Genomic DNA, 54318 nt, shown 5'->3' with positions numbered 1-54318 from the left:
TGGTCGATGGCCGGGGCTTCGACGGCAAGGCGGCCGGCTCCTCCACAGGCACGGACACCTCGGGCGGCTTCTGGCTGGGCGGCACGCTGTTCGACCATGTCACGCCCGACATGCGCATCTACAAGGAAGAGATCTTCGGCCCCGTGCTGGCCGTGGTGCGCGCCAAGGACTTCGCCGAGGCCGTGCAGCTGGTCAACGACCATGAGTTCGGCAACGGCGTGGCCTGCTTCACGCGCGACGGCAATGTGGCGCGCGAGTTCGGCCGCCGCATCGAGGTCGGCATGGTCGGCATCAACGTGCCGATTCCCGTTCCCATGGCCTGGCACGGCTTCGGCGGCTGGAAGCGCAGCCTGTTCGGCGACATGCACGCCTACGGCGAGGAAGGCGTGCGCTTCTATACCCGCCAAAAGAGCATCATGCAGCGCTGGCCCGAGAGCACGCCCAAGGGCGCGGAATTCGTGATGCCCACGGCCAAGTAGGCGCAGTCCCCCTCCATGAAAAAACCAGCCCGCGGGCTGGTTTTTCTTTGGGGACTGCGACCTGTCAGAAGCGGTATCCGATGCCGATGGCGTAGACGTTCGGATTGAGCTTGAGCGACACGCTCTGGCCCGAGGACAGGTGCGCCGTGGTCTTCAGGAAGCTCTTGTAGTAGGCCACGTCCAGGAACCAGCGCTCGTTGAAGTTGTAGACGAAGCCGATCTGGGGCGTCAGGCCCCATTTGCTGTCCACCGAGGCCGTGGTCGGGTTGGCCAGCGTGCCGCCGGTCAGGCCGTTGAGGGAGGCCGTGGTGCGCTCGCCGAAGAACTTGGCATAGGTCACGCCCAGGCCCAGGTAGGGGCGGAAGGCGGAGTTGGCCTCGCCGAAGCGGTACTGCGCGAACACGGTGGCGGGCAGCACCTTGGTGCGGCCCAGCTTGCCCGTGCCGGAGATGGCGCCATTGCCCACGAAGTCATGCTTGAACGGCAGGCCCATGGGCACGTCGATGGCCCAGTTGTTGGTGACCATGTAGGTCACGCCGCCCGTGAGCTGGCTGTTGGCCTTCACGTCCACGCGGGTGTCGGGGAAGCTGGGTGTGCTCAGCCAGCCGCTGCTGGTCTGGGGATCGATGCGCGTGGCGCCCAGGCGCACGCTCCAGGTGCCGGCGGACTGGGCGGTGGCGGCCATGCAGGCCGTGGCCATGGCCACGGCGGCGGTGATGCGCAGGAATGTCTTCATGGATGTGTCTCCTCGTGCTGCATGACTGCGATCACAGCCAGCCGGCACGGGCCAGGGTGCGGGAGGCCAGCTGGCTCATCTGCTGATGGCCATAGGGCGTGGGGTGGAAGCTGTCGGCAAAGGCATAGCTCTTCCACCAGTTGGCGCTGGTCTCGCCCACGGGAATGGAGGCGGACAGCGCGGCCTCGGTGCAGGTCGGGAAGCTGTAGGTGGGCAGGCCGTCGGCGCCCACGCCGGTGGCAGGGCAGGCCGCCTTTTTCACGTTGGTGTAGGCGTACTGGGCGGGGTCGGCCATCTGCTGGCGGAACTCGCTGTAGAAATCGATGATGGCCACGCGGCTCTCGCCCGCGAAGCCGGTGGCAACCTGCTGGTTGAAGGCCTTGACCCAGCCGTCGAACACGGTCTCCAGCTGGGCGGCGGCGGCCGAGCCCTGCTGCTGGGCCACCGATTGCAGTACCAGCTGGAAGCGCGGCGTCAGCGTGATGGCCGGCACGTTGAGGATGGCCACGCGCGTGGCGCCCTTGCCCAGCACATTCGCCTGGATGGTGGACACATAGCCCTTGGCCAGGTTCTGCATGTACAGGCCGCCGGCCTGGGCCATGCCGGCCTGGCCCTGCTGCAGCAGCGCACCCAGCGTGGCCGCGTCGATCTTGGTGGACAGCAGCGCCTTGAAGTTGGCGCCCTGGTCCCTGGAAGCGGCCAGGAAGGCGCCGATCACGTCGGCCGCGTCATTGGCGCCGCCGTCGATCACGGCCAGGTCATCGGCCGTGAAGCCAGCCGCGCCGGCCAGCAGGATCTGCTGCGTGATGGAGATGGGCGCCGTGGGCGCGCTGGTGTAGTTGATGCGGCCGCCGCCCACGGCGTAGTTGTTGCACGAGGTGTTGGGCGTGAAGGCCGTGCCGTTGAAGCGCGGGCACAGGGAGATGTTGTACAGGCCCGCCACGCGCTCGGCCCAGACCTGGTTGGAGCCGGCGCCTGTCAGCGTGGCGTTCTGCACGGTGAACTTGTAGCCGAAGGTGCCGCTGTCGGAGAGGCTGTCGCCCATCACCTTGACGGAGGTGATCTTGGCACGGGGGGTGGTGTCGGCGCCGCTGCCGCCACCGCAAGCGGCCAGCAGGCCGGCCGTGGCCAGGGAGGCCGCGAGGATTCGATAACGATTTGCCAAGGTGTGATCTCCGTGAAGTGTTGTGAATAGCACGACCGTGCTTTTTTTGGTGATTGCCATCGTAGCGACAGTCGCACCTTGGCGACACCGGGCAAGTACCGATAGGAATCGCGGGCCTACCGGGCATTTCGCACGCGGGCGAATAGACGATAAATACCGGTCTGGCGCCCGCAGGCAGGACAAGGCCCTTGCCGGGCAGGAGGCGGAAACACAACGGAAAGGGCCTGCAAAAGCAGGCCCTGGAACAGGAGCGCAGGCGGCGTATCAGCGGTCGTGCGCCGTCCAGTCCACCAGCGCATCCCAGGCCGCGCGCGCGGCGGCCGCATTGGCGTGGTTGGCCATGGCCACCAGCACGTATCGGCGGCCGCTGGCGCCATCCACATAGCCGGCCAGGGCCGAGGCATCGCGCAGCGTGCCGGTCTTCAGGTGCGCCATGCCCTGGACGCGGCTGAGGCTGCGGCGCAGCGTGCCATCGACGCCGACGATGGGCATGGAGGCCACGAACTCCGGCATCACGGGCGAGGCCCAGGCCTGCTGCAGCATGCGGCCCAGGCCGGAGGCCGTGATGCGCGCCTCGCGGCTCAGGCCCGCGCCGTTGTCGGCCACGGGCTGCTCGGCCGCACCCCAGCGCGCCTGCCACCACTGGCCCAGCGCCTGGCGCGAGGCCTCGAAGCTGGCCACGCCGGTGCGCTGCATGCCCATGGTCAGGAACACCTGCTGGGCCATGACGTTGTTGCTGTATTTGTTGATGTCCCGCACCACCTCGGCCAGCGAGGGCGATTCGCTCTGGAAGACCGGCTGCAGGCCGGCCGGCACGCGGCCGTCGCGCACGGTGCCCGTGAGCTTGCCGCCCAGCTCGCGCCACATGCCCTCGATGGCGCGCGCCGCGAAGGCCTCGGGCTGGGCCGGCGCCAGCGACCAGCTCTTGTCGCCGCAGCTGGCCGGGAACGTGCCGGCAAAGGCGATGCGCAACGGGTCGGCCATGTCCAGCTGCAGCCGGGCGCGCCAGTCGCCGCACTCGCTGCCTGCCGGTGCCAGCGGCACGGTTTCCTGTTGCTGGATTCCGGCCAGCGGCGGATCGTATTGCAGCCGCGCCACGCCCGCCGCGGCGTCGGGCACAAAGCCGACCGTCACGGCCTTGTAGTTGACCAGCAGGGCGTCGGGTGCCACGTTGTAGGGGCGCCAGGGCTCGTTGTCGAAGGTGGAGGGATCGTGGGCGGGGACGGAGAACGCGCTGCGGTCCAGCACGATGTCGCCCACGATGACCTTGATGCCCATGCCCTGCAGGCGGCGCAGCATCAGCCACAGCCGCTCCATCACGAGCTTGGGATCGCCCTGGCCCTGGATGTACAGCGGCCCGCGCAGCACGCCGTCCTGCACCGGCCCGCCCAGGAAGACGGGCGTGCGCCAGACATGGGCAGGACCCAGCTGGTCCAGCGCCGCATAGGTGGTGACCAGCTTCATCACCGAGGCCGGGTTCATGGCCACATGGCTTTGCCAGTCCAGGCGCGGAGCGGCCCGGCCATCGACCTCGACCACCAGGGCCGAGACCGCGTCGCGCGGCAGCTTGGCGCGCGCAAGCGCCGCCTCCACGGCCGGGGGCAGCCGGCTTTCGCGTGCAGTCTTGGTGGACAGCGAGGCCGGCGAGGTGGGCGCATCTGCCTGGGCGCTTGCCACGCCGGGCAGGACGGACGCCGCCAGCAGCGCGGCCGCCAGGCCCCGGCGGGAAAGCGGCAATCCAAGATAGAAGGCGGAGGAAATCGAGGAAATAAGGGAAGAAGACGTCGAAAGATGCAACATGGCCGGCAAGTCTACGCCGGTCATTGCAGCCCTGCCGGGCGCGGGACGGGCGGGGCACCGATAATCCTGCACTTGCTGCGGCACCGCCGCCTGCCCCAAGCCATGAATCTTCTTGCCCTAGACACCAGTACCGACACCCTCTCCATCGCCGTGCAGCGCGGCGATGCCGTCTGGGAACACAGCGGCCCCGGCGGCCCGCAGACCTCGACCGAGCTGATCCCCACCATCCTGGCCCTCATGGCCCAGGCCGGACTGGAGTTCGCCGAGCTGCGGGCCATCGTCTTCGGCCGGGGTCCGGGCTCGTTCACGGGCCTGCGCACGGCGTGCTCCGTGGCCCAGGGCCTGGCCTTTGCCGCCCGCGTGCCCGTGCTGCCCATGGACAGCCTGCTGGCCGTGGCCGAGCAGGCGCGCATGCAATACGGCTGCACCGACCTCATCGCCGTGATCGATGCGCGCATGAACGAGGTCTACCACGCCGCCTACCACTGGGCCGATGGCCGCTGGAACGACATCGGCGAGCAAAGCGGCGACTTCGGCCTGTGCGCGCCCGAGGCCCTGCAGTTGCCGCCCGGCACCGTGGTGGCCGGCAACGCCCTGGCCGCCTATGGCGAGCGCCTGGCGCCCCAGGCCAGCCATGTGGCTGCGCTGCCCACGGCCGCCGCCATGCTGCGCCTGGCCCCTGCGATGCTGGCGGCCGACCGCGCCCTGCCGGCCGACCAGGCCCTGCCGCGCTACATCCGCGATAAAGTCGCGCAGACCACGGCCGAGCGCGAGGCTGCCAAGGCGGCAGCCGCGCTTGCTTCACCCGTGCAGACCACAGAGACCCCTCCTGCCCAGGCATGAGCACGCACACGCCACAGCCCTCGCGGCCGCTGCCGCCCCTGACCGACGCCTTGGCGTCGGAGCGGGACAGCGTGCGCTTCGAGCCGCTGAACGTGCTGTGGCTGGACACGCTGCTGCCCGTGGAGCAGCAGGCCTATTCCCATCCCTGGACGCGCGGCAACTTCATCGACGCCATGGCGGCCGGCTATGAAACCCAGCTGCTGGTGGATGCCCAGGGCGGGCTGGTCGGCTACTTCGTCGCCATGATCGTGCTCGACGAGGTGCACCTGCTCAACATCACCGTGGCCCCGGCGCGCCAGCGCCAGGGCTGGGCCCGCATCCTGCTGGACGCCCTGGCCCTGTGGTCGCGCCAGCGCCAGGCCCAATGGATCTGGCTGGAAGTGCGCGAGAGCAATGTCCGCGCACGCAGCATCTACGCCGCGCATGGCTACCAGGAGGTGGGCCTGCGCAAGAACTACTACCCCATGCACGACGGCCCGCGCGAGCATGCCGTGCTCATGAGCCTCAAGCTATGGCCCTGAATCTAGACACCCGCCAGCGGGCCATGCTGCACGCCATGGGCATCACCGTCTGGCTGCCCGAGCCCGAGACCGCGCCCGCCGTGCTGTCCGAGGCCCTGGCTGCGCCCGCCGATGCGCCTGCAGCGGCGCCCCTGGCAGATCCGCTGGCGGCCCGCCCCGTGCCGCCGCCCGTGCAGGAGGCGCCCCCCCCGGCGCCTGATGCACCGGCGCCTGTCGCCGCGCCAACGCCCGCACGCGTTCAGGTGCCTGTTCAGGCGCCACCGCCTCCCGCACCCGTGCACGCCTCTCCCGCACCCGTCATCCCCGAACGCGAACGCCCGCCGCGCCGCTACGTGCAGCAGCCCGTGGCCGGCGCACCGGGCCTGGGCTGGCGGCTGGGCCCCGTGCGTCCCGTGTATGCGGCAACGCCGCCGGCCGGTGATGGCGGCGAAGGCGGCTGGCTGATCCTGCTGGAGCCGCCGGCCAACTCCCTGCCGCTGCCGCCCGCCCGGCGCCCCGGCCCCGACTGCGCGCGCACCGCGCTGGAAGGCGACGCGGCCCGGCTGCTGGACAACATGCTGCGCGCGCTGAACCTGCAGGACCATCCGCGCCTGTACAGCGCCGCCCTGCACCGCGTGCAGCCTCCGGCCGAAGGCCAGGAGGCGCCCGAGGTCCCGGCCCTGCAACCGTCGCTGGAGGCACTGCTGCGCGATCTGCGCCCGGCCTGCGTGCTGGTGCTGGGCCTGGCCACGGCGCGCGCCGTGCTGGGGCGCCAGGAGGCCCTGGGCCGCCTGCGCGCCGAGCCTCACCGCATCGCCGGTGTGCCGGCCGTGGTCAGCTACGACCCCAACTATCTGCTGCGCGCCCCCCAGGCCAAGGCCGGCGCCTGGGCCGACCTGTGCCATGCCCAGGCTTTTGTGACAGGCCGCCAGATGCCCCCTGGAGCCGCTTCCGAATAGCGCGGCCGGCCCGCATGCTGCAGCGCAACGCTGCATAATCCGATGCTTTGCATCTTGGAGAAAGCTCCGTGGAAACCTACCCCAGTTGGTAGCTTTCAACTCCCGGTTGGCCTGTGGGGTTGAAAGCACCCCCGATACCCCGCACGCCTGAGAAGAACACCTGGAGTGAGCCTATGCTCAACATCTTTACGCTGGCCAATGGCCGCCTGGTTCAAGAAGAGATCGAGTCGCTGGAGGAGCTGTCCCGCTTCAAGCCGATCTGGGTGGACCTGGAGTCGCCCACGGTCGAGGAAAAGCGCTGGATCAAGCAGCACTACGAGTTGTCCATCCCCGAAGATGCGATGGACGACGACATCGAGGAATCGGCCCGCTTCTACGAAGAAGACAACGGCGAGCTGCACATCCGCAGCGACTTCCTGATCGACGATGACGAGGACCCCCGCTCCGTGCGCGTGGCCTTCATCGTCAACGAGCACAACAAGAACCTGCGCAGCTGCGGCGTGCTGTTCTCCATCCATGACGAGGACGTGCCGGTCTTCCGGCTGCTGCGCATGCGCGCGCGCCGTGCGCCGGGCCTGATCGACGAGGCCAAGGACGTGCTGCTCAAGCTGTTCGACGCCGACGCCGAGTACTCGGCCGATACGCTCGAAGGCATCTACGACGACCTGGAGAAGGCCAGCAAGATGGTGCTGTCCGGCGACGTGACCGACGACGTGGCCCGCGAAGTGCTGGGCGCCATCGCGCGCCAGGAAGACCTGAACGGCCGCATCCGCCGCAACGTCATGGACACGCGCCGCGCCGTCAGCTTCATGATGCGTTCCAAGATGCTCAATGCCGAGCAGTTCGAGGAAGCGCGCCAGATCCTGCGCGACATCGAATCGCTGGACAGCCACACGGCCTTCCTCTTCGACAAGATCAACTTCCTGATGGATGCCACCGTCGGCTTCATCAACATCAACCAGAACAAGATCATCAAGATCTTCTCGGTGGCCAGCGTGGCCCTGCTGCCGCCCACGCTGATCGCCAGCGTCTACGGCATGAACTTCCGCTTCATGCCCGAGCTGGAGTGGGAGTTCGGCTACGTCTACGTCATCGCGCTCATGGTGCTCAGCGCCGTGGGGCCCATGCTGTATTTCCGCAAGCGCGGCTGGCTGAAGTAGCGGCAGCCGGCTCCCTCGGGCCGGGCTTTCTTCAGGCCAGCGCCACGGCCTCGATTTCCACCTTCAGCCCGAAATGCAGCGCCCCCGTGGGCACCACGGCGCGCGCGGGCCGGTGTGCGCCGGCCCAGTCGGCATAAAGGCGGTCGAAGGCCGGCCAGTGCGCCATGTCGTCCAGGTACACGCGCACCTGCAGCAGGCGGGGCACGCCGCTGCCGGCCAGCTCCAGCGCCGCCGCCAGATTGGCCAGCGCCTGGCGCGCCTGGTCCTCGAAGCTGGCGTCCACCAGGCGCGTGCCGTCGGGCCGTATGGGCAGCTGCCCTGACACGAAGACCAGCCCCTGGCCCGTGGCCGTGTGGCTGTAGTGGCCGCCCGGCGCAGGCAGGTTCGGCGATGCATGGCGCAGATCGATCCCGTTTTCACCAGCCATGGAGCCGCTCCCAGGTTTGCACCGAGCCATCTACCGCCAGCGCCTGGTAGGCCGGGAACTGCGCGCCCGTGGCGCAGGCATGGTTGGGCAGGATGCGCAGCCGCGTGCCCAGGGGAAAGCGGGCGGCGATGTCGGCCTCTATCGCGCCATCAGCGCGCGCCAGGATGCCGTGCTCCTGGTTGGCGCCGGTCAGCACGAAGCCCGGCATCACCTCGCCATGCAGGTCGCAGACCTGGCCGTAGCCGAAGTCCTGCCGCTGTTTCGCCGTGCCCCGGTCGCGGCTCATGGCCATCCAGCCTGCGTCCACGATGGCCCAGCCCTTGTCGGCCTGGTGGCCGATCACGGTGGCCAGCACCGACAGCGCCACGTCCTCGGCCGTGCACACGCCGATGTTGCGCATCACCAGGTCGAAGAACACATAGACGCCTGCGCGCACCTCGGTCACGCCGTCCAGCCGGCATGCCGCCAGCGCGGTGGGCGTGGAGCCCACGCTGACCACGGGGCACGGCAGGCCGGCCGCGCGCAGGGCTTCGGCGGCCTGCACGCAGCCGGCGCGCTCGCGCTCGGCCAGCGCCTGCAGCGCCTCGGGTGTGTCCAGCTCGTAGCTGGAGCCGGCATGCGTGAGCACGCCGCCCAGGCGCATGCCGCCGTCGTGCAGCGTGCGGCCAATGGCCAGCAGCAGCGGCGCATCTTCGGCGCCCACGCCGGAGCGGTGGCCGTCGGTGTCGATCTCTATCCATACCTCGAAGGCCTCGCCCTGTTCGCGGCCGAACGCGGCAATGGCCTGGGCCGCCGCCACGCTGTCCACGATGAGCTTGAGATCGCAGCCGCGCCGGCGCAGTTGCAGGGCCTGCGGCAGGCGGTGCGGCGCCATGCTGACTGCATAGAGGATGTCGGTGGTGCCAGCGGCAAAGAACTGCTCGGCCTCCTTCAGGGTGGAGACCGTGATGCCCGAGGCCCCGGCCGCGCGCTGCGCGGCGGCCACGGGCACGCTCTTGCTGGTCTTCACATGGGGGCGCAGGCGCACGCCCTGCGCGTCCATGCGCTGCTGCATGCGGTGGATATTGCGCTGCATGCGTGCGAGGTCGATCACGGCAGCGGGCGTGTCCAGGGTCAGAAGTGTGTCTTGCATGGTGTTTCTCTCTCCATCGTCAATCCAGGTATTGGCCTTTGGCCTTGAGGGCAGGCACGTCGTTGCGCAGTCCCTGTTCGATCAAGGCGGAGACCGTGGCCGGCACGGCCTGCTCGGGCGACGGCAGCTCCACCCCCAGCGCGGCCATCTGTGCGCGCAGGCCCGCATCGCCCATGGCGTGCTGCAGCGACCGCGTCAGCCGCGCGAGCACCGCCGGCGGCGTGCCGCGTGGTGCGAAGATCGCGTTCCATGAGCGCGCCTGCAGGGGGTGGCCGGCCTCGGCGCTGGCCGCCGTGCCCGGCAGCTGAGCCAGGCGCTGTGTTCCCAGCACCGCAATCGCCTTGATGCGGCCGCCCGCGATCTGCGGCAGCGCCGTCGTCGTCTGGTCGCACATGAAATCGGTCTGTCCGCCCATGAGATCGTTCATGGCAGGCGCGATCCCGCGATAGGGAACATGGGTGGGGCTTTGGCCCAGCGCCGACAGCAGCAGCACGCACCCATAGTGCGATATCGAGCCCACGCCGGCGCTGCCATAGGAGGCTGCGGCCTGGTTGCGCTTGAGCCAGTCGGCGAACTGGCGCAGGTCGGAGGCCGGCAGATTGGCACGCGCCAGCAGCAGCATGGGCGCCGCGCCCGCAGGTCCCACAGGGGCGAAGTCGGCCACGGGGTCATAGGGCAGCTTGCGGTACAAGGCCACATTGACCACATGCGTGCCTATGCCGCCAAAGGACAGGGTGTAGCCGTCGGCGGCGGCCTTGCGCGCCTGGTTCAGGCCGATGGTTCCATTGGCGCCACCCAGGTTCTCGATCACCAGGGGTTGGCCCAGATGCTCCCCCATCTTCTGAGCCACGGCACGGGCCAGCGCATCGCTGGGGCCTCCCGGGGGAAACGGCACGACCAGCGTGACCGGCCTGGCCGGAAAGGCAGCGCCGGCCTGCGCCAGGGCTCCCTGGCTCCACGCCATGGCACAGACGATGGACAGGACCGGGAATGCGGACACAAGGGACAACGGCAGGGCTGGACGCAGCTGCATGGCAGGCTCCTCACAAGGGTGGACAGGAAAGGACGGCGGGCACAGCACCGGCTGCACCCTCGGGGTTCAACCCTGCTGCAGGGAAAAGTCCCTGAGCCAGGGCAGTGCCGGCGCCAGCGTGGGTGCTTCGGCCTCGGCCTGCGGCGCGCCCGTGGGCCGCGACAGGCCCACGCGGTTGTGCCAGAAGGTACGCAGGCCCACGGCCGAGGTGCCGAACAGGTCATAGCCCGATCCGGCCACGAAGGCGGCCTGGCCCGCAGGCAGCCCCAGCCGGTCCAGCGCCAGCTGGTAGGGCCGGGGGTCGGGCTTGTAGAAGCCTGCTGCTTCCGAGGTCACCACCACATCCCAATCCACGCCCAGCAGCGCGGCGGCACGTTGACCCAGGCGCTCGGAGCAATTGGTCACCACGGCCAGGCGGCAGTGCGGGCGCAGGGCGGCCAGCAGCTCGCGTGCGCCATCCCAGGGCTGCAGCTGCTCCCATTGCGCCTCCAGCCTGTCGGCCACCGCCTCGGGCAGGCCCCGGTTGCGGGCCGCCGTGCGCACCAGGTCCTCATAGGGCTGGTAGGCGCCGCAGCCATAGGTCAGGCGCAGGTATTCGGCGCGCCAGTCGCGCCCGGCAGCCTCGCTGCCGGCGGCCGCATTCCAGACGGTCCAGGAGTCCAGCAAGGCGGTCAGCAGGTCGAAGAGCACGGCCCGGGGCCATGCGGCAGAGGTGGGGTATGGGGTGTTCATGCCTTGGCACTGTACGGACCAAGACCATGGTCGTGGTTAAATCCGCCGTCATCAATCGTTAAGGCAAATTGAATGATTGCCATCGAAGACCTGCAGCTTGCCGCCGCCTTGCTGCGCGAAAGCTCGCTGAGCGCGGCGGCCCGTGCGCTTGACGTGACACCGCCTGCACTGTCCATGCGCCTGCGCCGGCTGGAGGCCGAACTGGGCCTGTCCCTGGCCAACCGCAGCGCGCGGCGCCTGGCGCTGACGCCCGAGGGCGAGCGCTTTGCCCGCGAGGCCGTGCGGCTGCTGGGCCAGATCGAGGAGCTGCGCGACTCGCTGCACGGCGATGCCCGCCAACTGGGCGGCACGCTGCGCTTGGCCGCGCCCTTTGGCTACGGGCGCAGCCGGCTGGCCCCGGCCCTGGTGCCCTTCACGCGCCAGCACCCGCAACTGAAACTGCAGCTGGACCTGCGCGAAACGCCTTTCCCCGACCGCCACGATGCCGATGCCGTGGTCCACATCGGCACGGTGCGCGACTCCTCCTGGGTGGCGCGCGAGCTGGCTGCCAACGACCGCTGGCTGTGCGCCAGCCCCGGCTACCTGCGCCGCCATGGCACGCCCGCCACGCCGCGCGAATTGCTGGAGCACGCCTGCATCTGCATCCGCGAGAACGAGGAGGATGTGACGCTGTGGCACCTGCGCCCCGCCGCCAGCCGGCGTGCCGTGGACGGCCAGACCCTGCGTGTGACGCCGTCCTATGTGACCAACGATGGCGGCGTGGCCCGCCACTGGGCCGAACAGGGCCTGGGCCTGGTGCTGCGTTCGCAATGGGACATGGCACCGGCCATTGCCGAGGGCCGGCTGGTGCGCGTGCTGCCCGACTGGCATTTCGGCAGCGCGCCCGTCACCCTGCTGGTGCCCACGCGCACGGGCCGCACGGCGCGCGTGCAGGCCTTGGTGACGTTTCTGGAGCAGTGCGCCGCAGCGGGCGCGCTGTAGTGCAGGTCAGGCCGTGCGCGCGGACGTATCCCGGGCATCGCTGGCACCGTGGGTGCCCTGGCCGCGCTCGCGCAGCCACAGCACCAGGCCGCAGACCATCACCACCAGCTGCGTGCCCACCAGCAGGCCGAAGCCGGCAACGAAACCGCCGCCGGCCGAATGCGAGGTCCAGCCGATGACGGCCCCCATGAGCGCAGGCATGAAGCCCGCCACCAGGGTCGCCGTGCCGTTGACGACGCCGTAGGCGCTGGCCACATGCTCGGGCCGCGCGCAGTACTGCACGGTGCTGGGAATGGCGGGGCTCATCAGGCCCCAGCAGAAGTTGGCGGCGATCAGGCAGTAGGCCGCCGCGTAGCGGTCTTCCATGTGGATGGCCAGCCAGATGGCCAGCGCCAGGCCCAGGCTGCCGCCGACGAAGATCAGCGGCACCTGGCGGCGCGGCAGGCGGTCGATGACAATGCCGCCGACCAGCACGGCCAGCACCGTGGCGTATTGGGGCAGCGAGGCCAGCCAGCCCATCTCGCGCAGCGAAAAGCCGCGCGACTCCAGATAGGCCGGCAGCCAGTTGCTGCTGCCCCAGAGGTAGGAGAAGAAGGCCGCCGACAGCACGGCCACCAGCACCAGATAGCGCGTGTGCATGGCGCCGCGCACGATCTGGCCGACCTGGCCCACCGCCTCGCCCAGCGAGCGCGGGCGCGGCATGCCGGTGTCCACGCGGGGCATGCGGATGAAGGCCAGCACCAGCGGAATGCCGATGGCCACATTGATCAGGCCCAGCACGTGGAACGAGGTCTGCCAGTCATGGCCGGCCACCAGGTAGCCGATCAGCGGATAGCCCACCGCCAGCCCCAGTCCCGTGCCCATGTTCACGAAGGAGTTGGGCAGGCCGTTCTCGTGGCTCTGGAAATGCGCCTTGATGTAGCTGCCCGCCAGCGAGTACAGCGGCCCTTCGGAGATGCCCAGCAGGATGCGCGAGGCCAGCAGCAGGCCATAGCTGTTCATGGCCGGGGACAGAAAGGACACGGCGCCCCACAGCAGCAGGCCGACCACCAGGCTTCGGCGCACGCCGAAGAGCGCCGCGCAAAACGGCGTCAACACGAAGGAAGAAACGCCGTAGCCTACCATGAAGGCCGTGGCCAGCAGGCCCTGGCGCGTGCGGTCGTCGTGCGTCAGCCCGATGTGGTCCAGAAATCCCTGGTCGAGGATGAGGATCGAAAGGTTGATCCGGTCCACATAGGAGATGGCGACGATGATGAAGAGGCTGATCACCCCCCACCAGCGGGCCGCACGCATATCTTTCATGGCAAGTCTCTATCGCCCGATGGGCTGTATCAGAAGAAGTGGCGCACGCCCACCTCGAAGCCGGAGGAGCGGCCGCCCAGCGTGGTGCCCGGGGCCGACAGGCCCTGCACGCCGATGGACTTGGCCGCGCCGTCCTTGTTCTTGAGGAAGGCCACCGTGCCGTAGACCTGGGTGCGCTTGGACAGGTTGTGCCCGTAGCCCACGCTGATCTTGTTCCAGTCGGCATTGCTGCCGTCGGTGTTGTAGTGGCCGTAGGAGGCCTTGAACTCGCCCATGCCCACGGGCGCGGTCACGCCCAGCTGCAGGGCGGTGACCTTGAGGGCGCCGCGCTTTTCGCTGGCCCACAGCAGCATGGGCTTGGCCACGCCGAAGTCCCAGCTCAGGCCCACGTTGCTGGCCGTGAGGTTGGTCGCATCGCTGTCGCCATAGAACTTGCCCGTGGCCAGCGCGCCGTTGAAGGGGCCCTGGCGGTAGCCGAAGCGCAGGCCGCGGTAGTCGCCCTGGTTCTTGTTGGGCGCGCTGCGCGCCTGCTCGCCCATGGCCACCTGCACCTGGCCGTAGAAGCCGCCCAGGTTCTGCGGCAGGAAGTAGCTGACCGCGTTGCTGATCTGGATGGGCGCGCCGCCCGTGGCCGTGCCCGTGCCGGGAATGCCCAGCATGGTGAAGCCCATGGTGCCGCCCACGCCGTTGGTGAGGAAGGGGTCGAAGATCAGCGTGCTCAGGAAGGTGGCCGAGTCATCGCGGCCCAGGCGCACTTCGCCGAAGTCGCCCGACAGGCTCACGGTGGAGCGGCGGTTGAAGCTCAGGCCGCCACCGCTGGCCTTGCCCGAGCCGCTGTCCACGTCCATGCCCGCCTCCAGCCAGAAGCCAGCGCGCAGGCCGCCGCCCAGCTCTTCCGTGCCGCGAAAGCCGAGGCGGCTGATGTTGGCGCCGCCCGTGGACAGGCCGGTCTTGGAGGGGCCGGAGCCGTTCAGGTGCGTGACGCCGACATCGACGACGCCGAAGATCTCGACCTTGGACTGCGCCGAAGCGGCACCGGGCAAGGACGCCAGGCAGGCTAGCGCCACGCCCAGCATGGGCGTATGGATGGTTTTCATGGGGTTGTCTCCTCTGGGGTGGTGGCTTGGGGGGCTTGGGGGTGGTGGGTTGTTGCCGTGCAGGTCTGATTGCCTGCTCAGATATCGAGCACTAAACGTTCGCTCTTGCAGCCGGAAACGCAGACCATCATCACTTTGTTGCTGGCCTTTTCCTTGGGGCTGAGCACCGAGTCGCGGTGGTCCGGAATGCCTTCGAGCACGCGCGTCTCGCAGGAGCCGCAGACACCTTCGCAGCAGCTGTGGTCCATCTGGATGCCGGCATCCAGCAGGGTGTCGAGCAGCGACTTCTCGGGCGTGATCTCGATGAAGCGGCCGCTGCGCTTGAGCTCCACCGTGTAGTTGCTGCGCGCGTCGTCGGCGGCCTTGACCTCCACGGGCGTGAAGCGCTCGATGTGGGCGTTGGCGTGGCCCAGCTCGGCGCAGAACTTCTCGAAGGCGTCCAGCATGGGCGTGGGGCCGCAGGCGTAGTGGTGCGTGCCCGCGTCGGGCTGGCGTTGGGCCAGCAGCGCGCGCAGGTCGGGCGGGCCGCCGGCCTCGCTGTCGAAGTGCAGGTGCAGCGGCATGCCCAGCGCCTGCAGCTCTTCCAGGAAGGCCGCGCCCTTGCGCTCGCGGGCGAAGTACAGCATCTCGAACGAGCGGCCCTGGCCCTTGAGGCGGCGTGCCATGCACAGCAGCGGCGTGATGCCGATGCCGCCGGCCACCAGCACGGTGTGCGCGGCGCTTTCGTCCAGCGCGAAATGGTTGCGCGGCTCGGAGATGGTGATGGGCATGCCCACGCGCAGCGACTCGTGCACGCAGCGCGAGCCGCCGCGGCTGGCGCGGTCGCGCAGCACGCCGACCACGTAGCGGTGGCGCTCCTCGCTGGGGTTGCTCAGCGAGTAGCTGCGCACCAGGCCGTTGGGCAGGTGCAGATCGATGTGCGAGCCCGGCGTGAAGGCGGGAAGCTCCCCGCCCGCCACGGGCCGCAGGTCCACGCTGATGGTGTCCTGGGCCTCGAAGCGCAGCGTGTGCACGAAGGCCTGGAGGTTGGTGCTCATGATGCGGCGCCTTCGTCGATCTGCTCCTGGGCCAGGCGGCGCAGGTGGCGGCGCAGGCGCACCAGGCCGATGTCGTGCTGGTAGAGGTTCTCGCGCTCGTTGGCGTCCAGCTCCATCTGCTCCATCATGATCCGGTCCTGCTCCAGCACGGCCCAGTGGCGCGCCTCCAGGCGGTTGCGGTACAGGAAGCGCCAGGTGTCGCGCATCCAGCCCTGCACCTTGCGGCAGCGCCAGAAGAACACGGAGCACAGGTCGGCGCTGATGGGCGTGACGCAGGCCACGATGGCGAAGTTGCCGCCGGGGCCGCCGGTCTTGGGGTACGGAATCTCCAGGCGCATCCAGTGCACGCCCGTGCTGCCCCACTCGGTCCAGTCGAAGTTCACGCCGCGCTGGCCCACCTTCTCGAAGACGAAGCCGTCATCGGTCTCGCGCACCTGGAACGTGGCCTTGCTGTCGCCCTCGGCCATGGAGTGCGACTGCTTGTGCAGGAAGGTGCCGTGCATGGGGTCCATGACGTTGTCCAGCGCATAGCGGTAGTCGCTGCGCCACTCGGCATAGCACAGGAAGTTGGAGTACTCGGGCGAGGTCAGCTCCTCGGGCAGCGTGAACTCGGGCGCCTCGTCAACGGCCTTGTCGCTGTTGTAGAGAAAGATGGCGCCATGCGCCTCGCGCGCATGGAAGGCCAGCGCCGCGCGCGAGCCTTCGAGCTTGCAGCCGGGGCTGCCGGGCACCTTGGTCACGGTGCCGTCGCAGCGCACTTCCACGCCGTGGTAGGGGCAGGCCAGGCGGTCGCCCAGGATCACGCCCTGCGACAGCGGCGCGCCGCGGTGCGGGCAATGGTCTTCCAGCGCGTGGACCTGGCCGGCGGCATCGCGCCACAGCGCGATCTTGCGGCCGAAGCGGCGCACGGACACGGGCTGGGTCTTCACGAAGTCCGAGGGGCAGACCGCGTACCAGAGGTTCTTCAGGCCTTTGTTGAGCAGGCCGTCCACCGGATCGATGGTGATGGTTTGTACGTTCATGGGGCTCTCCAGTCCTGCTCGGTATCAATAGCCCAGCCGCGCCATCAGCGCCTGGAAGCTGTCTTCGGTCCAGGCCTCGCCGTTCTCGCCGGAGGGGCCGCTGCGGTTGAGGTAGGCCACCAGTTCGGGCAGGGTCTGCACGCCTTCGCCGAAGGCGCGTTCGATGGAATCGCCCAGCAGGTCTTCCATCAGGGTGGGGGCACGTTCGCGCGCCTGGTGCGGCTCGAGATAGCGATCAGCGGCCATGGTTCTCTCCTTCGAAAACTGTCTTGTGTGGGGTTGGCTGCGCTCAGTCGGCGCGGATGTCCAGGTCTTTGATGAGCTTGCCGAATCGGTTGAAGTCCGCTGCATTGGTCTTCTCAAGCCTCGCGGGCTCGCCGCCTGCGGGCAGCGCGCCGAAGGTGGCCATCTTGGAGACCACGTCGGGCATCTTCAGGATCTCGTTGAGGTGCGTGTTCAGCAGCTTCACGGTCTCGGGCGACATGCCCTTGGGGCCGAACAGGCCCTGCCATGCGGACACTTCCACGTCCTTGACGCCCAGCTCGGCCAGGGTGGGCACATTGGGGGCCAGCGCGCTGCGCTGGCTGTCGGCCACGGCCAGGGCGGCGACCTTGCCGCCGACGTAGGGCGCGATCGGGCCCCAGGTCATGAAGGTCGTGGGCACATGGCCGCCGATCAGGTCGTTGACGGCGGGTGCCACGCCCTTGTAGGGAATGTGGGCGATGCGCGTACCGGCGGCGCGGTTGAACATCTCGCCCAGGATGTGCATGGGCGAGCCGCTGCCGGGGCTGGCGTAGGTCAGGCCGTCGCGCTTGCCCTGGGCGATCAGGGTCTTCATGTCCTTGATGCCCGAGGCCTGGTTGGTGGCCACGAACATGGGCTGCACGCTGGTCTGCACGATGGGCGTGAAGCCGTGCAGCACGTCGTAGCTGGAGCCCGAGGCCGTCTTGAGCACGAACTGCGCGATGGCGAAGGTATTGGGCGCCAGCAGCAGCGTGTAGCCGTCCGGCGAGGCCTTGGCCACATGCACGCTGCCGATGGTGCCGCTGGCGCCGGGGCGGTTGTCCACCAGCACGGGCTGGCCCAGGCGCGTAGACAGCTTCTCGGCATACAGGCGCGCCATGGCATCGGTGTCGCCACCGGCCGGATAGGCCACGATGATGGTGATGGGCTTGGCCGGATAGGCCTGGGCCATCGCGGTGCCGGACAGCGTGGCTGCAGCCAGGAATGCAGCGGCAAGAGAAACCTGGCGACGTGTCTTGTTCATGGTGGGGGGCCGTGGGGTGGTTGGGTTGTGGGGGTAGGCCGTCAGGCGCGGTCTCAATGCCGCTTGTCGGTGATGAATTTCCCGTCGCTGGTACCCACGCCCTTTTGGCGCCGGGTGTTGCCGTCGATGCCGCCATCGATGGCCCATTCGGCAAACACCGTGGGGCCGGGCTCGAACTCGCGGGGCTGCCAGTCGGCGGTGAGCTGGTCCTCGTCGGCGTAGTACTCGACCAGGGCGCCGGCCGGATTGCGGAAGTACCAGAAATAGGCCGAGGACACGGGATGGCGGCCCGGGCCCAGCTGGGTGTCCCAGCCGCAGCGCGAGATGTGCATGCCGCCGCCGAAGACCTCGTGGATGTCGCGCACCGTGAAGGCCACGTGGTTCAGGCCCGCGTCCTTGGCGGGGCGCTGCAGCAGGAAGATGTCGTGGTGGCCGCCGTCGGGTGCGCAGCGCAGGAAGGCACCGCGCTCGGGGTAGCGGTCCGAGGCCGCGAAGCCGAAGTTGTCCACGTAGAAGCGCTCGCAGGCCTGCACGTCCTTAACGAAGAACACCACATGGCCGACCTCGATGGGCTGGGCGCGCTCGTAGGCCGGGCTGGCCTGGTTGACGCGGTCCTTGCGGTCCCAGGTGTTGTAGGCGGCGCCTTGCACATCCACATCACGCTTTTGCGTGACCTGCAGGCGCACGGACAGGCCGTTGGGGTCGGTGCAGCCTATGCGCCCCTGGCCCTGTGTGAAGCCCGGCAGCGCGGCAATGCGGCTGGCGTACAGCGCAAGGTCCGCCTCGCTTTCCACACCCCAGACCACTTCGCGCAGCGTGGGGCCGGCCTCGATGGCGGGCGGCAGATCGGGATGGTCCACGGCGGCCACGATCACGCGGCAGCCGTTGAGGGTCTCGAACACCAGCCGGTCGTCCGCTTCCTGCACCAGCGCCAGGCCCCAGTCCAGGAAGAAGCGGCGGCAGGTGGCCAGGTCGTCCGCGCCGTAGGTGATTTCGTCTATGCCCAGTACGCTCATGTCGTGCTCCTTCAATTTGCCCAAGCGATGGGGCTCTCGTTCAAGCCCCAGTACATGCTCTTTTGCTCCATGTACTGCTGTATGCCCAGCCGTCCCTTCTCGCGGCCCAGGCCGCTGTCGCGCCAGCCGCCGAAGGGCGTGGAGATGGAGAACTGCTTGTAGGTGTTGATCCAGACCGTGCCGGCCTGCACGGCGCGGCCAATGCGCCAGGCGCTCTTGTAGTCGCGCGTCCAGATGCCGGCGGCCAGCGCGTAGACGCTGTCGTTGGCCTGGGCGAGCAGGTCGTCCTCGTTGTCGAAGGGCATGGCCACGAGCACGGGGCCGAAGATTTCCTGCTGGCAGATCTGCCAGTCGTTCTTCACGCCGTCGATGATGGTCGGGCGGTAGTAGTAGCCGCGCTCGAACTGCGCGCCCTCGGGCCGCTGGCCGCCCGTGAGCAGCCGGCCGCCTTCGGACAGGCCCAGGGCCACATAGCTCTCTATGGATTCGCGGTGCTTGGCGGTGATCAGCGGCCCCATCTGCGTGCGCTCGTCAGCCGGGTCGCCCACCTGCAGCGCGGCGGCCTTGGCCGTCAGGCGCTGCATGAATTCGGCATGCAGGCTGCGCGCCACGAACAGGCGCGAGCCCGCAATGCACGACTCGCCCGAGGAGCTGAAGATGCCGTAGAGCACGCCGTTGACGGCATGGTCGATGTCGGCATCGGCCAGTACCATGGTGGCCGACTTGCCGCCCAGCTCCAGCGAGACCGGCATCATCTTGTCGGCCGCGATGTGGGCGATGTGCTTGCCCGTGGACGTGCCGCCCGTGAACGACACGCGCTTGACCAGCGGGTGCTTGGTGATGGCATCGCCAATCACCGAGCCCCGGCCCGGCAGCACGCTGACCAGGCCCTTGGGCACGCCGGCCTCTTCGCAGATCTTCGCCAGCTCCAGCGCCAGCAGCGGCGTGGCCTCGGCGGGCTTGACGACCACGGCGTTGCCGGCGGCCAGCGCGGGCGCCAGCTTTTGCGCCTCGCTGGCGATCGGCGAGTTCCACGGCGTGATGGCCGCCACCACGCCCATGGGCTCGTACACGCTCATGGTCATGAAGTCGCCGCGCGAGGGCGTGATGGTTTCCTCCATGGTCTCGCAGGCCGCTGCAAAGAACTGGAAGGTGGCGGCGGCGCTGGCCACCAGCATGCGTGTTTCCTTGATGGGCTTGCCGTTGTCCAGGCGCTGCAGCTGGGCCAGGGGCTCGGCGCGCTCGCGGATCAGCTGGGCCACGCGGTGCAGCACGGCCGCGCGTTCATGGGGCTTTTTCTGGGCCCAGCCGCTGGTGCGGAAGGCGTGGTCGGCCTTCTGGATGGCCTCCTCCACATCCTCCAGGCTGGGCGCGCGCAGGCGGCCCACCACTTCGCCGGTGGCGGGATAGAGCGTGGTGGATTCGCCGCCGCCGCCCAGGCGCCATTCGCCGGCGATGTTGATGGGGAGCAGTTCCAGGTTCGACATGGTGAGCCTCTCTCGTTCGTTCGAATCCAGCCGCCTCAGGCGGCCTTGGTGGCCGTGGTGGTGGCCGGGATCTGGTCCAGCTTGTTCACGGGCGGGCCAGAGAACGTGGCCTTGAAATTGCCGATGGCGCGCATGTCGATCTCCAGCAGGAAGGGGCCCTTCTTCGTCCAGGCCGACTGCAGCACCGCCGGCAGCTCCTTGAGGTCTTGAACGCGGGCATGGGGCAGCTGGATGGAGGCGCACAGCTGCGCGTAGTCGGGCGTGTGCAGCTCCACATAGCAGCGGCGGCCGCCGTAGGAGGCGTCCTGGATGTTCTGGATCACGCCGTAGCGCTGGTCGTTCATCAGCACGATCAGGGTGTCGCACTCTTCCTGCACCAGCGTGGCCAGCTCGCCCAGGTTCAGGATGAAGCCGCCATCGCCCGCCAGGCCCAGCGTCTTGCGGCCCGAGCCGCTGACCGCCGCGCCCACGGCCGCGCCGATGGCCATGGGCATGCCCATGCCGATGCCGCCGCCCGTGGCGTGCACACCCGCGTTGGGCTCGAAAAAGCGCAGCTCGCGGTTGCCCCAGGTGCTGTTGGAGACGGTCACGTCGCGCACCCAGTTGAAGTTGCGGCCCACGGCCTTTTGCAGCTCCTGCACCAGCACGCTGTACGGGCCCAGGCCGTCGCGCATGGTGGCCACGGCCTCGTCGTGCACCTGGCGCAGGTCGGCCAGCAGCTCGGGGTCGGCCTTGTAGCCGCGCGCCTCCAGCCGGTCGGCCAGGCCCGTCAGCGCCAGGGCCGAGTCGCCGCAGACAAAGCCGTCGTCGGCATAGCAGCGGCCCTGCTGGGCGGCGTCCACATCGATGCGCAGCAGCGGGCGCGGCAGCTTCAATTCGTACTTCAGCGTCTCGTTGCTGCGCAGGCGCGTGCCCACGGCCAGCATGGCGTCGCAGCGCTGGTAGAAGGCCTCCACGGGCTTTTGGATGTTGTAGGCGCCCAGCGAGGCCGGATCGTCCTCGGCCACGATGCCGCGGCCCTGGCCCGTGCTGACGATGCCGAAGCCCAGCGCCTTCAGGCGCTGCACGGCAGCGACTGCGTGGCGTGCGCCGCCACCCAGCCACAGCAGCGGGCGGTGCGCCTTGGCCAGCGTGTCGGCCAGGGCGTCGAGCGCGGCCTCGCTGGGGGCCAGCACGGCCACCGGCAGCGGCGACAGGTCGGCCGGCATGTCGATCACGGTCTGCTGGATGTCGATGGGAATCTCCACGCTCACCGGGCCGGTCGGCGCGGTCATGGCGGCCTGCACGGCGGCCTTCAGGGTGGACAGGCAGGTCTCGGCGCTGCGCACGCGGAACGCCGCCTTGGACACGGCGCCCAGCATGGTCAGCTGATCGGGCGCCTCGTGGATGTACGACAGCTTCTGGTCCAGGTACTGCGTCTCGATCTGGCCCGTGATGTGCAGCAGCGGCGTGCCGGCCGTATAGGCCTCCACCAGGCTGCCGGCGATGTTGCCTGCGGCCGGGCCGGTGCTGGTGATGCACACGCCCAGGCTGGAGGTGGAACGCGCGCAGGCATCGGCCATGTTGCCGGCGCCGGCCTCGCCGCGCGCCATCACGAAGCGGACCCTGCCGCGCGCATGCATCGCGTCCAGGATGGGCATGTTGTGGATGGAGATCACCCCGAACGCGGCCTGCACGCCGCAGTGTTCGAGGAACTGGGCCACAACGGCGCCGACGGTGATTTTGGATGCGGAAGAAGTCATGTTCTGCTTTGAATCGGGTGAAGGGGCTGGAGCACTACGCTTGCCGTGCAAGACCACCGGAGACGTCGATGTGGCTGCCGGTCGTGTAGGAGGACAGGGGCGTGGCGAGATAGAAGATGGCGCGCGCGGCCTCGTCGGGCGAGCCCAGGCGGCCCAGCGGAATGGACTTCTTGCGGGCGAGGTCGGCGCTCCAGGCGTTCCAGTCCTGGCTGCGGTCCTCGCGCGCCTCGAAGCGGCGGCGCCACTGGCCGGACTCGATCAGGCCGACCAGGATGCCGTTGACGCGCACGCCCTTGGGCGCGAACTCGGTGGCCATGGAGCGCACCAGGTTCTTGAGGCCGGCGCGCGCGGCCGAGGTAGCCACCATGTGCGGCTCGGGCTGCGAGGCCAGCAGCGAATTGACGCAGACGATGGCCGGCTGCGCCGTGCGCTCGAGCTGCGGCAAAAAGGCGCGCGTGGGATGCAGCACCGAGAAGAACTTCAGGTGCAGCTCCTCGGTCCAGGCCGCATCGTCGGTGCTGGCAAACGTCGAGACCCGGCCCTGGCCCGCGTTGTTCACGAGGATGGAGGCCGGACCCAGCGCAGCCTCGCTGTCACGCGCGAATTGCTGCACCTGGGCGGCGTCGAGCACGTCGCAGGCCTGGGCGAACAGGCGGGCCTCGGGATGGCGCCCGCGCAGCTGCTGCACGGCCTGCTCCAGGCGTTCGGCGCTGCGCCCGCACAGGGCGACACGCGCGCCCTGCGACAGCAGCAGATCGACCGTGGCCAGGCCAATGCCCGAAGAGCCGCCGGTGACGACGGCCGTGGTGTCCTTGAGGGTGTAATCAAACATGGCCGCCTCCTGCGCGCCGGGAATTGAGGGAAAGCAGCTGTGCCGTCTGCGTTTGCGTTTGCGTTTGCGGGCGGTAGTTCAGCAGCTCGGACAGCTCGGCCGCCGCGTCGCAGACGCCGGCGATCAGGGTCTCGGCACGGCCCTCCTCCACATGGGGCGCGGGGACCGTCGTGCCCAGCGCCGCCACCACGCGGCCGCTGTGGTCGCGCACGGGGGCGGCGATGGTGCAGATGGAGCTTTCGTAGAAGCCCTCGCTGAACACATGGCCGCGCTCGCGGTCGGCCTCGACCAGGTTGAACAGGTCCAGCACCGTGCGCGGCGTCTTGGGCGTGTGCGCTTCCAGGTGGTCCTCGGGGTAGAGCGCGCGCAGCTCGGGCAGGGACAGGTCGGCCAGCAGCACGCGGCCCAGGGCCGTGGCATGGGCGGGCAGGCGCGTGCCCACGCGCACCGAACTGGTCAGCGGCGTGGGCGGCGTGACCTTGGCCACATAGACGATGGAGCGGCCATCGCGCACCACGATGTTGCAGGGATAGCGGATCTCGCCGCACAGCCGTGCGATCACGGGCTGGCCCAGCTCGGTCAGGTCCATGGACGACAGGAACTCGAAGCCCAGGCGCAGCACGGACAGGCCCAGCCGGTAGTCATTGCTTCCCTCGGCACGCTGCAGAAAGCCCATGGCCTCCAGCGTGTTGAGCATGCGGAAAATCGTGGCGCGCGGCAGCTGCAGGCGGCGGGCCAGCTCGGGCGCGCCCAGCGTGGCATTGCCGCGCCCGAACTCCTGCAGCAGGCGCAGGCCGCGCTCCAGCGCGGGCACCATGTACTTGTCGGTGCCGTTGTCCGCGCTTTCGGCGCTCTCGGCATTCCCGGAAGAGGGGGTGTCGGTCATGGCGAAACCCCTTCAATTCATGACGAAGCCGCCGTTGACGGGCAGCACCTGCCCCGTCACGAAGCGCGCGCCATCGGACAGCGCATAGGCCACGGCGCCCGACACATCCTCGGGCCGCTGCTCGCGCTGCAACGCGCGCTGGTCGATGTACAGGCGGTGGCGGTGCTCGGGCACGTATTCCGTGGCCTCCACCAGCACCAGGCCCGGCGCCACGGCGTTGATGGTGATGCCGTCGGCGCCCAGCTCGCGCGCCATGGAACGCGTCATGGCCATCACCGCGCCCTTGCTGGCCACATAGGCCATCAGGTTGGGGGCGCCCCACATCGCGGTATCGGACGCCAGGTTCACGATGGCACCCCGGCCGCTGTCGCGCAGCGCGGCGCGGCAGGCGCGCGTCATCAGCCACACGCCGCGCACGTTCACGTTCATCACCTGGTCCCACTTGTCCAGATCGATGTCGTCCATGCCCTTGCCGCCCGAATCGGTCACGGCCGCGTTGTTCACCAGGCCGTCCAGCCCGCCCAGCGCCTGCACGGCCTGCTGCGCGCAGCGCTCTATCGACTCCGGATTGCCGGCATCCAGCCCGAAGCCATGGGCCTCGAAGCCCTGCGCACGCAGCCGGGCCACGGACTCGGCCAGCAGCTCCTCGCGCAGATCGGCCATGGCGACACGCGCGCCCTGCTCGCAAAAGGCCTTGGCGAACGCAAAGCCCAGGCCGCGCGCCGAGCCTGTGACGAGGATGCGGCGGCCGGCAAGCTGGCCTGTGGAGGGCGTGGTGTTCATGGCGTACCTCAATCGAAGGGGTTTGTGTCTGTTTCAAATTTGAAATGACACTTTTTTCTTGAAACAAGCATGAGTTTAGGACTGATGGTTCGGGGTGGGATTGGGGAAAACACGGAGACGTGCGGGAAATGGATGACAGAGGTGTGTCTGGGTGTGTTTTGGATTGGGGCGTTTTATGGCTTGCGAGGACATGCCCGCCCTGCGGGCGGGAGCCGGGTTTCGGCCCGGCGGCGGACCGCAGCGAGCCAGTTGACGAAGCAGTCCTGTCCTTCGGCAGGACTGCAACCCCGCAACCACCACGCCGCAGGCGCGCTCATACGGGGAATGGGTGCGCGCCGTCGCTTCGCTCGGCCTGGGGTTTGAGGCGGGGTTGTGGAATGCCTCTATGATTTCGGTGGCCCCCTGTTCCGGGGCTGGTGCTTGAAAACACCATCAACACACAGCGGCAGAGCCTCCCCGAAAGTGAGGCCTCGTCACGTCTGAACACTTGGACAGTGGGCATCGCACCCGCACGTCCACACGGTTTTGGATGGGATGGGGCTACCCGCAAGGCTGCCCGCACGTCTGTGTGCGTGTTTTCAACATCCCATCCACCCTTTCTGCGCTTGAAAACGCAGGTCGGGTGTTTCCGTCTCGCACAGGAGTACGAAAACATGAACGATCAGCGCACCGTTCTTCCCACGCGCGCCAGCTTCGAGCAACTGGCTCGCACCATCACCGACACCAATGGATGGGTACAGGAAGGCTGCAACGAAATACGGGCCCTGGCCCAACTTGCATTGGCCAGCCTCCATGCCCCAGAAGACTTGCGACGTCCGCAAGCCATGGCTCACGCACTGCGCGCCATCCGCGACGGCGCTGAGTCACTGGCCGACTATGTGCAAGGCGAAGCCAGAAGCGTAGGTTGCGACCCCACTCAAAGCCCATAGCCGCGAGGGCGGCCACATCCGGCCGAGCGCAGCGAAGGGGTCGCGGGCATTCGGGTTGCCGTCTTTGACCTGACCTTTCTTGGCGCATCAAGATGGGCCATCGGCTGCCAGGCCAGGAACCAGGCATCGAAACCAAGCAATCGCAGTGGCAGGAATTCCCCTCGCGTCCAGCGTCAAGGCTTTGGCCTCCGATGACACACGGGCTACACGGTCATCAGTAACGACACGCAGCAAAATAGTACTTTTTTAGATACACTTTTCCGATGGAAGAGCCCATTCTTTCCGTTGTCTTCTACCGGTCCGATGCCGGCAAGGAGCCTGTGCGTGACTGGCTTCGTGAACTTACGGTGGAAGACCGCAAAGCCATCGGCGCCGATATCAAGACCGTCCAATACAACTGGCCTCTGGGCATGCCGGTAGTACGCAAGATGGAGCCAGGACTGTGGGAGGTGCGGTGCAGCATTGCCGATGGCATCGCACGTGTCCTATTCACGGCCCAGAATGGAAAAATGGTTCTGCTGCATGGCTTCATCAAGAAGTCGGCCAAGACCCCCGCGCCGGATCTGACAACTGCCAGAAACCGGCTCAAGAAGCTGAGGAATACCCCATGAACAAACATCTAGGCAGCAATTTCGATGACTTCCTCGAAGAAGAAGGCCTGCTTGAGGAGGCCACAGCTATCGCAGTGAAGCGGGTGATTTCCTCGCAATTCGCACAGGCGATGAAAGCCCAGAAAGTCAGCAAGACCGAGATGGCGACACGCATGCGCACCAGCCGCATGGTGGTGAACCGCCTGCTGGACGAAAACGACACCGGCGTCACCCTGGCCACGTTGGCCCGCGCCAGCGTGGCGCTTGGCACGGCTTTGCACTTTGAACTGGACGATGCGACGGTTCTCCAGGCATCAGCGGCATAAAGCACGACCGCTCAGCGCTGCGCCGACAGCCGCCGCAAAAACCCATCCACCACCCGCAACGCATACCGACTCGCCACCACCCTCACAAACTCCGCAAAGTCCACATGCGCACTGTCATCCGCCCGATCGGAAACAGTCCGCATGGCCGCAAACGGCACGCCATAGTCCAGGCAGGCCTGCGCCACGGCGGCGCCTTCCATCTCCACCGCCAGCACCTCATGCCCTGCAGCACGCAGGCCCTGCGCCAGGGCGCAAGAAGCGCCCGCCGTGCCCACGAACTGGTCACCGCTGGCAATCAGCCCCTGGTGCGCGCGCGGCGCCGTGGTGGCGTGGGCAGCGCGCAGGTCTTCGCCCGCCTCGGCCACGCAGGCCTGGGCAGCCGCCAGCAGCGCGGCGGTCATTTCAGGGTCGCAGGGCAGGCGCGTGCGTCCGTAGCCGGGCATTTCCCAGCGCGGGAAGATGGGCGAGGCGTCCAGGTCGTGCTGCAGGTATTCGTCGGCCACGACGACATCGCCCACGCGCACGCCTTCGCCCAGGCCACCGGCCACGCCGGTGAAGGCGATGCGGCGCACGCCGAAGCGCTCGATCAGCGCCGTGGCCGTGGTGGCGGCCGCCACCTTGCCTATGCCCGACAGCGCGCAGACCACGTCGTGCCCGTGCAGGCGCCCGCGCCAGAACATGCGGCCGGCGTGGGCCGTGCCCTGGGCGTCGGACAGGGCATGGACCAGGCCTTCCTGTTCCTGCGGCAGGGCACTGAGGATGGCGATGGTCATGGTGGCTTCTCTTTCAACGGCACAGGGAAAAAGCAAAGGCGGCCCGGGGGCCGCCTGCGGGGCGAAAGCGCCCATTGTGCCGCGAGCCTGTGCCCGGCGCGACTCAGATGGCGATGGCCGTGGCCTGGTTGAGCACGGCGCGCACCACGCTGTAGACGGTGAGGGCCGAGGTCTTGGGGTTGGCCGCCAGCGGCTTGCCGCGCATGGTCAATTCCATGGATCCGAAGGCGCCGCGCGCGGCCACATGGTGCACGTTCTCGTCCACGCCCGGGTCGGCGTACAGGCGCACCGTGGTGCGGTCCAGGCCCATGCCGGCCAGCGACAGGGTGGCGGCCACGTTGGCGTTCTTGGGGTAGAGCTGGGCGGCCTCGCGTGCGCTGCCTTCGAAGATGCAGAAGGCTTCCTTGAGGCTGGCAAGGTCGCAGCGCTGTTCTGCGGGCGTGCCGGTCCAGGCCAGGGGCGGCTTGCGGCCGGTGTAGACCACTTCATCCAGGCCGCCGATGCGCGCAGCGGCCAGCGCATCCACGCCGCCGATGGCACCCGACAGCAATTGCACCTGGGTGCCTCCGGCCTCGGCCGCCGCCTGCACGGCCTCGGCCATGCCCGGGGCGCTGAGTGCGCCGATGGAGGCCACGACGGCAGGAATGCCGCGCCGCAGGGCGGGCAGCACATGCTCCTCGATGGCGGCATGGCCCGCGCACTCCACGATGAGGTCGGGCCGGTCTTCGGCCGCCAGCGCAGGCACGGCACGCGCCTGGGGCGCATGCAGGGCCAGGGTGGCGCGCACGGCGTCGGTCACTTCCGGCACAAGCACCCAGCCCACCTGCACGGCGGCATGTCCCTTGAGCAGTTCGAGCACGCTGGCGCCAATCGCACCGCAGCCAATCACAGCAATCTTCATCGTCATATCTTTCTGGGAAGGAATGCGCTGGCGGCCGGTGTGCCCACCATCCGTTCAGCGCAGAAAACCGGGATGCTGGGTGCGCAGGTGGCCGGCCAGCTCATCGGCGGCGGCACGTACCTGCTCCACCCAGTCGGCCATGCGGCCGGGAGCGATTTCGGTGAAGGCCACGGCCATGCCCAGGCCCGCCACGATGCGCCCCTGCGCATCGCGCACAGGCGCGGCGATGCTGGAGACGCCGGGCTCGTAGAAGCCCTCGCCCATGGCGTAGCCGCGTTCATGGTCCTGCTGCAGCAACTGCAGCAACTGCTCCACGCTGCGCGGCGTGCTTTCCGAGAACTGGGGCAGTTCGCTGCCGCCGAACAGGGCGCGCAGCTGGTCCGCGTCCATGTCCTGCAGCAGTGCCCGGCCCAGCACGGTGGCATGGGCCGGCAGCCGCGAGCCCACGCGCACGGCGCCCTGGAAGGCGCCGGCCGGCGCAATGCGCGCCACGTAGACCACGGAGGTGCCGTCCAGCAGCGCCAGGTTGGTGGTGAAGCCCAGCCGGTCGCACAGCGACTGCAGCACGGGCTCGGCCAGCTGGGCCAGCGGCTGGGTGGACAGGTAGTCGTAGCCCAGGCGCAGCACGGCCAGGCCCAGCCGGTATTCGGTGCCCGAGCGTTGCAGATACCCCATGCCCTCCAGCGTCGTCAGCATCCGGAACACCGTGGACCGGGGCAGCGCCAGGGTGCGCGCCAGGTCGGGCGCGCTCCACACGGGCTGCGAAGGCGTGAAGCAGGCCAGCAGGCGCAGGCCGCGCTCCAGCGCGGGAACGGTGTAGCGGTCGTTGTCGGTGGAGAGGGTTTCGGAGGTATCGCTCATCGCAATTCGGGCAGGTAGGCCATCAGGTCAGCAGGGTGGCCAGCCTCTGTGCGACATCCGCAGGTTGTTCGACGACAGAGGCATGGCCGGCTGCCGCAAGCGTAACGTACCGCGCCCCCAGTCTTGCGGCCCAGGCCGCGCAGGCAGCCGGCGGCGTGACCACGTCGTGCTCTCCCACCCAGACCTCGACCGGCATGGCCAGTTGCCCTGCCGCCTGCCCCAGGTCGCTGCCGCACAGCAGTTCCACGGCCTGGGCGTAGCCTGCGGCATGCAGGCGCGCCGTGTTCCAGCGCACCCATTGGCGCACGGGCTCGGGCGCGGCGGGCGAGACCAGGCGCTGGTCGATGGCGGCGGCCAGGCCTTCGATGCCTTTTTCCTGCAGGGCCGCAAGACGGCCCTGGCGTACCTTGGCCTGCTGCTCGCCCATGCCGGGTGCGCCATAGCCGCCAGCGGGGCTGATCAGCACCAGTTGCTGCACGCGCCCGGCACCGGCCTGCACCGCCCAGGGCGTGCCCATGAGCGCACCCAGCGAGTGGCCCACCAGCAGGCAGCGGCCCACGCCCAGCGCCTGCAGCGACTGCTCCAGCACGCGGGCGTAGTCGGCGCCCGTGGGCGCGGCGGGTGTCAGCGGTGTGGAGCGGCCATAGCCGGGCGCGTCCCAGGCCAGCACACGCGTGCGCGGCGCCAGCGCCAGGGCCACGTCCATCCAGGACGCGGCGCCCGAGCTGATGCCGTGCAGCATCACCACGGCAAAGTCCGAGGCCGTGTCGCCGGCCTCGCGCCAGGCGACCTGGGCGCCACCGGGCAGGGCGATGAGGTGTTCGGGAAACTGCGCCTGAAGGCGCTGCTCCATGCATGCTGTTACCGAGGGGGTCATTTCAGTAATCCATGGCGATGACATGGCCCTTCAGCCATGAGACTGGCACGATCCAAGCCAGGGACAGCAGGCAAGGGCCTGCGCCGGCTGCACCGCCCCGCCGCGAGGCTGTCGTCCCCCTTTCAAGGGGGAAGGCGCGAAGCGCCTCAGGGGGTGCTCCATTTCTAGCGTTTGATTTTTGCCAGAGGGTGCTCGGGCGGGTATGTGGGCGTGATGGGCTTCTTGGCACCCAGCATCACGCACATCAGCGCGTCTTCGTCGCCGATGTTGATTTCCTCGCGGTACACGCCGGGCGGCACGGAGACCACGTCGCGGTCGGTCAGGATGGTCTCGAAGCGCTGGCCGTCCTTCTCCAGCACGAGCTTGAGCTTGCCGCGGATCAGGAAGAAGACTTCCTCCACATCGGTGTGCAGGTGCGATGGGCCTTCATTGCCGGCCGGGATGACCATGGTGGAGAAGGTGAAGTGCTCGGCCGGGATGGTGTTGCTGTCCGCAGCCACGCCCGTGCCGCCCGTGCCGATGTAGCGCATCTGGCCACGGCGGTACTTGGGATCGAAGTCGGCCTGGAACTTCAGCGCGTCGAAGTCGTACTTGCGCGTGGAAAACCGCGCCACGCGCGATTCCATCCATTGTTCGAAGCTGGAGCCTTCGGGCTGGTCCCAGGTGCGGGGCGTGTTCTGAGCGGATTCGGACATGTGTCTCTCCATCAACGTCGGTGGATCATGGCGGGGAAGGCGCCATTTGTTTTATCCATGAATCACAGTTCATGGGGTAAAACAATTATAGGAAGATTGATCACACGCAACAAGGGCCACATGCGCAGCGGCATGTGGCCCCTTTGCTGCCCCGTCTGTTAGGGAACAGCGATGCGGGTGCAACAGCGATGGCCGTGCCTCAGGCAGCCATGCTGCGCCGCCCAGGCCGAAAGCCCGCATGGCTGGCCGGCCAGACCACGGACAGGCAGGCCAGTGCCAACACCGCCAGCGCCCAGGGCAAGGCGCGGGCACCCAGCCAGCCCAGCAGCAGTCCACCCGCCACGCCGCCGCTCGCCACGGCCAGGTTGAAGACCGTCACCAGCATGGACTGGGCCACGTCGGCGCCCTCGCCTGCCGCGTCGGCCAGCGCGGTCTGCAGCAGCGTGGGCGCGCCGCCAAAGCTCAGGCCCCAGGCCGCAACGCCGATCAGAACGGCCACGGCCGACTGCCCGGCCAGGCCCAGCACCAACGCAGACACGGCGAACAAGGCCAGGCTCAGCACGGTGAGTGCGCGCAGCCAGCGGTCCACCAGCAGGCCCGTGAGCCAGATGCCGGCAATGGCCGCAAGGCCGAACAGCAGCAGCACCCCATCCACCCTTTGCCCCAGACCCGCCGAAGCCAGGAAGGGCGCGATGAAGGTGTAGAGCATGTTGTGGGCCAGCATCCAGCCGAACAGCGCCAGCAGCACGGGGCGCACGCCGGGCATGAGCAGGATGCGCGCCACGGGCAGGCGCTGCTGCGCCGTCTGCCCGGCGTAATCCGGCACACCCAGCCGCACCCAGGCCAGCAGCAGCAGGCATAGCGCCGACAGCGCCCAGAACACGCCGCGCCAGTCGAACAGGCTGCCCAGCCAGGCGCCCAGCGGCACGCCGGCCGCCAGGGCCAATGGCTGGCCCACGCCCGCCACGGCCAGTGCGCGCCCCTGCAGATGCGGCGGCACCATGCGCCGCGCATAGCCGGCCACCAGCCCCCAGATCACCCCCGCAGCCATGCCTGCGGCAAAGCGCGCGGCCAGGGTCAGGCCGTAGTGGCCGGACAGCGCGGTGAGGCTGTTGAACAGCAGCAGCCCGCCCACCGCCGCCATGAACAGCGGCCGGCGCCTGAGGCCGCGCGTGGCGGCCACGACGGGAATGGCGGCCAGTACCGAACCCAGCGCGTACAGCGTGACCATCTGGCCGGCCATGGCTTCGGACACTGCCAGTCCCGTGCCGATCTGCGGCAGCAGGCCGGCCGGCAGGGTCTCGGTCATGATGGCCAGAAAGCCTGCCATCGCCAGGGCCAGCAGCCTGCCCAGTGGCAGGCCTGTGTCGAAGGAGGTGTCCATGGGCGAATTCATTGCCTTGTCCTTGCTGCGCATCTCAGGCATGGGAGGCTGGATGGGATGCCAGGTGGGATGCCGCCATGTCCTTGTCGCCATGCCCGGCGGCCAGCGCGCGCTCGAAGCGGCGCAGCCCGGCCTGGGCGCCATCCAGCAGCAGGCCTGCGCCGGAGGCGGCATCGGCCACCAGTTGCGCGTCCTTGACGGCATTGGCCACGGTGAAGCTGGCGTCGTAGCGGCCTGACAGCATGGCAGCGGCCTTGGCCTGGAAGAAGCCGCTGTCCATGGGCCCGCCCGTGACGGCATCGACCACCAGGGCCGGTTCTATGTCCAGCCCCTTGGCCAGCGCCAGGCTTTCGGCCAGGCCATGCGTGAGTGCGAAGGCCCAGTGGTTGAGCGCCAGCTTGAGCCGGCTGGCGGCGCCTGCCTGCTGCGCAATCCACAGGCTGCGTTTGCCGATGGCATCGAACACCGGCTGCGCCTGGCCGCGCTGCGCCAGCGGGCCTGCGGCCAGGATGACCAGCTGGCCCTGCTCGGCCGGCTGGCGCGTGCCCTGCACGGGGCAGTCGTAGAACACCAGGCCATGCCGATCGGCGAACTGCGCCAGCGGTGCGATGGCGTCCACCCCCACCGTGCTCAGTTGCAGCCACAGTGTGCCCGGCTGCAATGCGGGCGCTGCAGCCTGCATGGCCTGCAGCACGGCCGGCCCGTCCTTGAGCACGGTGACGACGATGCGGGCGCCACGCACGGCGTCGGCCGCGTCGCCACAGGCCTGAACACCGTCGGCCGCAAGGGCCTGGGCCTTGGCGGCCGTCCGGTTCCAGGCGCGGACGGTGAAGCCCTTGCGTTGCAGGTTGCGCGCGACGGGCGCACCGATCAGGCCCGTGCCGAGCACGGCAATGGTGGTTTGAAGGTTTGAATGCATGGGAACTCCTGGGTGATGAGAGAGTGGAACAGACACGGAAAACTGAGATCCGGATTACTGGAACGATCATTCCAATTCAAGGAAAATAAAAACCCGCAACGGCACGACATGCGCGCGGCGGGTGGCGGGTGGCCGGCTATTGCGCCTGCAGCGCCATGTCGACCACGTCGACCACATCCATCAGGCACTGGCGGCGCTGCGGCGCGCTGCTGCCCTTGCCCAGCACGCGCAGGCCCTGCACGGTGTTCAGGACGAAGCGCGCCAGGGCGCGCGGCTTTTTGCTGTCGGTGATATCGCCTTCCTGCTGGCCGCGCAGGATGAGCTTTTCCAGCGCCTTTTGCAGGCGCTGGAAGTTGCCGGCCACCCTCTCGGCCACGGCCTCGTCATGGCCGGCCAGCTCCAGCGCGGCATTGGCGACCAGGCAGCCCCGGCGCCCGGCATCGCTCAATTCGTCCTGCACGATGCGCAGCAGCAGCTGCCGCACCAGGTCCCGGGCGCGTCCCGGGCCGGACAGCAGTTCCACGTTGGAGGTGGTCACGGCCTCATAGCGGCGCAACGCATGCTGGAACAGCCCCTGCTTGTTCTCGAAGGTGCCGTACAGGCTGCTGCGCGACAGGCCCGTGCCGTCCACCAGGTCCTGCACCGAGGTGGCCGCGTAGCCGCGCTGCCAGAACACCTGCATGGCGGCGTCTGCAATGTCATCGGGGTCGAAGTCCTTGGTGCGCATGGTGGCTCATTGAATTGGAACGATCATTCCATTCAATGTAGGCGGCCGTTTGGCGGCTGTCAAGATTGCGCCAAAGGGCCTTCACTCGCAGGGAATTTCAAGCCCGACCTTCACGCGGTCCAGCGCCACGATGGTCTTGAACCATTTGACGTTGGGGTTCTCGGCAAACAGGCGCCGCGCCAGGGCCTCGTACTCCTGCATGGTGGCCACGGTGAGGACGAGCACGAAGTCCACCTCGCCCGTGACGTAGTAGCACTGCTGGACCTCGGGCACGGCGAAGTGCGATTTCATGGCGTTGAGCGCATTGATGCTGGTGCGCTCGGTCATGACCTCCACGATGATGGTGATGGGCCGGCCCACGCGCGTGGGGTCCACGGTGGCGGCCTGGCCGGTGATCACGCCTTCGGCCTGCATGCGCTTGAGGCGGCGCTGCACGGCGGCCGTGGACAGGTTGACCTGCTCGGCCAGCAGGCGCAGCGGCACCGTGCTGTCGCGCTGGACGATGGCCAGGATGGCGCGGTCGAAGCCGTCCAGATCGGCCAGGTGTGCAGGGTGGGCGGTGTGCTTGGTCATGGGAAGCGAGGACTTTTGGAGGGTGAGAAATTTTCTCGCAAACACCCTCAATTCAGAGACCAAAAAACAGGTGCCGCGAAATAGTATTTCGTCGTTTTCCGCATCCAACGCATGCGGACCTGCCTGCCGAGAAAGCCCATCCCATGGCCACCCTGCTCCACCTGTCTCCCGTGTTTCTTGTGATGTCCATGCTCATGGTTTTGCGCCGCCCGCCTGTGCAGGCGGCCATGGCCGGGGCGGCGCTGGTCGCCCTGCTGTGGCTGGTCGATGCCTGGATGGCCAAGGGCACCGCCGCTTCCGGCGCCGCCCTGGCCGCAGCGCGCGACACGGGCGTGCTGTTCCTGAGCACGGCCTTCGTAATCGTGCCGGGCCTGGGTTTCGTGATCCTCATCGAACGCATGGGCGTCAACCAGGCGCTGAGCCAGTGGGTGCGCTCGCTGGGCCTGGGGCCCGCCGATCAGGTGGTGTTCATCGTGCTGGGACTGGCGCCGCTGCTGGAGGCGATGACGGGTTTTGGCGTGTCGCTGATCGCCACCGTGCCGCTGCTGCTGAGCCTGTTCGAGCGGCGCGCCGCACTGCGCATGGCGCTGGCGGGCATGGCCATCATGCCCTGGGGCACGCTGGGCCTGGCCACGGTGATCGGAGCCTCGCTGGCCCATGTGGATGCGGCCGCGCTGGCCGCTGTGTCCTCGCTGACCAGCGCGCCGGTGTTCCTGGTGCTGGGCGCCCTGTCCCTGCACCTGGCAGGCGAGCGCGGTGCGCGGGCCTGGCTGCTGCTGGGCGGCTTTGGCCTGCTGTTCGTAGGCGTGCTGCATGGCATCAGCCGCTGGCTGGGTCCCGAGGTGGCGGGCGTGGGCGCGGGCTTTGCGGTGGCGCTGGGCATGCTGGTACGCGCACTGCTGCTGCGCGGCACGGCCCAGGCGGCACCCGGCTGGCCGCGCCAGGCCTGGCCGTATCTGGCGCTCGCCCTTGCCATCGTGCTGCTCAAGCTGCTGGCCCTGGCCACGCAGTGGGACCAGCGCTGGATCGTGCAGGGCGCCCAGGTGGCCTGGAAGCCGCTGGCCTCCCCGGGCGTGGCGCTGACCCTGGTGCTGGCCCTGCTGCTGGCGCGCGGGGCCGGCCGTGGCGTTGCCCTGGCTGGTGCTCTGGCCGCCCGCGCCAAGCGCCCGCTGCTGACCATCTTCTTCTTCCTGGCGATGTCCCAGATGATGGTCAAGGCCGGTTTCCTGTCCGGCCTGGTGCAGATGCTGGCCGAGCTGGCGCCTGCGGCCCTGGCGCCCATCGTGGCTGCCTTCGGTGCGCTGGCCGGCTACATGACGGGCTCCAACGTGGGCGGCAACGCGATCTTCATGCCCGCCATCGCCCTGCTGCCCGAGTCCTCCCGCCTGCTGCTGGCCGCCGTGCACAACAGCGCCGCCGGGCATGCGGCCCTGGGCTCGCTGTCCATCGTCATGCTGGTGCTGGGCCTGGCACGGACCAATGCCCAGGAAGAGGGAGAACTCGTGCGCTTCGGCTTTGCGCTGGCCTGCGTCAATGCGGCGGCCGTGGCGCTGGCGGCGCTGGTCCTGGCGGGTCCGGGCGTGTTCTGAAGACGTGTTCCCTCCCAATGAAAAGAGGCGCCGCAGCGCCTCTTTGCAAACACGGCAAGCCGCCCGCGTTACTTGCTGTCGCGCAGCTCCCGGCGCAGGATCTTGCCAACCGGGGTCTTGGGCAGTTCGGTGCGGAACTCGATCACGCGCGGCCGCTTGTAGCCCGTGAGGTTGTCGTGGCAGAAATCGCGCACGGCCTGCTCGGTGAGGCTGTCGTCCCTGCGCACGATGACCAGCTTGACGGCCTCGCCGGTCTTCTCGTCGGGCACGCCGACCACGGCGCATTCGAGCACGCCGGGGCAGTTGGAGACCACGTCCTCCACTTCATTGGGATAGACGTTGAAGCCGCTGACCAGGACCATGTCCTTCTTGCGGTCCACGATCTTGAAGTAGCCGCGCTCGTCCATGGTACCGATGTCGCCGGTGCGAAAGTAGCCGTCGGCGGTGAAGACCTTGGCGGTTTCGTCGGGGCGCTGCCAGTAGGCGGCCATGACCTGCGGGCCCTTGATGGCGACCTCGCCGCGCTCGCCGATGGTGGTCACGTCGTTTCCTTCGTCATCGACGAGCTTCATCCAGGTGCTGGGCAGGGGCACGCCGATGGTGCCCGAGAACTCGGTGGAGGTGACGGGGTTGCAGCTGGCCGAGGGACTGGTCTCCGACAGGCCGTAGCCCTCGCAGATGGGACAGCCGGTCTTTTGCAGCCACAGCTGGGCCACGGCGCTTTGCACCGCCATGCCGCCGCCGACCGAGACCTTCAGGTGCGACCAGTCCACGGTGTTGAAGTCCGGGTGGTTGGCCAGGCCGTTGAACAGCGTGCTCACGGCCGGGAAGCTGTGAAAGCGCTGCGTGGACAGTTCCTTGAGCGTGGCCTTGAGGTCGCGCGGATTGGGAATCAGGATGGTTTTGCCGCCCGTGCGCATGGACAGCATCATGTTCACCGTGAAGGCGAAGATGTGGTACAGCGGCAGCGCGCAGATGCTGGTGGGCTGCTCGCCGGCCGGCACCTTGCCCATGGCGGGCTGGTTCCAGGCCTCGGACTGCAGCACGTTGGCGATGATGTTGCTGTGCAGCAGCACCGCGCCCTTGCTCACGCCCGTGGTGCCGCCCGTGTACTGCAGCAGGGCCATGTCGGAGGCCTGCAGCTGCGGCGCCTGGAAGGGCGAGCGCATGCCCTTGGCCAGCGCGTCGTTGAAGCGCACGGCCCCCGGCAGCGAGAACGGCGGCACCAGCTTCTTGACCTTGCGCACCACGTAATTGACGATGGCGCCCTTGAGCATGCCCAGCTGGTCGCCCATGGTGCACAGCACCATGTGCTGCACGGGCGTGGCGGCCTTGCAGGCCTGCAGCGTGTGGGCGAAGTTCTCGATGATGACGATGGCCTTGGCGCCCGAGTCCTTGAGCTGGTGCTCCAGCTCGCGCGCCGTGTACAGCGGGTTGACGTTGACCACGACGAAGCCGGCGCGCAGCACGGCGGCCACGGCCACGGGGTACTGAGGCACGTTGGGCATCATCAGCGCCACGCGGTCGCCGCGCGCCAGGCCCAGGCTCTGCAGATAGGCAGCGAAGGCGCGGCTTTGCGCATCGACCTGGGAGTAGGTCAGCTCCTTGCCCATGAAGGAATAGGCCACACGGTCCGCGTAGCGGCTGAAGGCCTCCTCCATCAGGGCCACCAGCGAAGGGTATTGGGAGGGATCGATGTCGGCGGGCACACCTGCCGGATAGGCACCCAGCCATGGGCGGTCACTCATGCTGCTTGTCTCCTGGTTGTCTCGACTAATCGTGCATTCTCATAAAAAGCACGGTCGTTCGATACTGTGATAACCCTAGTACTACCCCTAGGGTCCGCATTGCGTTGCTCCAGGTCAAAGCTCGCCAGGCCGCCCAGGCCCTCCGTCACGACCGCGGTTCAATCCCAGGCCGGAGCCAGCCCGTCTGGGCTGACCTGGCGGTCGCCGCGTTCCAGCGCGGCGATGCGCTGCATGTCTTCGGCGCCCAGCACCAGCTGGCAGCTGTCCAGGTTGGCCTGCAGGTGGGCGCGCTGGGTGGACGAGGGAATGACGGCATAGCCCATGGCCATGGCCCAGGCCAGCGCCACCTGGGCGGGCGTGGCGCCGCGGGCGGCGGCGATGTCGGCCAGCACGGGATCGGCCAGCAGCTTGCCGTAGCCCAGCGTCATGTACGAGGTGGTGTGGATACCCTGCTGTCGCGCAAAGTCGGTGACGGCGCGGTTTTGCAGATAGGGGCTGAGCTCGATCTGGTTGGTGGCGATGTTCGTGGCGCCCACGGCGGCGATGGACTGCTGCAGCAGCGCGATGTTGAAATTGGACACGCCGATGTGGCGCGTCAGCCCCTGCTCCCTGGCGCGCATGAGGGCGCCCAGGCTGTCCTCCAGCGGCACGCTGCGCGAAGGCCAGTGGATCAGCGTCAGCTCCACATGGTCGGTGCGCAGGGCTTCAAGGCTGCGCTCCAGGCTGGGGATCAGCGCGTCGGCGGACAGGTTCTCGGTCCAGATCTTGGTGGTGAGGAACAGCTGATCGCGCGGCACGGCGCTGGCGGCGATGGCGGCCCCCACATCGGCCTCGTTGCCGTAGATCTGGGCGGTGTCGATGGCGCGGTAGCCCACTTCCAGGGCCTGGCCCACGGAGTGGCGCACCACCTCATCCTTGAGGCGGAAGGTGCCCAAACCGAAGGCGGGCACCACGGAAGCGAGAGAGGCAGTCGATGTCATGCAGGTCTTTCAAAAAAGCAAACAAGGCGCGGAACCACGCCCCGAAGACTGCAGTCTGGCGGGTTAACGCTTGCAGATAAAGCCTGGTATCGGCAGAAAATATTTGACGCTGCAGCAACAATTGCGCCAAGCTGGCGCCCCATGAAAACCACGCTGGACGAGTTGCAGGCCTTTCGCGCCGTGATCGACTGCGGCAGCATCACGGCGGCGGCCGAGCAGTTGGGACAGACCACCTCGGGCATCAGCCGCAGCCTGTCGCGCCTGGAGAAAAAGCTGGCCACCACCTTGGTGCGGCGCACCACGCGCAGCCTGGAGCTGACCGAGGAAGGCCAGCGCTTCCTGGCCCGCGCGCGCGAGGTGCTGCAGGCCCTGGACGCGGCCGAGGAGGAACTGGCCGCGCGGCGCCAGGCGCCGGCCGGGCTGCTGCGCGTCAATGCGGCCTCGCCCTTCATGCTGCATGCCATCGTGCCGCTGGTCGGCGAGTTCCGCGCGCTCTATCCGCTGATCACGCTGGAGTTGAACACCGATGACCTGCACATCGACCTGCTGGCCCAGCGCACCGACATCGCCATCCGCATCGGCGAGCTGCGCGACTCCACGCTGCATGCGCGACTGCTGTGCCACAGCCTGCTGCGCGTGCTGGCCAGCCCCGCCTACCTGCAGGCCCATGGCCCCGTGGCGAGCGTGGCCGCGCTGGCGCGCCACCAGCGCATCGGCAACAGCCAGGTGCCGGGCCTGAACCACTGGCCGCTGCGCACGCCCGAGGGCGGCGACCGCTGGGATGCCGCGCCCCAGCTCACGGCCTCCAGCGGCGAGACCATGCGCCAGCTGGCCCTGGCCGGCCAGGGCGTGGTCTGCCTGGCCGACTTCATGACCGTGCGAGACCGCGCCCAGGGCGAGCTGGTGCAGGTGCTGGCGCGCGAGACCGTGCAGCAGCGCCAGCCCATCCACGCCGTCTACTACCGCAACACGGCGCTGGCCGCGCGCATCACGGCCTTCCTGGACTTTCTCACGCAGCGCATGGCGGCAGGTTGAGAGGTGGCGTCGCATTCCGGCGCCGCCCCGGGAACGACTGGGAGGCAGCCGGCCGCATCGTCAAGGCGGCCGGCGCGCGCATCGAATAGTCCGCAAGGCCGTCACAGCAGCTTGGTGCCCAGCGGCACCTCGCGGTCGGGCACGCACAGCGCGACCTCGCCGTTCTCGTTGTGGAATCCCGTGACCAGGCATTCCGAGCGCATGGGACCGATCTGCTTGCTGGGAAAGTTCAGCACGGCCACCACCTGGCGGCCTATCAGTTCCTCGGGCCGGTACAGCGCCGTGATCTGGGCGCTGGACTTGCGCAGGCCCAGTTCGGGGCCGAAATCGACCTGCAGCACATAGGCCGGGCGGCGCGCCTCCTTGAACACCTGGGCGTCCACGATGCGGCCCACGCGCAGCTCCACCTTGAGGAAGTCGTCAAAGCCAATGGTCTCGTGCAATGCGGATGAAGTAGTCATGCGGCCATGATGCCGCGCCGCCCGTGCCGGCTTTGTCGAGCAACGCTTGCAGTGCGGGACAGTGGCGGGCTCACGAACGCGCGCAGGCATGCGCAAGCCGTGCCATCGCTTCCTGCTGCGGCAAATGCGTGAGGGCCTTCGCAGCCGGCAGATGCACAGAGCAGAAATAGGCCAGTCCCTGCGGATGGGACAGCATGTCGGCCTGCTCGGCGCAATGGTCGGCAAAGCACAGCCAGGCTCCGTGCAGCGGGCCGGGTTCCTGCGTCGGGTCCTTGTTGCAGACGCTGCAAAGGGCGGGTTGCATGGCGGTGGAATCACGGAAGATGAACAGGCCGCCAGTGTCGCAGCTTCCATGAAAAAGGCCGGCATCGCGTCCGATGCCGGCCTGGTGCGAGGCCCTTCGACAGGCCCCGCAGGGGTTCGCGCCAAGATTACTTGGCGGCAACCACGCGCACCATTTCCAGGCACTTGTTGGAGTAGCCCCACTCGTTGTCGTACCAGGACACGACCTTCACGAAGGTCTTGTCCAGGGCAATGCCGGCTTCGGCATCGAACACCGAGGTGCAGGACTCGCCGCGGAAGTCCGTGGCCACGACCTTGTCTTCGGTGTAGCCCAGCACGCCCTTGAGCGCACCTTGCGACTGGGCCTTCATTTCGGCGCAGATCTCTTCGTAGCTGGCTTCGCTGTTCAGCTCCACCGTCAGGTCCACCACCGACACGTCGGAGGTGGGCACGCGGAAGGACATGCCGGTCAGCTTCTTGTTGAGCTCGGGAATCACCACGCCCACGGCCTTGGCTGCGCCCGTGCTGGAGGGAATGATGTTTTCCAGGATGCCGCGGCCGCCGCGCCAGTCCTTGTTGCTGGGGCCGTCCACGGTCTTTTGGGTGGCGGTGGCAGCGTGCACGGTAGTCATCAGGCCGCGCTTGATGCCCCACTTGTCGTTGAGCACCTTGGCCACGGGAGCCAGGCAGTTGGTGGTGCAGGAGGCGTTGGAGATCACGTCCTGGCCAGCGTAGGTCTTGCAGTTCACGCCGAAGACGAACATCGGGGTGCTGTCCTTGGAAGGCGCGGACATGATGACCTTCTTGGCGCCGGCAGCCAGGTGCTTGCGTGCGGTCTCGTCGGTCAGGAACAGGCCGGTGGCCTCGATCACGATGTCGGCGCCGACTTCGTTCCACTTCAGGTTGGCGGGGTCGCGCTCCTGCGTCAGGCGGATGGTCTTGCCGTTGACGATCAGGTTGGAGCCCTCCACCGAGACCTCGCCCTTGAAGCGGCCGTGCACGCTGTCGTACTTGAGCATGTAGGCCAGGTAGTCGGGCTCGAGCAGGTCGTTGATGCCCACGACTTCGATGTCGCTGAAGTTCTGCACGGCAGCGCGGAACACCATGCGGCCGATGCGGCCGAAGCCGTTGATACCAATTTTGATTGCCATAGAAATTTCCTCAGTAAAAAAAGTTTCAAGAACCTTGCTAATCAAATACCGCCCAGCATATTATTCATAAATAGTTCACCTTTTTTTGCAGGCTTTATTTTTTCGAAAAAAACGGGTGCACGAGGAACAATACCGCGACATTCATCAATACAAGATTTGTCTGACAACATAAAGGTATCTGGGCTATACATCGGTTTGAATCCTCTATTTTTATGACTGCCCACTGCGCCATTCCGGTCCCATATAGCCAAGGCCGTTTCCTTTGAAACAGGCTTCGCCATTGCGATTACTTCCGCCAAGGTCACCGTTCCGACACCTATATGAAAGCCAATCAAATTAGAGACCAAATCTTCCTGACTGAACCCACTATCAGTGACAAATTTCGGAAATAATTCTTGATGAGCCTCGAATTCCAAACTCACCTCCATGAAAATGGCTAATGCAACCGATTTTTTCTCCGCCACAGATAAATTGTGTCGAACAATATATTCCCGCTTAACTCCTGAAGAAATTCTATTGCCAAGTGCAAACATTTCTTGAACGTGCACCACTCTAAAACCTGTAGCAATCTTGTCCGGAAACGTCACTAATGGGTAAGCATTCGCCCTTGAAGGGAGGGTACAAAGCTGCGGATGTGAGCCAAGGCACTGTCTAACATCGGGACCACCAGCATTGATTTCGCGCCAAAGAGTCTCCGCGCCAGTATGAGCTCTCTTGGATTTTGGATTCATATGCCCTAAATCGAGCCATCCAAAGTTGCAGGTATAGACAAGCCCATAAACGCTGTTCGCGGCCAGCGAACCATCCAATATATCTTCGCGCTTACTCATCCCTTCCCCCTGTGTTTACTCGTTACCTAAGAATTCAACAGTAACATCCTTGCACACACCATCTCCCGAAAGAAATACTCTAGCCGTCAGAAAATCACTATTCTCACAATCCATATTCAATATAATTGACGAATTTGAATTAGATATGGAAGAATTATTTTTGCAAGATTTATTCTTATATATTGATTCGTATTCTTTTAAAATATCAACACCTGGCGCCAAGCTGCCATAAGTCACCGAGCTGAATGGGGCACCCGCACCATCACGGCCTTTCCATCGATACTTGGGATCTCTACATTCCGCCACAAGCTCAACAGATCGAAGATGTGCGGGCGCTCCAACGCGTAAAGCAATCGAATATCGACCAGCACCGCTCACATCAAAAGTAGACCAAACGAAACCCCAGAACAGTAAAAATGCAGCCACCAGGCCGAGCAAAACGAGACATATCACCTTGATGGTTTTTCTGTCTTCCATTTCGCTCGTCCGTGGTGGCTGCATTGCACTGGTTACGAAGAGGCGGGCTGTCGACTTAACGCTTGAGCGCAGCCTGCACGGTGTCGGCCACGTTCTCGGCCGTGAAGCCGAAGTGCTTGAACAGCACGGGCGCTGGGGCCGATTCGCCGTAGGTGTCGATGCCGACGACAGCGGCGCAGCCGTACTTCCACCAGAAGTCGGTCACGCCCATTTCCACGGCGATGCGCGGCAGGTTGGCCGGCAACACCTGGCTCTTGTACTTGGCGTCCTGCTTGTCGAAGGTGGTGGTGCTGGGCATGGAGACCACGCGCACGGCGACCTTGCGCTCGGCCAGCAGCTTCTGGGCGGCCAGGGCCAGCTGCACTTCGGAGCCGGTGGCGATGATGACGGCCTGGGCCTTCTTGTTCAGGCCGACGGCCTTGGGCTCGGACAGCACGTAGGCGCCGCAGGCGATGTCGTCCAGCGCGTCTTCGGTCTTGGCTGCGTAGGCCAGGTTCTGGCGCGACAGCAGCAGGGCCGTGGGCTTGTTCTTCTGGCTCAGGGCCACGGTCCAGGCGACGGCGGTTTCCGTGGTGTCGGCAGGGCGCCAGACATCCAGGCCCGGGATCAGGCGCAGAGAGGCGGCGTGCTCGATGGACTGGTGGGTCGGGCCGTCTTCGCCCAGGCCGATGGAGTCGTGCGTGAAGACATGGACCACGCGCTGCTTCATCAGCGCGGCCATGCGGATGGCGTTGCGGCTGTAGTCGCTGAAGGTCAGGAAGGTGCCTGCGTAGGGGATGTAGCCGCCATGCAGGGCGATGCCGTTCATGATGGCGGCCATGCCGAACTCGCGCACACCGTAGTTGATGTGGCGGCCGATCTTGCCGTCTTCGGTCAGGACCACGGCACCCTTGTCGTCCACGCGCAGCGAAGGCGTGCTCTTGGTGTTGGTCAGGTTGGAGCCGGTCAGGTCGGCCGAGCCGCCCAGCAGTTCGGGCAGGGCTGCGGTCAGGCCTTCCAGGGCCAGCTGGCTGGCCTTGCGGCTGGCCACGGTGGCGCCTGCGTCGTGCGCGTCGGAGGCGATCTGCGCGGCGATCTCGCCGAAGTTGGCGGGCAGGTCACCGGCCATGCGGCGCTTGAATTCGGCAGCCAGTTCGGGGAAGGCCTTGGCATAGGCGGCGAACTTCTTGTTCCAGGCCGCTTCGGCCTTGGCGCCGGCGGCCTTGGCATCCCAGTCGCCGTAGACGCTGGCGGGGATGTCGAAGGGGCCGTGCTCCCAGCCCAGGGCCGCGCGGGTCAGTGCGATTTCCTCGGCGCCCAGGGGCTCGCCGTGGGCCTTGGCCGTGTCCTGGCGGTTGGGCGAGCCCTTGCCGATGCTGGTCTTGCAGCAGATCAGCGTGGGCTTGTCGCTGCTCTTCTTGGCGGCGGCGATGGCGGCATCGATGGCCTGCACGTTGTGGCCGTCCACGTCGCGCACCACGTTCCAGCCATAGGCTTCGAAGCGGGCGGGCGTGTTGTCGATGAACCAGGGGGCGACCTTGCCGTCGATGGAGATGCCGTTGTCGTCGTACAGCGCCACCAGCTTGCCCAGCTTCCAGGCGCCGGCCAGGGCCGCGGCCTCGTGGCTGATGCCTTCCATCAGGCAGCCGTCACCCAGGAACACGTAGGTGTGGTGGTCGACGATGGCGTGGCCTGCGCGGTTGAACTCGGCGGCCAGCAGCTTTTCGGCCAGCGCGAAGCCCACGGCATTGGTGATGCCCTGGCCCAGCGGGCCGGTGGTGGTTTCCACGCCGGGGGTGATGCCCACTTCGGGGTGGCCGGCCGTCTTGCTGTGCAGCTGGCGGAAGTTCTTGAGTTCGTCGATCGGCAGCGCGTAGCCCGTGAGGTGCAGCAGCGCGTAGATCAGCATGGAGCCGTGGCCGTTGGACAGGATGAAGCGGTCACGGTCAGCCCATTGCGGGTTGACGGGGTTGTGCTTGAGGTGACGGCTCCACAGTGCCACGGCCATGTCGGCCATGCCCATGGGGGCGCCGGGGTGGCCGGAGTTGGCTTGTTGAACGGCATCCATTGCGAGTGCGCGGATCGCATTCGCCATTTGTTGAGTGTTGGCCATCAGGGCGCTCCGTGAAGGAGGGGGTAATCAGAGTAAGCCGGCTATTTTAAAGGACGCGGGTTTTCGGCTCCCGCGCGCGGGGCAATGGCCGCTGGCAATGGTCTACAGTTGCGCTCCATGACCGCCTCGCCCATCCAGCCGTTCCCCGCCGCCAAGGCGCTTTTCCTCACCGAGCAGCCACCGGCCATGCTGCTGGCCGCAGGCCGTGGCGAGCGCATGCGGCCGCTGACCGACACCTGCCCCAAGCCGCTGCTGCAGGTGCAGGGCCAGCCACTGCTGCAGCACCACCTGCAGGCCCTTGCGCAGGCCGGCGTGCGCCGCGCCGTGGTCAACACGGGCTGGCTGGGCGAGCAGATTCCCGCGCGCTTCGGGGCGCGCTTCGCGCCCGACACAGGTGGCGAGCCGCTGCATCTGGCCTATTCCCCCGAGCCCGAGCAGGCGCTGGAGACCGCAGGAGGCATTGCGCGCGCGTTGCCGCTTCTGGACACGGTGTTCTGGCTGGCGGCCGGCGATGTCTACGCGCCCGACTTCGATTTCCCGTTCGAGGCGGCCCGCGAATTTGCCGCCAGCGGACGGCTGGCCCATCTGTGGCTGGTGCCCAACCCCGAGCACCATCGGCGTGGCGACTTCGGCGTGGACGAACTGGGCCTGGCCTGCGACTGGCCCGAGGGCGATGCCCGTCCGCGCCAGACCTACGGCACGATCGCACTGCTGCGCGCCGAGCTGTTTGCCGCGCCCTGGTGCGACATCCCGCCCGGCAACCCCGACGGTTGGCGCGTGCCGCTGGTGGCGCTGCTGCGCCGGGCGATGGCCGCCGGCCAGGTGAGCGCCAGCCTGTATACCGGGCGCTGGACCGACGTGGGCACGCCCGAGCGGCTGCAGCGGCTCAACACGCCAGCCGCCTGAGACGTCGGACTGACACGCCGGCCTGGCACGTTGGCCTGGGGCGCCCGCTGGTGACTGCGGCGCCCGGGCAGGCGAAGGCGCTCCGTGTTAGCGTCGCCGGTTCGGCGCAGCGGCGCGCCAGAAAGCGTTTCGATGAGTGTGATCCAGTATGTGATGTTCCTGGCCCTGGTGGGCCTGGCCACGTTTTGCCAGAACCTGACGGGCTTTGCCTTCGGGCTGATCTTCGTGGGCGTGGCCGGTGCCACGCACCTGATGGGCATTGGCGATGCGGCCAACGTGGCCTGCCTGCTGTCCGTGGTCAACGGCGTGGCCTACCTGCGCGCCCACCGCCAGGTGCCGCAGTGGTCCCTGCTCAAGCCCATGCTGATCAGCAGCGTCATCGGCGTGATCGGCGGCGTGCTGCTGCTGCAGTGGCTCAGCGGCAATGCGCTGAGCGGGCTGCGCATGCTGCTGGGCCTGGCCATCGTGGCCTGCGCGCTGTTGCTGTTGCTGCAAAAGCAGGTCAACGCGCAGGTGTCGGGGCCGGTGTCGCTGTGGGTGGCCGGTGTGGCCTCGGGGCTGCTGGGCGGGCTGTTTGCCACGCCAGGCCCGCCCATGGTCTACCACCTGTACCGCCAGCCGCTGGACCGCCTGGTGGTGCGCCAGTGCCTGTTTGCCATGTTCCTTACCTGCGCGCTGCTGCGCCTGGTGATGGTGGCCTGGGAGGGCGAGATCACCGCCAGCGTGCTGCTGGCCGCAGCCCTGGCCTTTCCCGTGGTGACGGTGGTGACCTGGCTGCACATGCGCCATCCGCCCGCCCTGCCCAAGCGGCTGGTCGAATGGATGGTCTGCCTGCTGCTGGTGCTGTCGGGCACCAGCCTGCTGGTGTCGGGCTGGAACGCCAGCCACCCCCAGCCCGTGGTGCCCGATGACGAGATGGCCATGGCCGTGCCCCAGCGGTCCCAGGCTGCGGCCCCCGCGCCGCGCTGACAACAAAAAAGCCCGCCGGGCGGACCGGCGGGCTTTTTTGAAGGGGAAGGAACCGATCAGTTCACGACCTGCTGCAGCGATCCGGCAGCGTACTTGGCGGCCATCTGCTCCAGCGTGTAGCCCTTGATCTTGGCACCCTGGCCTTCGCAGCCGAACTCGATGTAGCGGGCCTTGCAGATCTGCTTGGCGGCTTCGCGGGCGGGCTTGAGCCATTCGCGGGCATCGAACTTCTCGGGGTTCTCGGCCAGGAACTTGCGCACGGCGCCGGTCATCGCCAGGCGGATGTCGGTGTCGATGTTGATCTTGCGCACGCCGTGCTTGATGGCTTCCTGGATTTCCTCGACGGGCACGCCGTAGGTTTCCTTCATGGCGCCGCCGTACTGGCGGATGATTTCCAGCAGTTCCTGGGGCACGGAGGAGGAGCCGTGCATGACCAGGTGGGTGTTGGGCAGGCGCGCGTGGATTTCCTTGACGCGCTGGATGGACAGGATGTCGCCCGTGGGCTTGCGCGTGAACTTGTAGGCGCCGTGGCTGGTGCCGATGGCAATGGCCAGCGCGTCCAGCTGCGTGGCCTTGACGAACTGGGCCGCTTCCTCGGGGTCGGTCAGCAGGGCCGAGTGGTCGAGCACGCCTTCGGCACCCACGCCGTCTTCCTCGCCGGCCATGCCGGTTTCCAGCGAGCCCAGGCAGCCGAGTTCACCTTCGACGGTGGCGCCCAGCTTGTGGGCCATTTCCACGACCTTGCGGGTCACGTCCACGTTGTATTCGAAGGAGGAAGGCGTCTTGCCGTCTTCCATCAGCGAGCCGTCCATCATCACCGAGCCGAAGCCCAGGTTCAGCGCGCCCTGGCAGATGGCGGGCGAGGTGCCGTGGTCCTGGTGCATGACCAGGGGGATGTGGGGATACTGCTCGGCGGCGGCCTGGATCAGGTGCTTGATGAAGGGCTCGCCGGCGTACTTGCGGGCGCCTGCGCTGGCCTGCAGGATGACGGGCGCGCCCACTTCGTCGGCGGCCGACATCACGGCTTGCACCTGCTCCAGGTTGTTGACGTTGAAGGCGGGAAGACCGTAGCCGTTTTCGGCAGCGTGGTCCAGCAGTTCGCGCATCGAAACGAGAGGCATGTGTAGGGTCCGTATCAAGTTGTTGAGAGGGGGATGCCCCTGCCGCATGGCGGCCGCCGCTGCGTCATGGGTTCGCTGCGGGGCTGCGGCCGGGGGATCGCGGCAGTAACCGCTTGGTAACTGGCGATTTTAACCAGCTGCCGCCAACCCTGTCCCGGGCATTCCCATGCGGTAGCAGGTCGTGAAGCCTTCGGGCGGCGCGGCCTCGCCAAAGCTTCCCTGGTGGGCGCGCAGCACGCGCGCCACGATCTCGTGGCCCAGGTGCAGGCTGTCCACGGGCGCTGCCGCGCGCTCTGCGCCGTCACGGCGTCCGTCGCTACGGCGGCCGTCATCGCAGACCTGCAGCCAGACCTCGCCATCCGGCCCCTGCCCGGCCTGCACCTCGATCTGCGTGCCGTGCGGTGTGTGCTTGAGGGCGTTTTCCACCAGGTTGCGCAGCGCCAGCTCCAGCAGCACGGCATTGCCCATCACGCCCAGTGCCTCAGGCGCCTGCACGGACAGGCTGCAGCCGCGCTGCCAGGCCGCCTGCGCATGGGCGGCCACCACCTGACGGGCCAGCGCGGCCAGGTCCACGGGCACGGGCGGGTCGGCCAGCATGGCGCGTCCTGCGCGCGCCAGTGCCAGCAGCTGGCTGAGCACATGGCCGGCGTGCAGCGCGTCCTGGCCTATGCGCGCCAGCGCGGCGCGCTGGGCCGGGGCATCCATGGCGCCGGCCGGCGAATCGCCCAGGGCACGCGCCTGCAAGGCGATGGAGGCCAGCGGCGTGCGCAGTTCATGGGCCACTTCGTTGGCCAGGCTGCGCTCGCGTTCCAGCGCCTCCTGCTGGCGGTCCAGCAAGGTGTTGATGGAGTTCACCACGGGCATGAATTCCCGAAGCGCGTGGCGGTGCGAGACGCGCTCGGCCTGGGCCAGGTCCAGGCGCTCGACCTCGCGCGAGAGTTCGTTGAGCGGCCGCATGCCGCGTCGTATGGCCAGCCCCAGCGCCAGCGCGACCACAGGCAAAAGCCACAGGCCCGGCTCGATCATCTGGCCCGCGATGTCGTCGGCCAGTTCGTCGCGCTCCTGCAACTCGATCATCACGCTGACCTTGCGTGCATGGTCGCGGCTCCATTGGGTGAAGCTGCGCCAGGCCCGGTGCTCGGGACCCAGGCGCAGGGTGGCAAAGCCCTGCTCGGTGTCGAAGGCGGGCTCGGGCGCATCGCCCGTGCGCGAGATCAGCCGCCCCGCGCCATCCCACAGGGCCACGCTCAGCGACTGCTGGTAGTCGTGGGCCATGAGGCCGGGGGGCTCATGCACGGGCGTGGCTGCTCCCTGGCCTACGGCGCCTGCGACTTCCAGGTTGAGCACCAGCGCAGCGACGCCGGCCAGGTGGCCGTCGGTCAGCTCGTCGGCCTCGTGCACGCCGGTCTGGTAGCCCAGTGCCACGAAGCTGGCCCAGACCACGACCAGCGCGCCCAGCATCCAGGCCATCAGATGCCAGATCAGCGAGGGGCGGCGCTGCTGCGCGGTGCTCATGGGTTCTCCGCAGGAAGAAAGTAGCCCACGCCGCGCATGGTGACGATGCTGGCATTGCCCAGTTTCTTGCGCAGGTGGTGGATATGGACCTCGACGGCATTGCTTTCCACGGCCGTGCCCCAGCTGTAGAGATGTTCCTCGATCTGCTGGCGCGAGAGCACGCGCCCGCGCGCCTGCAGCAGCACCCAGAGCACGGAGAACTCGCGCGGCGACATTTCCACCAGCTTTCCGTCGCGGCGCACGGTGCGCGCGGCCGGGTCGACCTCCAGCTCGCCATGGCGGATCACTGGTGCCGCCTGGCCTCCTGCGCGGCGCAGCATGGCGCGCAGCCGCGCCTCCAGCTCGTCGATGTCGAAGGGCTTGACCAGGTAATCGTCGGCACCCAGGTCCAGCCCGGCGATGCGCTCGCGCACCTGGTCGCGCGCGGTGAGGATGAGCACGGGCGTGTTGGGGTCCGGCAGGGCGTGGCTGTCGCCACCCGGGCGGCGCGGGCTCCGCAGGCGGCGCAGGATCTCGCTGCCATCGCCATCGGGCAGGCCCAGGTCCAGCAGCACGGCGTCGAAGCGCTCCATCTCCAGCGCATGCCAGGCATCGGCCACGGTGGAGCAGACGTCGACCGCATAGCGGCGCTGTTGCAGATTGGCCTGCAGGCCTGCGGCAATGCCCGCGTTGTCTTCGACGACCAGTATTCGCATGCGCGCATTGTGCAATGGCCGCTGCCGGCTGCGGCGCCAGACGATGGCCGCACGCCGGGGCATGCGTTAAGACGGGTTTAAGCCGCGCTTCTCATGCTGCCGGCCATGCCGACACCTGAACCCCGAGATTTTTCCGCCGCCCCTGCGCAGGGCCCCTCCTTCAAAAGCACCCTGCTGTGGACCCTGGCGGCGCTGGCCGTGGTCCTGGCCTGGGATGCCAGCGCCCTGGACCTGGCCATGGCCCGCTGGTTTGGCGACGCCGATGGCTTTGCGCTGCGTTCGGACTGGTTCTTCGTGAACATCGCCCACGAAAGCGCACGCCGCCTGGCCTGGCTGGTGGTGCTGGGCCTGACGCTGTGCGTCTGGCGGCCCGTGGGCCCGCTGCGCCTGCTGCCCCATGGGCGGCGCGTGCAGCTGGTGGCGGGCATCTTGCTGTCGCTGGCCCTGATCTCGCTGCTCAAGTACACCAGCGCGACCAGCTGCCCCTGGGACCTGGCCGAGTTCGGCGGCGTGGCGCGCCATGTCTCGCACTGGTCGCTGGGCCTGGCCGATGGCGGCCCGGGCCGCTGCTTTCCCGCAGGCCATGCCTCGGCGGGCTTTGCCTTTCTGGCCGGCTATTTCGCGCTGCGCCGCCATGCACCGCGCGCAGCCTGGATCTGGCTGGCCGTCTCGCTGGCCGCAGGCCTGCTGATGGGGCTGGCCCAGCAGATGCGCGGCGCCCATTTCATGAGCCACACGCTGTGGACCGGCTGGCTGTGCTGGACGGCGGGCTGGCTCTTCGACCTGGCGGTCACGCGTGCGCTGCGCACCCGGGACAGCGCGCCTGACTCCCTGTGGCCCGCCGCCAGCCTTCCGCCTTCCGCACCCTGATCGAGCTTTGCCATGCTGCCCCTGGACCCCGCCCTGTTCACGCTGCTGAACGCCAACGCGCAAACGCCCGCCATCTCGATCGAGGCGGCGCGCGCCATCTCGTCCTGGCTTCCCTCGCTGTGCGCCCTTCCCGTGATGGCCGGGCTGCTGCGCGGCTCGCCCGCCCTGCGCCGCACCCTGGTGCTGGCCCTGCTGTCCATGCTGGCCGCCTGGGCCGTGGCGCGGCTGATCCGCTGGGGCTTCCCCGCGCCGCGTCCTGCCCAGTTGGGCATGGGCGTGCAATGGGTGGAACACGCGCTGCGGTCCAGCTTTCCGAGCATGCATGCCACGGGCGCCTTTGCCCTGGCCCAGGCGCTGACCCTGGGCTGCACGCGTCACCGCCGCTGGGTCATGGTGTCAGCCTGGTCGCTGGCCCTGGGCATGGCCTGGAGCCGCGTGCACCTGGGCGTGCACTTCCCGTCCGATGTGGTCGGCGGCGCCATCGTGGGCATCTGCAGCGCCACCCTGGTCTGGCATGCCGCGCTGTGGCGCCGCCGTGCAGGCGGGCCGCTGCTGGCACGCCTGGGCTCAGGCATGCTCTGAAACAAAGAACCCGGGAAGGCCTGTGGGCCTGTCCCGGGTGGGTTCAATCACTGACGCGCAGCGGATGCGTGCGCATCAGTTCACACGACATATCTTGAGCATGTTGGTGCCACCGGGCTGGCCCATGGGCTCGCCGCAGGTGATGGCATAGACATCGCCGCTTTGCACGATATTGCGCGCGCGCAGATGGCCTTCGGCCTGGTCCAGCGCGGTGTCGCGGTCGGCGCTGGTGTCCATGAGCAGGGGGCGCACATTGCGGTACATGGCCATCTTGCGCTGCGTGGAGATCTTGGGCGTGAGCGCGTAGATGGGGATGTGGATGCGGTGGCGGCTCATCCACAGCGCGGTGGAGCCGCTGTCCGTCATGGCGACGATGGCCTTGGCGCCCAGGTGGTGGGCCGTGAACAGCGCGCCGATGGCGATCGACTGGTCGATACGCGAGAACTGGCGGCCGGTGAACTCGGCATCGCTGTCCGGGTCTTCGGCCGCTTCCGCGGCGGCGCAGATCTTGGCCATTTCCTGCACGGTCTCCAGCGGGTACCTGCCGGCGGCGGTCTCGGCGCTGAGCATGACGGCGTCCGTGCCGTCCAGCACGGCGTTGGCCACGTCGCTGACCTCGGCGCGCGTGGGCACGGGGTTGGTGATCATGCTCTCCATCATCTGCGTGGCGGTGATCACGAACTTGTCCATGTCGCGCGCCATGCGGATCATCTTCTTTTGCAACGCGGGCACGGCCGCGTTGCCCACTTCCACGGCCAGGTCGCCGCGCGCCACCATGATGCCGTCGGAGACATGCAGGATCTCTTCCAGGCGCGGAATGGCCTCGGCGCGCTCGATCTTGGCAATCAGGCCGGGCTTGTGGCCGTACTGGGCCGCAGCCACGTTGCACAGCTGGCGCGCCATCTCCATGTCGGTGGCGTTCTTGGGAAAGCTCACGGCCACGTAGTCGGCCTGGAAGCTCATGGCGGTCTTGATGTCCTCCATGTCCTTGGCCGTCAGCGCCGGGGCCGTCAGGCCGCCGCCCTGCTTGTTGATGCCCTTGTTGTTGGACAGTTCGCCGCCGAGCTTGACGGTGGTGTGCACCTCGTCGCCACGCACATGGTCCACGGTGAGCACGATCAGGCCGTCGTTGAGCAGCAGCACGTCGCCGGGCTTCACGTCGCGCGGCAGTTCCTTGTAGTCCAGGCCCACGCCGTTGATGTCGCCGGGCTCGGTGCGCGACGCGTCGAGCACGAAGCGCGCGCCGGGCTCCAGCATGACCTTGCCTTCGGCGAACTTGCCGACGCGGATCTTGGGGCCCTGCAGGTCGGCCATGATGGCCACCTCGCGGCCTGCGCGCTGGGCCGCCTCGCGCACCATGGTGGCGCGGTCGATGTGGTCCTGCGCCTTGCCGTGGCTGAAATTCAGGCGCACCACGTTGACGCCTTCGCGCACCATCTGTTCCAGCAGTTGCGGGTCGCTGGAAGCGGGGCCCAGGGTGGCGACGATCTTGGTGGCACGGCTCACTTGCATGGAATGTCTCTCGCTCAGGGTTTGTAATCGGGTTTCAATTCTCACACGAATGCGGTTACATGAAGGCAACATTCCGGCATGCGGTGCGGGCCTGAAGACCCCGCGTCCTGAGCCTGCGCAAGGGGGCGGCCGGATGCCGTTGCCATCGCCGAACACTGCGGTGCACTGCCTTTGCCGCTATTGCTTTTGATGCTGCACGGCAGCATTCCCGGCAAAGGCGCTGTGCCATGCCGGTCTCCTGTGAAAGCAGTTTTGCCCGCCGCGTTCGCAATGCTCACCGCGCCGCAGGACACCACAGAATCAGACTGGTCCACATTGACGCGGCCCGCCCCTGCTTCCTAGCATCGCCTTCATATTCCTGTGGTCCACCCGGCCCGCAGGCCGCAGCCAGAACATACGGTTCCCCTTGGTTTCGCATGCTCAGCCAGCCCATCCACAGCTTTGCCATGCCACCAGGAAATCCACCATGCTTGACCGCAGACGCTTTGTTCTGACCACCCTGGCCTCCCCGGCGCTGACCGCCTGCGGCGCGGGTGGCGATGTTGCCGCCAACCGCTATGTCCAGACTCCCCTGCTCGCCAGCCATGCGCGCTACGGCGCGCGCTTCACGCAGCCCGGCTTCGTCAACGGCTGGGGCATCGCCATCCGCCCGGCCGGCGCGGGAGGCCATTTCTGGATTGGCGGCGGGGGCACGTCCTGGCAGTTCATCGGTGACGTGGCTCGCTCGGCCGATCCCGGGATGCGCGCCCTGCACCAGGACGGCCTGCGCGAAGTGGCCGTTCCGCGCTCCGATGCTCTGACCGGCGATGACAGTGCCGGCAAAGTCACCGGCGTGGTCTACAACGGTGCGCCCCTGGACTCGCAGCTGCTGCGGGTCCGGCAGCAGCCTGCCGCCGGACGCCTGCTCGAGGGCTCGGCCCGCTTCGTCTTCGTGACCGACAGCGGCAGCGTCAGCGCCTGGACGGAGCGCGATGCGCAGACGGGCGCCATCGTCCGGGTGGATGGCCCTGCGGTGGAAATGTTCAATGGCGCCGACCAGGGCATGGCTTTCTTCGGGGCCGCCATCCACACGGGCCGCTGGGACCGCGTGTGGGTGGCCGACTTCGGCGCACGGCCCCAGATCCGCACGCTGGACGCGCAGTGGCAACTGGTGCCCACCCAGGGCTTCGCCAACCCGTTCGCATCAGGCGCGGCAGGCGAGGCCCGGCCCGGTGATCCGGTGCCCTTCAACATCCAGGTCGTCAACGACGGCCGCCGCGACCGCGTGTTCGTGCTCTATGCGATCAGCCAGCCCGACCCGGACGATCCCCTGGCGTTCCATGCCGGCGAGGAGGATGCGGTGGACGCAGCCGCAGAAGCGGCCAGCGGCAACCGGCCTGCGCGCGGCAGGCTGGCCGAGTTCGACCTCGACGGCCGCCTGCTGCGCATGTATGAGGACGATGGACGCCTGAATGCCCCCTGGGGCGTGGCCATCGCTCCTGACGGCTTCGGCGCACTGGCGGGGCACCTGCTGGTCGGCAACTTCGGGGG

56 protein-coding genes (2 of these 56 running past the window's edge) are annotated in these 54318 nt (G+C 67.9%); 16 read left to right on the top strand and 40 right to left on the bottom strand.

The window, feature by feature from the left end:
- A protein-coding gene (locus tag ACF8ME_RS16085) for a CoA-acylating methylmalonate-semialdehyde dehydrogenase (RefSeq protein WP_016449119.1) crosses the window boundary here: on the top strand, positions 1–479 show its 3' portion. Its footprint begins 1060 nt before the window's first position; the window shows 479 of its 1539 coding nt (coding positions 1061–1539); the start codon falls outside the window, past its left edge; the stop codon is at positions 477–479.
- Positions 480–543: 64 nt separating this feature from the next.
- Here the strand turns inward: ACF8ME_RS16085 and ACF8ME_RS16080 are convergent, their stop codons facing one another.
- The 3 genes from ACF8ME_RS16080 to dacB all read right to left on the bottom strand — a co-directional run bounded on the left by ACF8ME_RS16080 (position 544) and on the right by dacB (position 4180).
- Positions 544–1215: an OmpW family protein gene (locus ACF8ME_RS16080; protein ID WP_016449118.1), complete on the bottom strand. Its 672-nt coding sequence runs from the start codon at positions 1213–1215 to the stop codon at positions 544–546.
- A gap of 31 nt (positions 1216–1246) precedes the next feature.
- The gene (locus ACF8ME_RS16075; protein WP_047217891.1) at positions 1247–2380 is read right to left on the bottom strand and encodes an SGNH/GDSL hydrolase family protein; all 1134 of its coding nucleotides are present in this window, start codon (positions 2378–2380) and stop codon (positions 1247–1249) included.
- A 264-nt stretch (positions 2381–2644) separates the two neighbouring features.
- Positions 2645–4180, bottom strand: a complete 1536-nt coding sequence (gene dacB, locus ACF8ME_RS16070; protein WP_392417356.1) for a D-alanyl-D-alanine carboxypeptidase/D-alanyl-D-alanine-endopeptidase — start codon at positions 4178–4180, stop codon at positions 2645–2647.
- A gap of 102 nt (positions 4181–4282) precedes the next feature.
- Here dacB and tsaB point away from each other — a divergent pair, with 102 nt between their 5' ends.
- The 4 genes from tsaB (at position 4283) to corA (ending at position 7642) form a co-directional block, all read left to right on the top strand.
- Positions 4283–5023, top strand: a complete 741-nt coding sequence (gene tsaB / locus ACF8ME_RS16065; RefSeq protein ID WP_392417354.1) for a tRNA (adenosine(37)-N6)-threonylcarbamoyltransferase complex dimerization subunit type 1 TsaB — start codon at positions 4283–4285, stop codon at positions 5021–5023.
- Positions 5020–5544, top strand: coding sequence for a ribosomal protein S18-alanine N-acetyltransferase (gene rimI, locus ACF8ME_RS16060; RefSeq protein WP_016449114.1), 525 nt, complete (start codon positions 5020–5022; stop codon positions 5542–5544). Before tsaB ends, rimI begins: the two co-directional genes overlap by 4 nt.
- Positions 5535–6482, top strand: a complete 948-nt coding sequence (locus tag ACF8ME_RS16055; RefSeq protein ID WP_392417353.1) for a uracil-DNA glycosylase family protein — start codon at positions 5535–5537, stop codon at positions 6480–6482. The genes rimI and ACF8ME_RS16055 overlap by 10 nt, the downstream gene beginning before the upstream one ends.
- Positions 6483–6655: 173 nt before the next feature.
- Complete coding sequence (corA, locus tag ACF8ME_RS16050; RefSeq protein WP_016449112.1) at positions 6656–7642, top strand: magnesium/cobalt transporter CorA; 987 nt, start codon at positions 6656–6658, stop codon at positions 7640–7642.
- Between the two features lie 31 nt (positions 7643–7673).
- Here the strand turns inward: corA and ACF8ME_RS16045 are convergent, their stop codons facing one another.
- The 4 genes from ACF8ME_RS16045 to ACF8ME_RS16030 all read right to left on the bottom strand — a co-directional run bounded on the left by ACF8ME_RS16045 (position 7674) and on the right by ACF8ME_RS16030 (position 10966).
- Positions 7674–8069 carry a RidA family protein gene (locus ACF8ME_RS16045; RefSeq protein WP_252652317.1) on the bottom strand — a complete coding sequence of 132 codons (396 nt, stop codon included), beginning with the start codon at positions 8067–8069 and terminating at the stop codon, positions 7674–7676.
- Positions 8059–9201, bottom strand: coding sequence for a DSD1 family PLP-dependent enzyme (locus ACF8ME_RS16040; protein ID WP_047217888.1), 1143 nt, complete (start codon positions 9199–9201; stop codon positions 8059–8061). Before ACF8ME_RS16040 ends, ACF8ME_RS16045 begins: the two co-directional genes overlap by 11 nt.
- A 19-nt stretch (positions 9202–9220) precedes the next feature.
- Positions 9221–10234 carry a tripartite tricarboxylate transporter substrate binding protein BugD gene (locus tag ACF8ME_RS16035; RefSeq protein ID WP_016452041.1) on the bottom strand — a complete coding sequence of 338 codons (1014 nt, stop codon included), beginning with the start codon at positions 10232–10234 and terminating at the stop codon, positions 9221–9223.
- Between the two features lie 66 nt (positions 10235–10300).
- Positions 10301–10966, bottom strand: coding sequence for an HAD family hydrolase (locus tag ACF8ME_RS16030; protein WP_016449108.1), 666 nt, complete (start codon positions 10964–10966; stop codon positions 10301–10303).
- A gap of 72 nt (positions 10967–11038) precedes the next feature.
- On the opposite strand from ACF8ME_RS16030, the gene ACF8ME_RS16025 reads away from it, so the two are divergent.
- The gene (locus tag ACF8ME_RS16025) at positions 11039–11947 is read left to right on the top strand and encodes a LysR family transcriptional regulator (protein WP_392417349.1); all 909 of its coding nucleotides are present in this window, start codon (positions 11039–11041) and stop codon (positions 11945–11947) included.
- Between the two features lie 6 nt (positions 11948–11953).
- Here the strand turns inward: ACF8ME_RS16025 and ACF8ME_RS16020 are convergent, their stop codons facing one another.
- From ACF8ME_RS16020 to ACF8ME_RS15965, 12 genes are all read right to left on the bottom strand, one after another.
- Entirely contained in the window at positions 11954–13249 is a 1296-nt protein-coding gene (locus ACF8ME_RS16020; RefSeq protein ID WP_016449106.1) for an MFS transporter, read from the bottom strand.
- A gap of 29 nt (positions 13250–13278) precedes the next feature.
- Positions 13279–14346, bottom strand: coding sequence for a porin (locus ACF8ME_RS16015; protein ID WP_013804504.1), 1068 nt, complete (start codon positions 14344–14346; stop codon positions 13279–13281).
- A 77-nt stretch (positions 14347–14423) separates the two neighbouring features.
- Positions 14424–15383 carry a PDR/VanB family oxidoreductase gene (locus ACF8ME_RS16010; protein ID WP_016449105.1) on the bottom strand — a complete coding sequence of 320 codons (960 nt, stop codon included), beginning with the start codon at positions 15381–15383 and terminating at the stop codon, positions 14424–14426.
- The gene (locus ACF8ME_RS16005; RefSeq protein ID WP_034363433.1) at positions 15380–16405 is read right to left on the bottom strand and encodes an aromatic ring-hydroxylating dioxygenase subunit alpha; all 1026 of its coding nucleotides are present in this window, start codon (positions 16403–16405) and stop codon (positions 15380–15382) included. Before ACF8ME_RS16005 ends, ACF8ME_RS16010 begins: the two co-directional genes overlap by 4 nt.
- A gap of 24 nt (positions 16406–16429) precedes the next feature.
- Positions 16430–16651: a recombinase-like helix-turn-helix domain-containing protein gene (locus ACF8ME_RS16000; RefSeq protein WP_016452043.1), complete on the bottom strand. Its 222-nt coding sequence runs from the start codon at positions 16649–16651 to the stop codon at positions 16430–16432.
- Between the two features lie 43 nt (positions 16652–16694).
- Complete coding sequence (locus ACF8ME_RS15995) at positions 16695–17672, bottom strand: tripartite tricarboxylate transporter substrate binding protein (RefSeq protein ID WP_016449102.1); 978 nt, start codon at positions 17670–17672, stop codon at positions 16695–16697.
- Between the two features lie 53 nt (positions 17673–17725).
- Positions 17726–18688 carry a VOC family protein gene (locus tag ACF8ME_RS15990; protein WP_016449101.1) on the bottom strand — a complete coding sequence of 321 codons (963 nt, stop codon included), beginning with the start codon at positions 18686–18688 and terminating at the stop codon, positions 17726–17728.
- A gap of 11 nt (positions 18689–18699) precedes the next feature.
- On the bottom strand, positions 18700–20175 hold the full coding sequence (locus tag ACF8ME_RS15985; RefSeq protein WP_017406709.1) for an aldehyde dehydrogenase: 1476 nt from the start codon (positions 20173–20175) through the stop codon (positions 18700–18702).
- Positions 20176–20210: 35 nt separating this feature from the next.
- Positions 20211–21917, bottom strand: coding sequence for a thiamine pyrophosphate-binding protein (locus ACF8ME_RS15980; protein WP_392417345.1), 1707 nt, complete (start codon positions 21915–21917; stop codon positions 20211–20213).
- A 34-nt stretch (positions 21918–21951) separates the two neighbouring features.
- Positions 21952–22749: an SDR family oxidoreductase gene (locus ACF8ME_RS15975; RefSeq protein ID WP_392417343.1), complete on the bottom strand. Its 798-nt coding sequence runs from the start codon at positions 22747–22749 to the stop codon at positions 21952–21954.
- A complete protein-coding gene (locus tag ACF8ME_RS15970) occupies positions 22742–23635 on the bottom strand; it encodes an IclR family transcriptional regulator (RefSeq protein ID WP_392417341.1) in 894 nt (297 codons plus the stop codon). The genes ACF8ME_RS15975 and ACF8ME_RS15970 overlap by 8 nt, the downstream gene beginning before the upstream one ends.
- A 12-nt stretch (positions 23636–23647) precedes the next feature.
- Positions 23648–24418, bottom strand: a complete 771-nt coding sequence (locus ACF8ME_RS15965) for an SDR family oxidoreductase (protein WP_012202888.1) — start codon at positions 24416–24418, stop codon at positions 23648–23650.
- A gap of 653 nt (positions 24419–25071) precedes the next feature.
- Here ACF8ME_RS15965 and ACF8ME_RS15960 point away from each other — a divergent pair.
- From ACF8ME_RS15960 to ACF8ME_RS15950, 3 genes are all read left to right on the top strand, one after another.
- A complete protein-coding gene (locus ACF8ME_RS15960; protein ID WP_310036687.1) occupies positions 25072–25347 on the top strand; it encodes a hypothetical protein in 276 nt (91 codons plus the stop codon).
- 263 nt (positions 25348–25610) lie between these two features.
- Positions 25611–25958, top strand: a complete 348-nt coding sequence (locus ACF8ME_RS15955; RefSeq protein ID WP_013804511.1) for a type II toxin-antitoxin system RelE/ParE family toxin — start codon at positions 25611–25613, stop codon at positions 25956–25958.
- Positions 25955–26263: an XRE family transcriptional regulator gene (locus ACF8ME_RS15950; RefSeq protein WP_016449816.1), complete on the top strand. Its 309-nt coding sequence runs from the start codon at positions 25955–25957 to the stop codon at positions 26261–26263. Before ACF8ME_RS15955 ends, ACF8ME_RS15950 begins: the two co-directional genes overlap by 4 nt.
- An 11-nt stretch (positions 26264–26274) precedes the next feature.
- Here ACF8ME_RS15950 and ACF8ME_RS15945 read toward each other — a convergent pair whose 3' ends face one another.
- The 9 genes from ACF8ME_RS15945 to ACF8ME_RS15905 all read right to left on the bottom strand — a co-directional run bounded on the left by ACF8ME_RS15945 (position 26275) and on the right by ACF8ME_RS15905 (position 33973).
- The gene (locus ACF8ME_RS15945; protein WP_016452051.1) at positions 26275–27036 is read right to left on the bottom strand and encodes a 5'-methylthioadenosine/adenosylhomocysteine nucleosidase; all 762 of its coding nucleotides are present in this window, start codon (positions 27034–27036) and stop codon (positions 26275–26277) included.
- 103 nt (positions 27037–27139) lie between these two features.
- On the bottom strand, positions 27140–27937 hold the full coding sequence (locus ACF8ME_RS15940; protein WP_016449818.1) for an aspartate dehydrogenase: 798 nt from the start codon (positions 27935–27937) through the stop codon (positions 27140–27142).
- 54 nt (positions 27938–27991) lie between these two features.
- Positions 27992–28798: an IclR family transcriptional regulator gene (locus tag ACF8ME_RS15935; protein WP_126311145.1), complete on the bottom strand. Its 807-nt coding sequence runs from the start codon at positions 28796–28798 to the stop codon at positions 27992–27994.
- 22 nt (positions 28799–28820) lie between these two features.
- On the bottom strand, positions 28821–29651 hold the full coding sequence (locus ACF8ME_RS15930; RefSeq protein ID WP_392417338.1) for an alpha/beta fold hydrolase: 831 nt from the start codon (positions 29649–29651) through the stop codon (positions 28821–28823).
- Positions 29652–29839: 188 nt separating this feature from the next.
- Positions 29840–30370: a cupin domain-containing protein gene (locus tag ACF8ME_RS15925; protein WP_016449821.1), complete on the bottom strand. Its 531-nt coding sequence runs from the start codon at positions 30368–30370 to the stop codon at positions 29840–29842.
- A 199-nt stretch (positions 30371–30569) separates the two neighbouring features.
- Positions 30570–31766 (bottom strand): MFS transporter, encoded by a 1197-nt coding sequence (locus ACF8ME_RS15920; RefSeq protein ID WP_046985619.1) that lies wholly within the window; start codon positions 31764–31766, stop codon positions 30570–30572.
- 22 nt (positions 31767–31788) lie between these two features.
- Complete coding sequence (locus ACF8ME_RS15915; RefSeq protein ID WP_392417336.1) at positions 31789–32673, bottom strand: NAD(P)-dependent oxidoreductase; 885 nt, start codon at positions 32671–32673, stop codon at positions 31789–31791.
- A 136-nt stretch (positions 32674–32809) separates the two neighbouring features.
- Positions 32810–33400, bottom strand: a complete 591-nt coding sequence (locus tag ACF8ME_RS15910; RefSeq protein ID WP_013804518.1) for a TetR/AcrR family transcriptional regulator — start codon at positions 33398–33400, stop codon at positions 32810–32812.
- A gap of 81 nt (positions 33401–33481) precedes the next feature.
- Positions 33482–33973: an Lrp/AsnC family transcriptional regulator gene (locus ACF8ME_RS15905; protein ID WP_392417334.1), complete on the bottom strand. Its 492-nt coding sequence runs from the start codon at positions 33971–33973 to the stop codon at positions 33482–33484.
- A gap of 143 nt (positions 33974–34116) precedes the next feature.
- Between ACF8ME_RS15905 and ACF8ME_RS15900 the strand changes: the two genes are divergently transcribed.
- A complete protein-coding gene (locus ACF8ME_RS15900; RefSeq protein WP_392417331.1) occupies positions 34117–35562 on the top strand; it encodes a transporter in 1446 nt (481 codons plus the stop codon).
- A gap of 68 nt (positions 35563–35630) precedes the next feature.
- Here the strand turns inward: ACF8ME_RS15900 and ACF8ME_RS15895 are convergent, their stop codons facing one another.
- Both ACF8ME_RS15895 and dkgB read right to left on the bottom strand, forming a co-directional pair.
- Entirely contained in the window at positions 35631–37310 is a 1680-nt protein-coding gene (locus ACF8ME_RS15895; protein WP_126311140.1) for a long-chain-fatty-acid--CoA ligase, read from the bottom strand.
- 158 nt (positions 37311–37468) lie between these two features.
- Positions 37469–38290: a 2,5-didehydrogluconate reductase DkgB gene (gene dkgB, locus ACF8ME_RS15890; protein WP_392417329.1), complete on the bottom strand. Its 822-nt coding sequence runs from the start codon at positions 38288–38290 to the stop codon at positions 37469–37471.
- Positions 38291–38431: 141 nt separating this feature from the next.
- Here dkgB and ACF8ME_RS15885 point away from each other — a divergent pair, with 141 nt between their 5' ends.
- Positions 38432–39325: a LysR substrate-binding domain-containing protein gene (locus ACF8ME_RS15885; RefSeq protein ID WP_392417327.1), complete on the top strand. Its 894-nt coding sequence runs from the start codon at positions 38432–38434 to the stop codon at positions 39323–39325.
- Positions 39326–39426: 101 nt separating this feature from the next.
- Here ACF8ME_RS15885 and ACF8ME_RS15880 read toward each other — a convergent pair whose 3' ends face one another.
- The 6 genes from ACF8ME_RS15880 to tkt form a co-directional block, all read right to left on the bottom strand.
- Positions 39427–39786 carry a tRNA-binding protein gene (locus tag ACF8ME_RS15880; RefSeq protein WP_026062619.1) on the bottom strand — a complete coding sequence of 120 codons (360 nt, stop codon included), beginning with the start codon at positions 39784–39786 and terminating at the stop codon, positions 39427–39429.
- A gap of 70 nt (positions 39787–39856) precedes the next feature.
- Entirely contained in the window at positions 39857–40090 is a 234-nt protein-coding gene (locus ACF8ME_RS15875; RefSeq protein WP_047475235.1) for a hypothetical protein, read from the bottom strand.
- Positions 40091–40217: 127 nt separating this feature from the next.
- Entirely contained in the window at positions 40218–41219 is a 1002-nt protein-coding gene (gene gap, locus ACF8ME_RS15870) for a type I glyceraldehyde-3-phosphate dehydrogenase (protein WP_047326356.1), read from the bottom strand.
- Positions 41220–41260: 41 nt separating this feature from the next.
- Entirely contained in the window at positions 41261–42049 is a 789-nt protein-coding gene (locus ACF8ME_RS15865; RefSeq protein ID WP_392417325.1) for a hypothetical protein, read from the bottom strand.
- A gap of 15 nt (positions 42050–42064) precedes the next feature.
- Positions 42065–42526: a hypothetical protein gene (locus tag ACF8ME_RS15860; protein ID WP_392417323.1), complete on the bottom strand. Its 462-nt coding sequence runs from the start codon at positions 42524–42526 to the stop codon at positions 42065–42067.
- A gap of 55 nt (positions 42527–42581) precedes the next feature.
- Positions 42582–44618, bottom strand: a complete 2037-nt coding sequence (gene tkt, locus ACF8ME_RS15855; protein WP_047326357.1) for a transketolase — start codon at positions 44616–44618, stop codon at positions 42582–42584.
- A gap of 117 nt (positions 44619–44735) precedes the next feature.
- On the opposite strand from tkt, the gene ACF8ME_RS15850 reads away from it, so the two are divergent.
- Positions 44736–45524 (top strand): nucleotidyltransferase family protein, encoded by a 789-nt coding sequence (locus ACF8ME_RS15850; protein ID WP_017406322.1) that lies wholly within the window; start codon positions 44736–44738, stop codon positions 45522–45524.
- A 132-nt stretch (positions 45525–45656) separates the two neighbouring features.
- Complete coding sequence (locus tag ACF8ME_RS15845) at positions 45657–46493, top strand: sulfite exporter TauE/SafE family protein (protein WP_034363409.1); 837 nt, start codon at positions 45657–45659, stop codon at positions 46491–46493.
- A gap of 56 nt (positions 46494–46549) precedes the next feature.
- Here ACF8ME_RS15845 and fba read toward each other — a convergent pair whose 3' ends face one another.
- From fba to ACF8ME_RS15830, 3 genes are all read right to left on the bottom strand, one after another.
- On the bottom strand, positions 46550–47614 hold the full coding sequence (gene fba / locus ACF8ME_RS15840) for a class II fructose-bisphosphate aldolase (RefSeq protein WP_013804528.1): 1065 nt from the start codon (positions 47612–47614) through the stop codon (positions 46550–46552).
- A gap of 129 nt (positions 47615–47743) precedes the next feature.
- Entirely contained in the window at positions 47744–49129 is a 1386-nt protein-coding gene (locus ACF8ME_RS15835; RefSeq protein WP_374006300.1) for a histidine kinase dimerization/phospho-acceptor domain-containing protein, read from the bottom strand.
- A complete protein-coding gene (locus tag ACF8ME_RS15830) occupies positions 49126–49824 on the bottom strand; it encodes a response regulator transcription factor (protein ID WP_026062623.1) in 699 nt (232 codons plus the stop codon). Before ACF8ME_RS15830 ends, ACF8ME_RS15835 begins: the two co-directional genes overlap by 4 nt.
- 93 nt (positions 49825–49917) lie before the next feature.
- Between ACF8ME_RS15830 and ACF8ME_RS15825 the strand changes: the two genes are divergently transcribed.
- Positions 49918–50694: a phosphatase PAP2 family protein gene (locus ACF8ME_RS15825; RefSeq protein WP_199135956.1), complete on the top strand. Its 777-nt coding sequence runs from the start codon at positions 49918–49920 to the stop codon at positions 50692–50694.
- Between the two features lie 12 nt (positions 50695–50706).
- Positions 50707–51276, top strand: coding sequence for a phosphatase PAP2 family protein (locus tag ACF8ME_RS15820; RefSeq protein WP_012202863.1), 570 nt, complete (start codon positions 50707–50709; stop codon positions 51274–51276).
- A gap of 75 nt (positions 51277–51351) precedes the next feature.
- Here ACF8ME_RS15820 and pyk read toward each other — a convergent pair whose 3' ends face one another.
- Positions 51352–52788: a pyruvate kinase gene (gene pyk / locus ACF8ME_RS15815; protein ID WP_016449840.1), complete on the bottom strand. Its 1437-nt coding sequence runs from the start codon at positions 52786–52788 to the stop codon at positions 51352–51354.
- A gap of 466 nt (positions 52789–53254) precedes the next feature.
- Here pyk and ACF8ME_RS15810 point away from each other — a divergent pair, with 466 nt between their 5' ends.
- On the top strand, positions 53255–54318 hold the 5' portion of the coding sequence (locus ACF8ME_RS15810) for a TIGR03118 family protein (protein WP_392417320.1). The gene runs 208 nt beyond the window's last position; 1064 of the gene's 1272 nt are visible here — the first part of the coding sequence; its start codon is at positions 53255–53257; the stop codon falls past the right edge of the window.

The organism is Delftia sp. WSY_7 (genome assembly GCF_043104845.1).
Classification (GTDB): domain Bacteria; phylum Pseudomonadota; class Gammaproteobacteria; order Burkholderiales; family Burkholderiaceae_C; genus Comamonas; species Comamonas tsuruhatensis.
Note: the sequence above shows the minus strand (reverse complement) of the source record. Positions and strands in the feature narration are given on the sequence as shown.

Coding starts and splice junctions, on each gene's coding strand:
- ACF8ME_RS15925 (WP_016449821.1), bottom strand. CDS start 30,370: ATGTCCGAATCCGCTCAGAACACGCCCCGCACCTGGGACCAGCCCGAA.
- ACF8ME_RS15850 (WP_017406322.1), top strand. CDS start 44,736: ATGACCGCCTCGCCCATCCAGCCGTTCCCCGCCGCCAAGGCGCTTTTC.
- tkt (WP_047326357.1), bottom strand. CDS start 44,618: ATGGCCAACACTCAACAAATGGCGAATGCGATCCGCGCACTCGCAATG.
- ACF8ME_RS15865 (WP_392417325.1), bottom strand. CDS start 42,049: ATGAGTAAGCGCGAAGATATATTGGATGGTTCGCTGGCCGCGAACAGC.
- ACF8ME_RS15860 (WP_392417323.1), bottom strand. CDS start 42,526: ATGGAAGACAGAAAAACCATCAAGGTGATATGTCTCGTTTTGCTCGGC.
- dacB (WP_392417356.1), bottom strand. CDS start 4,180: ATGTTGCATCTTTCGACGTCTTCTTCCCTTATTTCCTCGATTTCCTCC.
- ACF8ME_RS15830 (WP_026062623.1), bottom strand. CDS start 49,824: ATGCGAATACTGGTCGTCGAAGACAACGCGGGCATTGCCGCAGGCCTG.
- ACF8ME_RS16035 (WP_016452041.1), bottom strand. CDS start 10,234: ATGCAGCTGCGTCCAGCCCTGCCGTTGTCCCTTGTGTCCGCATTCCCG.
- ACF8ME_RS15875 (WP_047475235.1), bottom strand. CDS start 40,090: ATGCAACCCGCCCTTTGCAGCGTCTGCAACAAGGACCCGACGCAGGAA.
- ACF8ME_RS16040 (WP_047217888.1), bottom strand. CDS start 9,201: ATGCAAGACACACTTCTGACCCTGGACACGCCCGCTGCCGTGATCGAC.
- rimI (WP_016449114.1), top strand. CDS start 5,020: ATGAGCACGCACACGCCACAGCCCTCGCGGCCGCTGCCGCCCCTGACC.
- ACF8ME_RS15915 (WP_392417336.1), bottom strand. CDS start 32,673: ATGCATTCAAACCTTCAAACCACCATTGCCGTGCTCGGCACGGGCCTG.
- ACF8ME_RS15880 (WP_026062619.1), bottom strand. CDS start 39,786: ATGACTACTTCATCCGCATTGCACGAGACCATTGGCTTTGACGACTTC.
- ACF8ME_RS15900 (WP_392417331.1), top strand. CDS start 34,117: ATGGCCACCCTGCTCCACCTGTCTCCCGTGTTTCTTGTGATGTCCATG.
- ACF8ME_RS15835 (WP_374006300.1), bottom strand. CDS start 49,129: ATGAGCACCGCGCAGCAGCGCCGCCCCTCGCTGATCTGGCATCTGATG.
- ACF8ME_RS15910 (WP_013804518.1), bottom strand. CDS start 33,400: ATGCGCACCAAGGACTTCGACCCCGATGACATTGCAGACGCCGCCATG.
- ACF8ME_RS15895 (WP_126311140.1), bottom strand. CDS start 37,310: ATGAGTGACCGCCCATGGCTGGGTGCCTATCCGGCAGGTGTGCCCGCC.
- ACF8ME_RS16030 (WP_016449108.1), bottom strand. CDS start 10,966: ATGAACACCCCATACCCCACCTCTGCCGCATGGCCCCGGGCCGTGCTC.
- tsaB (WP_392417354.1), top strand. CDS start 4,283: ATGAATCTTCTTGCCCTAGACACCAGTACCGACACCCTCTCCATCGCC.
- ACF8ME_RS15930 (WP_392417338.1), bottom strand. CDS start 29,651: ATGGAGCAGCGCCTTCAGGCGCAGTTTCCCGAACACCTCATCGCCCTG.
- ACF8ME_RS15975 (WP_392417343.1), bottom strand. CDS start 22,749: ATGTTTGATTACACCCTCAAGGACACCACGGCCGTCGTCACCGGCGGC.
- ACF8ME_RS16025 (WP_392417349.1), top strand. CDS start 11,039: ATGATTGCCATCGAAGACCTGCAGCTTGCCGCCGCCTTGCTGCGCGAA.
- ACF8ME_RS15905 (WP_392417334.1), bottom strand. CDS start 33,973: ATGACCAAGCACACCGCCCACCCTGCACACCTGGCCGATCTGGACGGC.
- ACF8ME_RS16045 (WP_252652317.1), bottom strand. CDS start 8,069: ATGGCTGGTGAAAACGGGATCGATCTGCGCCATGCATCGCCGAACCTG.
- ACF8ME_RS15970 (WP_392417341.1), bottom strand. CDS start 23,635: ATGACCGACACCCCCTCTTCCGGGAATGCCGAGAGCGCCGAAAGCGCG.
- ACF8ME_RS15940 (WP_016449818.1), bottom strand. CDS start 27,937: ATGAAGATTGCTGTGATTGGCTGCGGTGCGATTGGCGCCAGCGTGCTC.
- ACF8ME_RS15845 (WP_034363409.1), top strand. CDS start 45,657: ATGAGTGTGATCCAGTATGTGATGTTCCTGGCCCTGGTGGGCCTGGCC.
- ACF8ME_RS15950 (WP_016449816.1), top strand. CDS start 25,955: ATGAACAAACATCTAGGCAGCAATTTCGATGACTTCCTCGAAGAAGAA.
- ACF8ME_RS16010 (WP_016449105.1), bottom strand. CDS start 15,383: ATGAGCACCAACCTCCAGGCCTTCGTGCACACGCTGCGCTTCGAGGCC.
- corA (WP_016449112.1), top strand. CDS start 6,656: ATGCTCAACATCTTTACGCTGGCCAATGGCCGCCTGGTTCAAGAAGAG.
- ACF8ME_RS15820 (WP_012202863.1), top strand. CDS start 50,707: ATGCTGCCCCTGGACCCCGCCCTGTTCACGCTGCTGAACGCCAACGCG.
- ACF8ME_RS16005 (WP_034363433.1), bottom strand. CDS start 16,405: ATGAACGTACAAACCATCACCATCGATCCGGTGGACGGCCTGCTCAAC.
- ACF8ME_RS15990 (WP_016449101.1), bottom strand. CDS start 18,688: ATGAGCGTACTGGGCATAGACGAAATCACCTACGGCGCGGACGACCTG.
- ACF8ME_RS15980 (WP_392417345.1), bottom strand. CDS start 21,917: ATGACTTCTTCCGCATCCAAAATCACCGTCGGCGCCGTTGTGGCCCAG.
- ACF8ME_RS15825 (WP_199135956.1), top strand. CDS start 49,918: ATGCTGCCGGCCATGCCGACACCTGAACCCCGAGATTTTTCCGCCGCC.
- gap (WP_047326356.1), bottom strand. CDS start 41,219: ATGGCAATCAAAATTGGTATCAACGGCTTCGGCCGCATCGGCCGCATG.
- ACF8ME_RS16015 (WP_013804504.1), bottom strand. CDS start 14,346: ATGAAAACCATCCATACGCCCATGCTGGGCGTGGCGCTAGCCTGCCTG.
- ACF8ME_RS15955 (WP_013804511.1), top strand. CDS start 25,611: ATGGAAGAGCCCATTCTTTCCGTTGTCTTCTACCGGTCCGATGCCGGC.
- pyk (WP_016449840.1), bottom strand. CDS start 52,788: ATGCAAGTGAGCCGTGCCACCAAGATCGTCGCCACCCTGGGCCCCGCT.
- ACF8ME_RS15920 (WP_046985619.1), bottom strand. CDS start 31,766: ATGAATTCGCCCATGGACACCTCCTTCGACACAGGCCTGCCACTGGGC.
- ACF8ME_RS15960 (WP_310036687.1), top strand. CDS start 25,072: ATGAACGATCAGCGCACCGTTCTTCCCACGCGCGCCAGCTTCGAGCAA.
- ACF8ME_RS15935 (WP_126311145.1), bottom strand. CDS start 28,798: ATGAGCGATACCTCCGAAACCCTCTCCACCGACAACGACCGCTACACC.
- ACF8ME_RS16020 (WP_016449106.1), bottom strand. CDS start 13,249: ATGAAAGATATGCGTGCGGCCCGCTGGTGGGGGGTGATCAGCCTCTTC.
- ACF8ME_RS15945 (WP_016452051.1), bottom strand. CDS start 27,036: ATGACCATCGCCATCCTCAGTGCCCTGCCGCAGGAACAGGAAGGCCTG.
- ACF8ME_RS16055 (WP_392417353.1), top strand. CDS start 5,535: ATGGCCCTGAATCTAGACACCCGCCAGCGGGCCATGCTGCACGCCATG.
- ACF8ME_RS16080 (WP_016449118.1), bottom strand. CDS start 1,215: ATGAAGACATTCCTGCGCATCACCGCCGCCGTGGCCATGGCCACGGCC.
- ACF8ME_RS16000 (WP_016452043.1), bottom strand. CDS start 16,651: ATGGCCGCTGATCGCTATCTCGAGCCGCACCAGGCGCGCGAACGTGCC.
- ACF8ME_RS15985 (WP_017406709.1), bottom strand. CDS start 20,175: ATGTCGAACCTGGAACTGCTCCCCATCAACATCGCCGGCGAATGGCGC.
- dkgB (WP_392417329.1), bottom strand. CDS start 38,290: ATGACATCGACTGCCTCTCTCGCTTCCGTGGTGCCCGCCTTCGGTTTG.
- ACF8ME_RS15885 (WP_392417327.1), top strand. CDS start 38,432: ATGAAAACCACGCTGGACGAGTTGCAGGCCTTTCGCGCCGTGATCGAC.
- ACF8ME_RS15995 (WP_016449102.1), bottom strand. CDS start 17,672: ATGAACAAGACACGTCGCCAGGTTTCTCTTGCCGCTGCATTCCTGGCT.
- ACF8ME_RS15965 (WP_012202888.1), bottom strand. CDS start 24,418: ATGAACACCACGCCCTCCACAGGCCAGCTTGCCGGCCGCCGCATCCTC.
- fba (WP_013804528.1), bottom strand. CDS start 47,614: ATGCCTCTCGTTTCGATGCGCGAACTGCTGGACCACGCTGCCGAAAAC.